At 59.3% G+C, this 57,671-nt stretch carries 49 protein-coding genes, 1 tRNA gene and 1 pseudogene (1 of these 51 running past the window's edge); 34 read left to right on the top strand and 17 right to left on the bottom strand.

Translation table 11 applies throughout. From position 1 onward, the window contains the following. From QPL96_RS16315 to hrpB, 6 genes are all read left to right on the top strand, one after another. Positions 1-629, top strand: the 3' portion of a protein-coding gene (locus tag QPL96_RS16315; RefSeq protein ID WP_303288368.1) for an SURF1 family protein. 106 nt of this gene lie to the left of the window's left edge; the window shows 629 of its 735 coding nt (coding positions 107-735); its start codon lies off the left edge, out of view; the stop codon is at positions 627-629. A gap of 11 nt (positions 630-640) precedes the next feature. Continuing rightward, the gene (locus tag QPL96_RS16310) at positions 641-1,279 is read left to right on the top strand and encodes a hypothetical protein (RefSeq protein WP_303288385.1); all 639 of its coding nucleotides are present in this window, start codon (positions 641-643) and stop codon (positions 1,277-1,279) included. A gap of 64 nt (positions 1,280-1,343) precedes the next feature. Next, the gene (locus QPL96_RS16305) at positions 1,344-2,402 is read left to right on the top strand and encodes a heme A synthase (RefSeq protein ID WP_303288384.1); all 1,059 of its coding nucleotides are present in this window, start codon (positions 1,344-1,346) and stop codon (positions 2,400-2,402) included. After that, entirely contained in the window at positions 2,399-3,319 is a 921-nt protein-coding gene (gene cyoE / locus QPL96_RS16300; protein ID WP_303288367.1) for a heme o synthase, read from the top strand. The genes QPL96_RS16305 and cyoE overlap by 4 nt, the downstream gene beginning before the upstream one ends. A 148-nt stretch (positions 3,320-3,467) precedes the next feature. After that, positions 3,468-4,133, top strand: a complete 666-nt coding sequence (locus tag QPL96_RS16295; protein WP_303288366.1) for an SCO family protein — start codon at positions 3,468-3,470, stop codon at positions 4,131-4,133. 48 nt (positions 4,134-4,181) lie between these two features. Further along, complete coding sequence (gene hrpB, locus QPL96_RS16290) at positions 4,182-6,665, top strand: ATP-dependent helicase HrpB (RefSeq protein ID WP_303288365.1); 2,484 nt, start codon at positions 4,182-4,184, stop codon at positions 6,663-6,665. A 339-nt stretch (positions 6,666-7,004) separates the two neighbouring features. Here the strand turns inward: hrpB and QPL96_RS16285 are convergent, their stop codons facing one another. Continuing rightward, a complete protein-coding gene (locus QPL96_RS16285) occupies positions 7,005-9,347 on the bottom strand; it encodes a fatty acid cis/trans isomerase (protein ID WP_303288364.1) in 2,343 nt (780 codons plus the stop codon). A gap of 398 nt (positions 9,348-9,745) precedes the next feature. Here QPL96_RS16285 and QPL96_RS16280 point away from each other — a divergent pair, with 398 nt between their 5' ends. Then, positions 9,746-10,921: a type III PLP-dependent enzyme gene (locus tag QPL96_RS16280; protein WP_303288363.1), complete on the top strand. Its 1,176-nt coding sequence runs from the start codon at positions 9,746-9,748 to the stop codon at positions 10,919-10,921. 68 nt (positions 10,922-10,989) lie between these two features. Here QPL96_RS16280 and QPL96_RS16275 read toward each other — a convergent pair whose 3' ends face one another. From QPL96_RS16275 to QPL96_RS16260, 4 genes are read right to left on the bottom strand one after another with little or no spacing between them, the layout of a single operon-like run. After that, on the bottom strand, positions 10,990-12,189 hold the full coding sequence (locus QPL96_RS16275) for a CynX/NimT family MFS transporter (protein WP_303288362.1): 1,200 nt from the start codon (positions 12,187-12,189) through the stop codon (positions 10,990-10,992). Positions 12,190-12,200: 11 nt separating this feature from the next. Next, on the bottom strand, positions 12,201-12,596 hold the full coding sequence (locus tag QPL96_RS16270; protein WP_303288361.1) for an ectoine synthase: 396 nt from the start codon (positions 12,594-12,596) through the stop codon (positions 12,201-12,203). Positions 12,597-12,646: 50 nt separating this feature from the next. After that, positions 12,647-14,077 carry a GTPase/DUF3482 domain-containing protein gene (locus QPL96_RS16265; RefSeq protein ID WP_303288360.1) on the bottom strand — a complete coding sequence of 477 codons (1,431 nt, stop codon included), beginning with the start codon at positions 14,075-14,077 and terminating at the stop codon, positions 12,647-12,649. Beyond that, a complete protein-coding gene (locus tag QPL96_RS16260) occupies positions 14,074-15,486 on the bottom strand; it encodes a DUF2868 domain-containing protein (RefSeq protein WP_303288359.1) in 1,413 nt (470 codons plus the stop codon). The genes QPL96_RS16265 and QPL96_RS16260 overlap by 4 nt, the downstream gene beginning before the upstream one ends. Before the next feature lie 88 nt (positions 15,487-15,574). Between QPL96_RS16260 and QPL96_RS16255 the strand changes: the two genes are divergently transcribed. From QPL96_RS16255 to QPL96_RS16215, 9 genes are all read left to right on the top strand, one after another. After that, complete coding sequence (locus QPL96_RS16255; protein WP_303288358.1) at positions 15,575-15,937, top strand: DUF6164 family protein; 363 nt, start codon at positions 15,575-15,577, stop codon at positions 15,935-15,937. 342 nt (positions 15,938-16,279) lie between these two features. Continuing rightward, entirely contained in the window at positions 16,280-18,388 is a 2,109-nt protein-coding gene (locus QPL96_RS16250) for a 3-hydroxybutyrate oligomer hydrolase family protein (protein ID WP_303288357.1), read from the top strand. A gap of 115 nt (positions 18,389-18,503) precedes the next feature. After that, positions 18,504-19,949: a sigma-54-dependent Fis family transcriptional regulator gene (locus QPL96_RS16245; protein WP_303288356.1), complete on the top strand. Its 1,446-nt coding sequence runs from the start codon at positions 18,504-18,506 to the stop codon at positions 19,947-19,949. Between the two features lie 324 nt (positions 19,950-20,273). Next, entirely contained in the window at positions 20,274-21,326 is a 1,053-nt protein-coding gene (locus QPL96_RS16240) for a TRAP transporter substrate-binding protein (protein ID WP_303288355.1), read from the top strand. A 117-nt stretch (positions 21,327-21,443) separates the two neighbouring features. After that, complete coding sequence (locus tag QPL96_RS16235; RefSeq protein ID WP_303288354.1) at positions 21,444-22,082, top strand: TRAP transporter small permease subunit; 639 nt, start codon at positions 21,444-21,446, stop codon at positions 22,080-22,082. Then, the gene (locus tag QPL96_RS16230; RefSeq protein WP_303288353.1) at positions 22,082-23,446 is read left to right on the top strand and encodes a TRAP transporter large permease subunit; all 1,365 of its coding nucleotides are present in this window, start codon (positions 22,082-22,084) and stop codon (positions 23,444-23,446) included. Before QPL96_RS16235 ends, QPL96_RS16230 begins: the two co-directional genes overlap by 1 nt. Before the next feature lie 13 nt (positions 23,447-23,459). Further along, a complete protein-coding gene (locus QPL96_RS16225; RefSeq protein ID WP_303288352.1) occupies positions 23,460-24,239 on the top strand; it encodes a 3-hydroxybutyrate dehydrogenase in 780 nt (259 codons plus the stop codon). 16 nt (positions 24,240-24,255) lie between these two features. Beyond that, positions 24,256-26,244 carry an acetoacetate--CoA ligase gene (locus QPL96_RS16220; protein WP_303288351.1) on the top strand — a complete coding sequence of 663 codons (1,989 nt, stop codon included), beginning with the start codon at positions 24,256-24,258 and terminating at the stop codon, positions 26,242-26,244. A 466-nt stretch (positions 26,245-26,710) separates the two neighbouring features. Further along, positions 26,711-28,954 carry an NADP-dependent isocitrate dehydrogenase gene (locus tag QPL96_RS16215; protein WP_303288350.1) on the top strand — a complete coding sequence of 748 codons (2,244 nt, stop codon included), beginning with the start codon at positions 26,711-26,713 and terminating at the stop codon, positions 28,952-28,954. Between the two features lie 202 nt (positions 28,955-29,156). Here QPL96_RS16215 and ybaK read toward each other — a convergent pair whose 3' ends face one another. Next, positions 29,157-29,627 (bottom strand): Cys-tRNA(Pro) deacylase, encoded by a 471-nt coding sequence (gene ybaK, locus QPL96_RS16210; protein ID WP_303288349.1) that lies wholly within the window; start codon positions 29,625-29,627, stop codon positions 29,157-29,159. Between the two features lie 373 nt (positions 29,628-30,000). On the opposite strand from ybaK, the gene QPL96_RS16205 reads away from it, so the two are divergent. Then, on the top strand, positions 30,001-31,287 hold the full coding sequence (locus QPL96_RS16205) for a serine hydrolase (RefSeq protein ID WP_303288348.1): 1,287 nt from the start codon (positions 30,001-30,003) through the stop codon (positions 31,285-31,287). Between the two features lie 10 nt (positions 31,288-31,297). Here QPL96_RS16205 and QPL96_RS16200 read toward each other — a convergent pair whose 3' ends face one another. Further along, positions 31,298-31,642 (bottom strand): hypothetical protein, encoded by a 345-nt coding sequence (locus tag QPL96_RS16200; protein WP_303288347.1) that lies wholly within the window; start codon positions 31,640-31,642, stop codon positions 31,298-31,300. 199 nt (positions 31,643-31,841) lie between these two features. On the opposite strand from QPL96_RS16200, the gene QPL96_RS16195 reads away from it, so the two are divergent. Then, positions 31,842-32,090, top strand: coding sequence for a hypothetical protein (locus QPL96_RS16195; RefSeq protein ID WP_303288346.1), 249 nt, complete (start codon positions 31,842-31,844; stop codon positions 32,088-32,090). Here QPL96_RS16195 and QPL96_RS16190 read toward each other — a convergent pair. Next, complete coding sequence (locus tag QPL96_RS16190) at positions 32,084-33,082, bottom strand: hypothetical protein (RefSeq protein ID WP_303288345.1); 999 nt, start codon at positions 33,080-33,082, stop codon at positions 32,084-32,086. The two genes, QPL96_RS16195 and QPL96_RS16190, sit on opposite strands and share 7 nt — an antisense overlap. A gap of 175 nt (positions 33,083-33,257) precedes the next feature. On the opposite strand from QPL96_RS16190, the gene QPL96_RS16185 reads away from it, so the two are divergent. Genes QPL96_RS16185 through QPL96_RS16175 form a run of 3 tightly spaced genes read left to right on the top strand, consistent with a single transcriptional unit; the run spans position 33,258 to position 37,759 of the window. Further along, positions 33,258-36,743 carry a response regulator gene (locus tag QPL96_RS16185; protein ID WP_303288383.1) on the top strand — a complete coding sequence of 1,162 codons (3,486 nt, stop codon included), beginning with the start codon at positions 33,258-33,260 and terminating at the stop codon, positions 36,741-36,743. Positions 36,744-36,776: 33 nt separating this feature from the next. Beyond that, positions 36,777-37,349, top strand: coding sequence for a hypothetical protein (locus QPL96_RS16180; RefSeq protein WP_303288344.1), 573 nt, complete (start codon positions 36,777-36,779; stop codon positions 37,347-37,349). Continuing rightward, complete coding sequence (locus tag QPL96_RS16175; protein WP_303288343.1) at positions 37,346-37,759, top strand: response regulator; 414 nt, start codon at positions 37,346-37,348, stop codon at positions 37,757-37,759. The genes QPL96_RS16180 and QPL96_RS16175 overlap by 4 nt, the downstream gene beginning before the upstream one ends. A gap of 39 nt (positions 37,760-37,798) precedes the next feature. Here QPL96_RS16175 and QPL96_RS16170 read toward each other — a convergent pair whose 3' ends face one another. Then, positions 37,799-38,071 (bottom strand): hypothetical protein, encoded by a 273-nt coding sequence (locus QPL96_RS16170; RefSeq protein ID WP_303288342.1) that lies wholly within the window; start codon positions 38,069-38,071, stop codon positions 37,799-37,801. A gap of 513 nt (positions 38,072-38,584) precedes the next feature. Further along, positions 38,585-39,118 carry a hypothetical protein gene (locus QPL96_RS16165; RefSeq protein WP_303288341.1) on the bottom strand — a complete coding sequence of 178 codons (534 nt, stop codon included), beginning with the start codon at positions 39,116-39,118 and terminating at the stop codon, positions 38,585-38,587. A gap of 185 nt (positions 39,119-39,303) precedes the next feature. Between QPL96_RS16165 and queC the strand changes: the two genes are divergently transcribed. Together queC and queE are read left to right on the top strand one after the other, a co-directional pair. Further along, positions 39,304-39,969 carry a 7-cyano-7-deazaguanine synthase QueC gene (gene queC / locus QPL96_RS16160; RefSeq protein ID WP_303288340.1) on the top strand — a complete coding sequence of 222 codons (666 nt, stop codon included), beginning with the start codon at positions 39,304-39,306 and terminating at the stop codon, positions 39,967-39,969. Further along, the gene (gene queE, locus QPL96_RS16155; RefSeq protein ID WP_303288339.1) at positions 39,969-40,625 is read left to right on the top strand and encodes a 7-carboxy-7-deazaguanine synthase; all 657 of its coding nucleotides are present in this window, start codon (positions 39,969-39,971) and stop codon (positions 40,623-40,625) included. Before queC ends, queE begins: the two co-directional genes overlap by 1 nt. On the opposite strand, the gene QPL96_RS16150 is transcribed toward queE, so the two are convergent. From QPL96_RS16150 to QPL96_RS16140, 3 genes and pseudogenes are all read right to left on the bottom strand, one after another. Then, complete coding sequence (locus QPL96_RS16150; protein ID WP_303288338.1) at positions 40,626-41,699, bottom strand: AraC family transcriptional regulator; 1,074 nt, start codon at positions 41,697-41,699, stop codon at positions 40,626-40,628. Between the two features lie 178 nt (positions 41,700-41,877). Further along, positions 41,878-43,479 (bottom strand): ExeM/NucH family extracellular endonuclease, encoded by a 1,602-nt coding sequence (locus QPL96_RS16145; protein ID WP_303288337.1) that lies wholly within the window; start codon positions 43,477-43,479, stop codon positions 41,878-41,880. Positions 43,480-43,573: 94 nt separating this feature from the next. Next, positions 43,574-44,434: pseudogene (locus tag QPL96_RS16140) on the bottom strand (helix-turn-helix transcriptional regulator); the annotation flags it as partial. Positions 44,435-44,702: 268 nt separating this feature from the next. Here QPL96_RS16140 and QPL96_RS16135 point away from each other — a divergent pair. The 8 genes from QPL96_RS16135 to QPL96_RS16100 all read left to right on the top strand — a co-directional run bounded on the left by QPL96_RS16135 (position 44,703) and on the right by QPL96_RS16100 (position 52,480). Beyond that, the gene (locus tag QPL96_RS16135) at positions 44,703-45,986 is read left to right on the top strand and encodes an MFS transporter (RefSeq protein ID WP_303288335.1); all 1,284 of its coding nucleotides are present in this window, start codon (positions 44,703-44,705) and stop codon (positions 45,984-45,986) included. A 152-nt stretch (positions 45,987-46,138) separates the two neighbouring features. Next, the gene (locus QPL96_RS16130; protein ID WP_303288334.1) at positions 46,139-46,564 is read left to right on the top strand and encodes a MarR family transcriptional regulator; all 426 of its coding nucleotides are present in this window, start codon (positions 46,139-46,141) and stop codon (positions 46,562-46,564) included. A gap of 3 nt (positions 46,565-46,567) precedes the next feature. Further along, positions 46,568-47,959 carry a DHA2 family efflux MFS transporter permease subunit gene (locus QPL96_RS16125; protein WP_303288333.1) on the top strand — a complete coding sequence of 464 codons (1,392 nt, stop codon included), beginning with the start codon at positions 46,568-46,570 and terminating at the stop codon, positions 47,957-47,959. Positions 47,960-48,103: 144 nt separating this feature from the next. After that, complete coding sequence (locus tag QPL96_RS16120) at positions 48,104-48,274, top strand: hypothetical protein (protein ID WP_303288332.1); 171 nt, start codon at positions 48,104-48,106, stop codon at positions 48,272-48,274. After that, positions 48,265-49,335, top strand: a complete 1,071-nt coding sequence (locus QPL96_RS16115; RefSeq protein WP_303288331.1) for a L,D-transpeptidase family protein — start codon at positions 48,265-48,267, stop codon at positions 49,333-49,335. Before QPL96_RS16120 ends, QPL96_RS16115 begins: the two co-directional genes overlap by 10 nt. Positions 49,336-49,390: 55 nt before the next feature. Continuing rightward, the gene (locus QPL96_RS16110) at positions 49,391-50,143 is read left to right on the top strand and encodes an SDR family oxidoreductase (RefSeq protein ID WP_303288330.1); all 753 of its coding nucleotides are present in this window, start codon (positions 49,391-49,393) and stop codon (positions 50,141-50,143) included. Between the two features lie 26 nt (positions 50,144-50,169). Beyond that, positions 50,170-51,654, top strand: a complete 1,485-nt coding sequence (locus tag QPL96_RS16105; protein ID WP_303288329.1) for a nodulation protein NfeD — start codon at positions 50,170-50,172, stop codon at positions 51,652-51,654. A 37-nt stretch (positions 51,655-51,691) separates the two neighbouring features. After that, positions 51,692-52,480: a slipin family protein gene (locus tag QPL96_RS16100; protein WP_303288328.1), complete on the top strand. Its 789-nt coding sequence runs from the start codon at positions 51,692-51,694 to the stop codon at positions 52,478-52,480. A 45-nt stretch (positions 52,481-52,525) separates the two neighbouring features. Here the strand turns inward: QPL96_RS16100 and QPL96_RS16095 are convergent, their stop codons facing one another. The 3 genes from QPL96_RS16095 to QPL96_RS16085 all read right to left on the bottom strand — a co-directional run bounded on the left by QPL96_RS16095 (position 52,526) and on the right by QPL96_RS16085 (position 55,408). Then, positions 52,526-52,807, bottom strand: coding sequence for an Lpp/OprI family alanine-zipper lipoprotein (locus tag QPL96_RS16095; protein WP_303288327.1), 282 nt, complete (start codon positions 52,805-52,807; stop codon positions 52,526-52,528). 205 nt (positions 52,808-53,012) lie between these two features. Further along, entirely contained in the window at positions 53,013-53,576 is a 564-nt protein-coding gene (locus tag QPL96_RS16090; protein ID WP_303288326.1) for a murein L,D-transpeptidase family protein, read from the bottom strand. A gap of 107 nt (positions 53,577-53,683) precedes the next feature. Further along, positions 53,684-55,408 carry a potassium/proton antiporter gene (locus QPL96_RS16085; protein ID WP_303288325.1) on the bottom strand — a complete coding sequence of 575 codons (1,725 nt, stop codon included), beginning with the start codon at positions 55,406-55,408 and terminating at the stop codon, positions 53,684-53,686. A 70-nt stretch (positions 55,409-55,478) separates the two neighbouring features. On the opposite strand from QPL96_RS16085, the gene QPL96_RS16080 reads away from it, so the two are divergent. The 3 genes from QPL96_RS16080 to QPL96_RS16070 all read left to right on the top strand — a co-directional run bounded on the left by QPL96_RS16080 (position 55,479) and on the right by QPL96_RS16070 (position 57,364). Then, a tRNA-Gly gene (locus QPL96_RS16080) sits at positions 55,479-55,552 on the top strand. A 176-nt stretch (positions 55,553-55,728) separates the two neighbouring features. Beyond that, on the top strand, positions 55,729-57,033 hold the full coding sequence (locus QPL96_RS16075) for a tyrosine-type recombinase/integrase (protein ID WP_303288324.1): 1,305 nt from the start codon (positions 55,729-55,731) through the stop codon (positions 57,031-57,033). Positions 57,034-57,142: 109 nt separating this feature from the next. Next, positions 57,143-57,364 carry an AlpA family transcriptional regulator gene (locus tag QPL96_RS16070; protein ID WP_303288323.1) on the top strand — a complete coding sequence of 74 codons (222 nt, stop codon included), beginning with the start codon at positions 57,143-57,145 and terminating at the stop codon, positions 57,362-57,364. Between the two features lie 183 nt (positions 57,365-57,547). Here the strand turns inward: QPL96_RS16070 and QPL96_RS16065 are convergent, their stop codons facing one another. Next, positions 57,548-57,670 (bottom strand): transposase, encoded by a 123-nt coding sequence (locus QPL96_RS16065; protein ID WP_303288382.1) that lies wholly within the window; start codon positions 57,668-57,670, stop codon positions 57,548-57,550. Position 57,671 lies beyond the last annotated feature (1 nt).

Genomic DNA, 57,671 nt, shown 5'->3' with positions numbered 1-57,671 from the left:
TCAACCGGGCAGCGGAGAAACAGCTGCTGCTGGATCAGTGGCAACAGGAGGCTGTAAGCCTGGACTGGTCAGACCTGGTGGCTCTGGACCTGAGCAATGGCCGGCCTGTGACCCTGACCGGCCTTTACCGAAGCCGGAGCTGGTTGCTGGATAACCGGACCCGGGATGGTGTGCCAGGGTATGAGGTTCTCACCGTGTTTCGCCCGGTTTCGGGTCCGCCGGTGGTGGTCAACCGCGGTTGGGTGCCAGCGCCCCGGACCCGGGGCCAGCTTCCGGAAGTTGACCCGCCGGAGGGCGTGTTCACGTTACAGGGGCGGATCAGCGATTACCCGGTGCCGCCGGTTCTTGGTGATCAGCCCACGGCAACCGGCTCCTGGCCCCGGCGCGTGCAAAGCCTCTCCAAAGAGGTGGCCCGAGCCGAAATCCCGGAGCTTCCCGGCAGGATCGTTCGCCTTTCCGGCGACCACCAGCCCGGAGCCTACCGGGCCGACTGGCAGCCGGACCTGATGGGGCCGCAAACCCATTACGGATATGCCACGCAATGGTTTGCGCTGGCTGTGGCGCTGACTATATTGACGGTAGTGGCGAGTTATCGAAAGAGCGAGTTACCAAAAGACAGGAGCCAATAATGACAATGACGATGGCTAACCGGATATCCGACCAGGCGCAGAACGAAGGCCCCACCCCGGAACAGACCCGTCGTGGCCGCCGGACGGCCGTCCTTCTGTTTCTGCTGGGTTTTGGTCCGATCATTGCTGCCACCATCATGTTTTACACCGGCTGGCTGAACCCTGCCGGCCACACCAACAACGGCGTTCTTCTCCAGCCGGTCGTGCCGGTCTCTACCCTCAACCTTGAAACGTCCTCAGGTACACCCCTGGCTGAACGCTTCGGCCCGGACAAAACAGATCCGGACTGGCTGATGATCGTTGTCGCCGGCCAGTGTGGCAGCCAGTGTGAGGAGTTGCTCTATCTGGCCCGACAGGTAAATATTGCGCTCGGCAAGAACGCCAATCGCGTTTCGCGGGCGGCGGTGCTGGGTAGCGTGCCTTCGGATCTGCAGGCACGCTGGTCTTCCGAATACAGCTCCATGGAGCGTCTTGTTCCGGTGGCGGGCACCCACCCTTCCTGGCCTTCTGGAATCCGTCCCGAATCGGAGCCCCGTATCCTTTTGGTGGATCCATTCGGCAACATCATGATGCATTACGGTTCTGAACACACCGGCAAGGACATGCTGGAGGATCTCAAGCACCTGCTCAAACTGTCGCAGATCGGGTAATGGCCAGAGCGGAGAGTCAGTCTTGAATCAGTCGTCTCTTTCACCATCCACGGCGGCCCAGGCGATGGCCAGATGGGCAACCTTCGCTGTTTTGCTTGCGGTTGTCGTGATCATGCTCGGTGCCTGGACCCGCTTGGTGCATGCCGGGCTCGGGTGCCCTGACTGGCCCGGGTGCTATGGATTTCTGACGGTGCCGCAGAGCGAATCCAGTATCGCCGTCGCGAATGCGCGCTTCCCGGACACGCCGGTGGATGTGGAAAAGGGCTGGCCGGAAATGATCCATCGATACGCGGCCGGTACTCTCGGACTGGTCGTCTTCGGTCTGGCCGCTTATGCCGTCCGCCACCGGCGCACGGGTGTCCCGGTGAAGCTGCCGCTGTTTATTGCCGGCTTTATCCTCCTCCAGGGAGCATTCGGCATGTGGACGGTGACTCTGAAGTTGTGGCCCCAGGTGGTGGCATTGCACCTTCTTGGCGGCTTTACCACCCTCAGCCTGCTGACCCTGCTCACCTTAAGGTTGCGAGGGCGAGCCAGACAGAAGGCGGACCGGGAGCCGCCGTCAACCGGGCTGGCAGGCTTTCGGCCCTGGCTTTATGGCGGGCTTCTGCTGGTGGTCTTGCAGGTTGCTCTGGGAGCCTGGACGGCGGCAAATTATGCGGCTGTCGCCTGTACCGACCTGCCCACCTGCCAAGGGCAGTGGTGGCCAGAAGAAATGGATTTCCGGCACGGTTTTGATGTTGCCCAGCATGTAGGCCCCAATTATCTCGGTGGCCAACTGACGGCAGACGGGCGGGTAGCGATTCACGTGACACATCGTTTGGGAGCCGTGGTCGTGCTGGTTTACTTTGTCGCTTTGCTGGCACTGATGTGGCGGCGGATCGGCGATTCCGGCCTGGACAATGCCATTCGATTGGTGGCTGTTGTGTTGAGTGTCCAGGTCCTGCTGGGGCTGGCCAATGTCGTCTTCCATATTCCACTGTCCATCGCCGTTGCCCATAACGCCATGGGGGCCGGACTGCTCCTGTCAGTCATTCATCTGATCTGGCAGCATCAACTGTTACCGAAAGCACAGAACGCCACAGCAACGCACACAACAACAATGAACCAGGAGGTTACGGCATGAGCGAGCAAGTGGAAGCACTGCCGGCCCAGGCAATTGCGAGCGACTCCAGAACAACCATTTCCTGGCGTGACTATTTTGAGCTGACCAAGCCCAGAGTGGTTGCGCTGATGATCCTGACATCGGTGATCGGCATGCTGCTGGCTGCGCCGGGGGTGCCCGGCTGGGGCGTTCTGGTGTGGGGTAACCTGGGTATTGCGTTGTTGGCCGGTGCCGCGGCGGTGGTCAACCATGTGGTGGACCAGAAGATTGACACGATCATGGCCCGCACCCGCAAGCGTCCGGTGGCCACAGGCAAGATCTCACCCCTGGACGCCATCCTGTTCGCGACCATTCTTGCCGGTATTGGCATGGCCGTACTGATGTGGCAGGTCAATCACCTGACCGCCTGGCTGACCCTGGCCTCCCTGGTGGGCTATGCCGGTGTCTATACCCTGTTCCTGAAGCGGGCCACGCCCCAGAATATCACCATTGGCGGTCTTGCCGGCGCCATGCCGCCACTGCTCGGCTGGACTGCCGTGACTGGCCAGGTGGAGGGGCACGCGCTGTTGCTGGTACTGATCATCTTTGCCTGGACACCACCGCATTTCTGGGCCCTGGCGATCCATCGGAAAGAGGAATACGCCAAGGCCGGTATTCCCATGCTGCCGGTGACCCACGGCAACAAGTTCACTGAGCTCCACATCCTGCTTTACACCCTGATGCTGCTGGCGGTCAGCCTGCTACCTTTTGTCACAGGTATGTCCGGTGGCATCTACCTGGTGGGTGCCCTGGTCCTTGGCCTGCGTTTCCTGCAGTACGCCGTCCGGCTCCTGAAGGGTGATGACCGGCGAGTCGCTTTGAATACCTTCAGGTATTCCATCACTTACCTGATGGCCCTGTTTGTGGTATTGCTTGTGGATCATTTTGTGTTTTTCTGAAGTAGACACCGTGCGGGCGCAGGCGGGAAGGGCTTTCTGAAACACGCTGTGAATACGTCCGTGTACGCTCGGCTCCGCCATCCCTGGCTCCGCACGGTTTCGGGAAGCCCTTCCCGCCTGCTCGATTGGTCACCGAATTGGATTCAGCATGAACAGCTCTATTCGTCTCACTCTCTTTTGCCTTCTGTTGATCGTGGTTCTGATTTTCGCTCTGGTTGTGGGCCGCCAGGTATTCCTGGTTGGCAGCCAGGAACCGATCCCGGCACCGGAACTGACCGAGCTCAATACCTATGTGTATGACCAGCCGCGGCAATTGGCCGAGTTCACACTGACCAATGAAAACGGCGAGACGGTGACCCGGGAAAGCCTGAAGGGGCGCTGGACCTTCGCTTTTGTGGGCTATACCAACTGCCCCGATATCTGCCCGGCGGCGATGGCGAACCTGCGCCGTACGGAACAGCTGTTGCCAGACGAACTGCCGCAACCTGAATACTTGCTGGTGAGCGCTGATCCCGAGCATGACACCCCCGAGAAGCTCAGGGAGTACACCGACTTCTTTGGCGAGCGTTTTCATGGCCTGACCGGGGATCTGGAAACGCTGCGGGCGCTGGCCAAAAGCCTGGGTGCGGTGTTCCTGCACCGGGAGGTGGATGGCGAATTGCTGGTGGACCACAGCGGCCATTTCGCCTTGCTGAACCCGGATGGTGAACTTGCTGCCGTGATTCAGCCGCCTCATAATCCCGAACAGCTGGCCGAAGCCTTCGAGCGTATTTACCAGTGGGCAAAGACCAATCGCGACCGGGTCAGTTCCTGACGCTGCTCAAATCCTGGCCGCCGTCGTAAAACCTAAGTCCGGAACCCCATGCTTCCTATCGACGCCATCCTTCCAGAGCTGAAAAACGCCCTGGAACAGACCAATACTGCTCTTTTGCAGGCGCCACCCGGGGCGGGTAAGACCACTCGGGTTCCCCTCGCCCTGCTGGATGCACCCTGGAGGCGTGATGGCAGGATCCTGATGCTGGAACCGCGTCGTCTTGCGGCCAGATCCGCAGCCCGGTTTATGGCAAAACAGCTGAATCAGAAGCCTGGCCAGACCGTCGGTTACCGAACCCGGCTGGATACAAGGGTGTCGGCGGTCACCCGCATTGAAGTGGTCACCGAGGGTATCCTGACCCGGTTGATCCAGGCCGATCCGATGCTGGAAGACTATGCGGCCGTGATTTTTGATGAGTTTCACGAGCGTTCCCTGCAGGCGGATCTCGGTCTGGCCCTGGTGCGGGAATCCCAGCAGGCGCTGCGAGAGGATCTTCGATTGCTCGTGATGTCGGCCACGCTGGATACCGCCCCGATTGTCAGGGTGCTCGGGGATGTGCCGGTAATCACCAGTGAAGGCCGGGCCTTTCCAGTGGACGCGTTGTATAGGCCGCTCGCCCGCAATGTCCGAGTGGTGGATCAGGTGATGGCGGTCATTCAGGAAGCACTGGCGGATCAGGCCGGATCCATGCTGGTGTTTCTTCCGGGTGCCGGGGAAATCCGGCGTGTGGAGCAACAGCTTCGGGGCACGCTGGCGGAGAACGTACTTATCACGCCCCTCTACGGCAACCTGAAATCGGAGCAACAGGATCAGGCCATCTCACCGGCACCGGAAGGCCAGCGTAAAGTGGTGCTGGCGACGGCCATTGCTGAAACCAGTCTGACCATCGAAGGGGTGAGGGTGGTCATCGACAGCGGCCAGCAACGCCGGGCGGTATTCGATCCCAACAGTGGCATGACCCGCCTGGTGACCGCTCGGGTTTCACGGGCCTCGGCGGAACAGCGAAAAGGCAGGGCTGGTCGGGTCGAGTCCGGGGTGTGTTACCGGTTGTGGAGTGAGTCAGAACAGTTCGGGCTGGTGGAGTATACGCCGCCTGAGATTCTGGAGGCCGATCTTGCTCCGCTGGTTCTGGAACTGGCCCAGTGGGGTGCCCGTGAGGCATCCGGCGTGGCCTGGATTGATGAGCCACCGCAGGCCCACTGGCAGCAGGCTGTGGCCTTGCTGCAATGGCTGGACATGTTGGATTCCGATGGCGCCATTGCTGATCATGGCAAGGCGGCCCGGGAGCTGGGTATCCACCCCCGCCTGGCCCATATGGTGTTACGCGGAAGAGAGCTCGGTTTAGAGGTGCCTGCTGCGGAACTGGCCGCTTTGCTGGGGGAGCGAGACCTGCTTGGCCCCGGCGCCGGGGCGGATATACACGAGCGTATTCGCGTGCTTCATGGCGAGCGTCGTGATCGTTCGTTGGACCCTGCCCGCCTCAAGGCCGTGCACCAGGCGGCAAAGCGGCTATGTGGTAGTGCTAACCCTGGTGGTCCGGAAGCGCCGACTGAAACCGACATTGGACGTTTACTGGCCCAGGCCTATCCGGACCGCGTTGCTCGCCGGCGATCAGGCACGGCGCCGAGGTATCAGCTCAGCAATGGCAAAGGAGCCGTCCTGAGAGATGACGATCCTCTCGCCAAACACGACTGGCTGGTTGCCGCGGAGCTGGATGGCAAGGCCCGGGAAGCGACCATTTATCTGGCCGCGCCGGTGAATATCCCGGATCTGGAGCAGGATCTGGCCAATCACATTCACGATACCGAAGAGGCACTGTGGGATGACACCCGGGGCAGGGTGGTGGCCCGACGCGTCAGGAAACTGGGTGAACTGGTGCTGCAGGAAAAACCGCTGGCGCAGCTGGACCCGGTTCTGGTCCAGCGGGGTCTGCTCAATGCCATCCGGAAGAAGGGGCTTGAAAGCCTGCCCTGGACGGACGACAGCCGCCAGTGGTGCGCCCGTGTCCGGTTGCTGGCCGAAACTTTCCCCGATGATGACTGGCCTGATACCGGTGAAGGGGCCTTGCTGGCGAGTCTGGAACAGTGGCTGGCGCCGTTTTTGGCCGGTATGGGTCGTTGGTCCGATCTGGGCCGTCTGGACCTGTTGAACGCGCTCAACAGTCTTCTGGGTTATCCGGCACAACAACAGCTCCAGGCGCTCGCGCCGGTTGCCCTGGCTATCCCCACAGGCCAGCGGATCAGGCTCGATTATGGCCCGGAGAACGGACCAGTGCTGGCTGCCAAGCTCCAGGCCCTGTTTGGCTGGACTGAAACCCCACGAGTGGCTGCCGGCCGCGTCCCGGTGGTCATTCATTTACTGTCACCGGCACAGCGCCCGCTGGCAGTGACCGCCGATCTCGCCAGCTTCTGGCGCAATGTATACCCCGACGTGCGCAAGGACATGCGTGGTCGTTACCCAAAGCATCCCTGGCCGGACGATCCGTTTACCGCCCAGGCCCAGCAGGGAACGAAAAAACGTCCTGCTCGCTGACCCGCTTCTATGGTAAATAAACACTTTGGAAAACCCGAAGACCGGGCGGCGGCTGCCTTCGTTTGAAGGGTTGGGTTTAGGGTCGGCTGCAATGCAGTAGACTCGAAGCCCCAGGAAATGCTGCCATGACCCTCTCTGAGCAAGAGCCTCGAATCGGAGGCTGATACTTTTGCAAGTAAGAGTCAGCAGGGAAGCTGCCACGGAATCCGAAGAAGCTGTTTTCTGGTATGAGCGGGAAGAAATTGGGTTCTGGAGACGCCTGATTGATGTTTTTGCCCACCACTCAAGAAAACCTGGTTACTGGTGGCGTAGGATTACTCTATAACGCCCGCCACCGCGTCAGAGGTTTTCGTAGCGGTTGATGTCGAAGATGCCTGCCTGCAACGGCTGGTGTTCCCGATGCCAGGCAGTGATGTCGTGGAGGATGGTCCAGAAGTCCGGGTGCGTGCGGCGTACGCCCCAGACGCCAACCAGCTCGTCAAATGCTTCCTGGGTCTTCAGCTGCCGCAATGTCTTGGTGAACAGGGCCACCTGCGCGACCGGCACATCAAACATGAAATTGGGGTAGCTGCCAATGATGCCTGGATAGATGGTCAGTTTGTCGTTATCCGGTTGATACCGGAAATCCTCACCAAACATGAAGGCAACATTACTGTGGGCGCGGTCCCGGATCACCGTGTAAACGGTGCGTTCACCTTTTTCGTTATGTACCCGCAGGAAGCTGACCTCCGGCAGGAACGCAATCGCCGGCAGGAATTCGGCACGGATCGATGCCAGTTGGGACAACGTCTGGTCGGTGCTGCGAATCCACCCAGGCAGATCAGGGCGACCACAGCTGCTGCCACCGCAGCGGTTGATCGGATCGTTCCGTTCGGCGTTCAGCGCGCGAAACATGAGCAGCAACCGGGCCCCGAGCTCCTCGTTGTGGGCGCTGGTAACATAGGGTACCTGGGACGGGGTACGGTCATCCATGTCGGCATAGCTGTAGCCCAGTTTGAGCTTTCCGGCGCCCTGATACCAGCGTTTCAGCACCCGGTTGCGTTCTCCGGCCGGGATCAGGCGCAGGTAATTCTGCTCACCACCGTTACGAATCAGGTCAAAATAGAGGCGGGTCTGGGTCTGATGGGCGACATTGCCGAAGACATCGAAGTTTACCACCAGTTCGTAGTAGGTGCGCTCAAAGAGAGGGTAGTCCATCCACCAGCTTGTTGTCGGCACCTGGCCAATCAGGCCGCGCTGCACGGAGGCGTTGTTGTGATGGCGGAAAATGGTGAGCAGGGCATTCGTGTTGTAACCGTCACCATCCCAGATCTGGTCCAGCCCGGCGCCACCCGGATAGGCGAGGCGGTAAGCAGTTGAGCGCAGTCTGTTGTACTCGTTACGCTTGGCCTTATAGGTGCTCCAGTTATCACCGAAGTCCAGCAGATCGCTGTCCTGGCCGGGTAGGGCCAGCAACGGTGTTACGCGTTGGCGATAACCGGGATTGGTGACATACAGATCGTCGTCGGGGGCCTGGAACACGGCCCAGAACTGGTCACGGATCACATCGGTGGCAATCTGCCCACGGCACACTGGCCCGCGAATGAAGGTGCGGGCGAAATACTCGGCGTTGTCCAGCATGAACTGGTAACGGGCGCGTGCCGGGATGGCGGCGAAGGTGGCAAAGGGGTTGGCCCGTTCCTCGGCGCCATAGCCCGGAAGGGTGGCCAGCGGCCAGTCGCGGCCAAAGAATAACTGTTGTGTCCGCTGCCGTTGCCGGGGGCCAAACGCGAAGGTGATATGGCGTTTGTGGATAATGCTGCCGGCGACCGGGCGCAGCCGATAGTAAAGGGCCTCCCCGGGCGCATCATTGGGACGGCGAGTGGCAATCAGCTCAACGGGCGCGCCAGGCGGCGTGCGCGAGCGAACCAGCTGAAAGAAGCGGGTGTCGGCACCGTCGTCCACAAAATACAGGTGGGCCAGATAGAGGTGTTCGTACAACCAGCGGCTGACCAGTTGCTGGTGGTTTTCTGGCTGATTCAGCCATTGTTCCCACTGCTCGATATGCTGCTGTTCCGCCGGGGTCACCCCAACCTGGTGTGGGTGGATAGCGCCACCCTGGTTGAGCCAGCCGGCGAGGGTGGCGTATTCGTCGTCGGTGAGGCCGGTCACCGCGAGGGGCATGCCCTCATAGGGATGGTCGTCGGCGTAGTCACTAAACTCCGCGTTGGTCACACACTGATTGGCGCGCCCGATACCCAGTTCGATGTCCTCGGGAAGTTTGCTGTTGGGGGCAAACTCGTATTGCTTGCCCAGACGGATCATGTTTTCAAACAGACTGGGGGTTTTGTTGCCCTGCGCCAGCACCGAGTAAAAACCCAGCTCCCGCCACTGCTGTTCGGTCTGGGCATCGATACCCAGGCGGGTTGTGGTCTGGGTCTGCAGTCTTGCGCCGTTATAGACCGGTTTTGGATGAGCCCCGCGGATCAGGCCGTCGGCGTATTCCATCTTCAGCTGGCAGGGGGCGTCGTAGCAGCCATGGCAGGCCAGGCATTTGCGCTCAAGAATGGGCTGGACGTCAGCTTCGAAGGCAATGGGTTGCTGCGACGGAGGCGGCAGTGTTTGCGCCTCAGTGGGTTCAGAGGTGTTTTCGGCACAACCGGCCAACAGCAACAAGCCTACAGCAACCAGAATGGCGGGCATGACCGGACTCCCTGATAATCGATCCGTGGGTGGGGCTGCAACTATAAGAGTTCAAGAGTAAAACCGCCATAATACCGGAGTCCGGTCGGCCTGTTTATCGCCGAGGCCCAGCCGGGGGCGAAAAAACGCCCTGCTCGCTGATTCGCAGACCGACCAGTTGCTGCGGGACGGTTTCAAAATAAACGTTGCACGAGGTTATCCAGCGCCCCTCCGGGGCCTTGAGCTCCCGTCAACTTTCATGCCATTGGCCTCTTGCTTTTCACGGATTACGTATGGGTAGATATGCTCATATCCGGGCCGAAAAAAAAGCCCGATGATCGCGCCATCTAACGGGTGCTGCAGCGTTGCTGTGGCGCCTTTTTTTATGCCTGTTTGCCCTGTGGAGGGAAACACTATCCATGACCGAAGCCGCCAACGCCAGCATCGCCGATTATTACAGCGCCGAGACGTTCAAACGCATCAAAGACTTTGCCGATGGCAGGGAAACCCCGTTCGTGGTGATTGATACCGCCACGGTTGATCGCCAGTACAACGAGCTGGTGGAGGGCTTTCCCTACGCCAGCGTGTACTACGCGGTGAAAGCCAACCCAGCTCCGCAGATTCTGACCATGCTGCGTGACAAGGGTGCCTGTTTCGACATTGCGTCGGTGTATGAGCTGGACAAGGTGATGGCCCTGGGTGTGACCGGAGAGCGCATCAGCTACGGCAATACCATCAAGAAGGCCAAGGACATCCGCACCTTCTACGAGAAGGGCGTGCGCCTGTTTGCCACCGACTCCGAGGCGGATCTGCGCAATATTGCCAAGGCGGCACCGGGATCGAAGGTGTATGTACGTATCCTCACCGAAGGCACACTGACCGCGGACTGGCCCTTGTCCCGCAAGTTTGGCTGCCAGACTGACATGGCCATGGATCTGCTGATCCTGGCCCGTGATCTGGGGCTGGTGCCTTACGGTGTGTCCTTCCATGTTGGTTCCCAGCAACGGGAAATTGGCGCCTGGGACGCGGCCCTGAACAAGGTGAAGGTGATTTTCGAGCGCCTGAAGGAAGAAGATGGCATCGAGCTGAAGATGATCAACATGGGCGGCGGCTTTCCGGCCAATTACATCACTCGCACCAATGAACTGAAGGTGTATGCGGAAGAGATTGCCCGATTCCTGCACGAGGATTTCGGTGCCGAGCTGCCGGAGATCATCATTGAGCCTGGCCGCTCGCTGATTTCCAATGCCGGCGTGCTGGTAAGTGAGGTGGTGCTGATTTCCAGGAAATCGCGAACGGCCCTGCACCGCTGGGTATTTACCGATGTGGGCAAGTTTTCCGGGCTGATCGAGACCCTGGATGAGGCGATCAAGTTTCCGATCTGGACGGAGAAGGTGGGCGAAGGCGAGGACTGCGTGATTGCCGGGCCCACCTGTGACAGTGCCGATATCATGTATGAGCACCACAAGTATCCGCTGCCTTTGAATCTCGCTATCGGGGATCGGATGTACTGGCTCTCTACCGGGGCTTACACGACTACCTATAGCGCTATTGAATTCAACGGGTTTCCCCCGTTGAAGGACTATTACATCTGAGACCGGAGTCTGGCTGGAACAGGGGTCAGAAGAAAGCTTTCTTCTGACCCCATTTTCAGCGTTAGGCATCAGCTTCCGGGCTGGTCTTTTGGTTTAAGGTCCAGCGTGAAGGCCCGAGGCAGAACCAGCAGGCTGTAGGCGATGATGGTGAGGATGGCGTGCCTGGCGTCGCCGGTCCAGTCGGCGATCAAGCCGCCGAGCATGGGGATGGAGAAAGCCAGGGTGTAGCCGACCAGGAAGGTGCCGGCGGAAAGGCGGCCGGTTTCCGGGGAGGTTGTGACCAGGGGCGGCACGGCGACCAGGAGGATCAGGAGGATGCCTGAGGTCAGGCTCATCAGGGTGGCGCTGGCGATGGACCACCAACTGGTAAAGGTGATGGCGCCGAGGGCGCCCAGGATGCTCAGGGCGGCGGCAACGATGATGGTGGAACGCCGGCCGACCCAGGCCCGGGCCATTTTGAGCATGATCAGGGAGGCGAGGACCTGGGCGAGGTTGAACCAGAACAGGGCGTCGGAGAGTTTGCCGAACTGGCCCTGCTGCTCCAGCAGGTTGCCCATGTAGGCGTTGAGGCCGAAGAACATGGAGCCGGAGAGGCCAAGGAGCAGGCCGATTTTCAGGGTGAGCGGGTTGCTCCAGTCCGGGAGCCAGGCGACTTGACCCACGGGTTTTGCCCATTCTCTTTTGGGCAGGTAGAGGGCAGCGGCCACCAGCAGGGCCGGGAGTGACCAGGCCAGGAGGGTGGCGCGCCAGCTGTTGTCGAACAGCGGCATGAGCACCGGCAGGGTTATACCGGCGCCGATGAACTCGCCCATCAGCATGCCGTTCATGTAGATGGCCGAACCCAGGGCCAGGTGGTGGGGTTCGAGCCATCTCGGTAGAAGTGCCGGCAAGGCCGGTTGCATCATGGCCACACCAAGCCCCATGACGACGCTGGCCAGCATCAGTGTGAGGGTGTCAGGTACCAGGGCGCGGCCAGCGGAGCCGATCACCATGATCACCATGGCCAGGGCCAGGGTGTTCCGGGGGCCAATGCGGGCGATGGCTAGGGAACCAGGCATGGAGCCGATGGCCAGCATCAGAATGGGCAGCGTGGTCAGTGCCCCGGTGAGGGCCTGGGTCAGTGTGAGTTCATTACTGATAAACGGCGCCAGAGGTGGGGCCACCAGCACCGGTATACGCAGATAAAGGCCGGCGAGCCAGAGCAACACCGCCACCGGCAGCAGCCTGGCTGGCGGTGGCGGTGTGGTTGCGGCCAGGTGTTCAGCCACGGATCAGCGAATCAGTCTTCACTGGTATCCGGCAGGTAGGCGCCGTCTTCGTCATGCACTTCACTGCCGGTGACCGGCGGGTTGAAGGCACAGATTAATCGCATGTCCTCGGTGCCACCGCGCAGGGTGTGCTGATCGTGCTTGTCGAGCGCATACAGGGTGCCATCGCTGATCTGGTGGGTTTCGCCGGTGGCCTTGTCCAGAATGCTGCCGTTGCCAGCTACGCAGTAAACGGCTTCGAGGTGGTGTTTGTACCAGAGGTTGAGCTCAGCACCGGCGGGAATAATGGTCTCGTGGAAGGAGAAGCCCATGCCGTCTTTCTTCAACAGCATACGGCGGCTGGTCCAGCCCGGCCCGTGTACTTCGCGCTCGGTACCGATGATGTCTTGCACTCGTACAATTTTCATTCGCATTCCCCATTGTGTGATGGAACAGCCCCTCAGTATAAACATCCCTTTCAGGTCCGGTTCAACCGCCAGTCGTCGTAGACCGTCATGGATTGCTCGATGGCCGCGGTGAATTTCTCCCTTTGGCGCTCGTCCAGGGGGCGCCGTTTCCGGCACTTGTCAAAGGCCCGCTGGATATCCTGTCGGCTGCTTTTATCAAGGCTTTCCAGCCAGTGGTGACCCGCGGGTTCCAGCTCCAGCAGGTCCCGGCCGGCGTGGTTCCGGTGGCTGATGTGCCACCAGTGATCAATCGCACGCCCTAATACAACATAGCCGAACTGGCTGTCCTGTACAGGTCCGAAGGTGGCGGTTTTCAATCCGTCCCGAAGCGCCCCGATGTTCAGCACCGGCAGGACGAGGCGGTCTCCATAAAAATAACTGCCGGCAGCGCCGATCAGCCCACCCACCAGGGCGCCGGTTCCCAGGGAGGAACCCAGGGTCAGGGCGTCAATGCCTGCTCCGCTCACTGCTCCGGCCCCGAAGCCGGCGGTCGCCAGGTAGCGTTTGCTGACCGCCCACGCCTTGCGGCTGTCTTCGGAAAACAGATCGTGCTCGCTATGCCACTGCAGCTCGGCTTCCTGGCGCCGGATGCGCTGGTGCTGGTACAGATGCTCGATATCGACACGCAGAGTCAGTTCCCGCTGGCGCTGATGACGGTACCAGCGCTGACGGAGCTGCTCGGCCAGTGAACCGTCACTGGTTTCGGCGGCCTGGCTGGCGGTCAGGGTGCGTTTTTCCCGGAACGACATCATGTCCTCCAGGGCTCTGGCAACCAGCGCTGCGGCCTGCCGACGGCGCTGCCGCCGCTGCCCGGACAGAAACCGGGTGGCCTGCTCAAGAGGCTTTTCCCAGTCTGGCTCCAGTTGGCCGAATGCCCGTAACAGGCCGAGGTGCTGTTCAAACGGGGCACGAACAGCGTCGAATCTGCGAACAACCTGAAAGAACTGGCCCAGTGCGGCCTGCCAGGTTTCGCTGTAATCGTCTGCACCGATGCTGTTGATCAGGGCCAGGCTCGGCCGGCCCGTCCAGCGCAGGATGGCCATCTCCGCCTCATGTTCGGCGCTGTAGGGTGCCGAGCCATCCACCACATAGATAATGCCGGCGCCTTCCAGCAGTGGAGTCAGCAGTTCGCACTCATCGGTAAAGCGGCCATTGTCCTGATGCTGGGTCACAAAGGCTCTGACGGTGTCGGCGTGGTCAGAGGCGGACACACTGTGGGCCTCCAGCCATTCCAGGACCCGTCTCGGGCGTTGAAAGCCGGGGGTGTCCACCAGGGTGTACAGGGTTTGTCCGTCCACTTTCAGCGGATAGGCCTGGCGTTTTCGGGTGGTGCCGGGTTCCAGGGCAATGGCGATGGCATCGTTCTGGGACAGGGTGGCCACCACGCTGGATTTGCCCTTGTTCGGGTGCCCGACTACGGCGAAGGTGGGTGCCTGTGTCATGATGACTCTCCGCGGGCCCTGTAAGGGTCTTGCCATTGGAGGGGTGGCAGTGACACCCTCACGAATTCGTGGCCGACACGCTCGGCGAACCGAAGCCAGGGTTGGATCTGATGGGAATCCGGCTCGCGGTTTATATCAGCCGCCAGGGGTACAAGCGCGACCCGGGTTCCACCGGGCCAGAGTCGGCGGGCCGATTCCAGGAAATCCTGAAGCTCGCCGGTTGGCGGCTCCCAGCACCGGGTCAGCAGGATCACAGCGTTGCCACGGGCCTTCAGGCAGTGCTCCGCCACCTGCTTGAGAGTCTGCTCGTCGTCTGCGAGACTGGCCCTTCCCCCGCCCCTGAGAATCAGGTGCTTGCCTGACCGCAGGGCTTCGGGCAGTTCCGGTTCGCCGGCTCCGGCCCAGCACAGCAAGATATCGCTTTCAGGCAGCGGAAGAAGATTGTCGCGGGTTCTGGTATCCGGCAGGTCGTCGGCATCGTTATGCTCATTGCCTGTGTCCAGGGCCGGCGTCTCCATGCGGTACAACAGCGCATGCATCGCCGGATGGCTGGCTAGCAGCCGGCGAGCCCGGTTCCGGATCAGGACAGAAGTCACAAGCCACATCAGCAGGCGCGGCAGCAGCACCCAGGTTGTCCACAGCATGGTGACAAACGGCCACCACTGGCCCCAGAGGCCGGGATCCGGGCTGGCATTATCTGTTCCGGCCCGGAAAAAGCGCGTGGCTTCGACCAGGGCGAGATCCGGAACCGCCGCTGGCCACAACCAGGTCCAGGGTACAGCTATGATTTGCACCAGCCGGTGGTAGTTTGTGGCAGCCGTCTCCAGCGTGGTGCTCCAGCCGAAGGCGAGGTCCTGCACCACCACCAGCACCAGTAACGTGGCCAGCCCCGAGACGGCGAAGCAAAGACCGCCGATGTGGGCGGCCCGGGCCATCAGCAAGGGATGGAGCCTGCCGGTCACAACGTTGGCCGGACCGGTCCGGAAGCGCCGAAGAAGCCAGCGCCAGGGCTGCCATCCGGCCAGCGACTGCAGGCTGGTGAACAGGGCCAGCACCAACTGGAGCAACACGAAGCCCAGCATGACGGTGATATTGATACGCTGGCCACCGTCGTAAAACAGCAGCCCGGCCATGGTAAGCATTCCGGTGACAAGGCCGACCGCTGCAAAACCCCCATGGACCCGGCGCCAGAAACCCAGGGTCTGGTCCGCCGCTGACGGTGTCGCGTCGGGTCCGCTCAGACGGTTCAGGTGTGCCAGCCAAAGAGCCACATTCGGGTCTACGCCCTGCTCTTCACAGATCAGTGCGAACTTACGGTCCCGGCGATGTAGGAAGGCCAGCGGCTGTGATTTGTCCCGCTGGGCCTGGGCATCAAAACCCAGCAGCAGTCGGAGGGGGCTATCGGTCATTCAGTGTCCCGGGTGGTGAATTCGGCCAATCGTGCTTTGATGCTAGGATATAGGGATTCCCGCTTCCGATACCAGACAACGAGCCTCCATGCCCCACCACCTGATGAACCTGCGCCATGTGCCCGATGACGAAGCCGACGAGATCCGGGCTCTTTTTGAGGCCCATGACGTGGTTTATTACGAGACACCGCCAAGCCGCTGGGGTATCAGTATGGGGGGGTTCTGGGTACACGATGACAACGAGGCAGCCCGCGCCCGGGCGTTGCTCGAGGCCTATCATCGGCAACGTCAGGAAATCCAGCGGCGGGTTTACGAGGAGAACCTGGCCCGGGGCGGGTCTGGCGGTGTCTGGTTTATGTTCAGACGCCATCCGGTAAGGACCCTGGCCGCCTGCCTGGCGATTGTGGTGATTATGGGGCTGAGCTTGTTGCCGTTTGTCCGGATCGGATAGATTCGGCCGGGGTAACCATCGCTCTACCTGCCTTACGGTGGACAGTTGGTGGCGAATGCCGGCCTGGAGCCGGCTGTGAACTCTTATTCCATTGTCCGACATTCCCTACAGTGTCCGATTTTCAAGACAACCCGTTTCAGGTAGGCGACCACAGCCCTTTTCCCCGATTTTTTGCTATCGACTGTCCGGAAATCTGGATCAATTTCTTGTTTCAATACTTAAAGGTGGATTAAATTTATATAAATCATAAGGGTACCTGACTGGCACAGGATCCGCATGGCGTTCCCTGGGCCCGGCTCGAGGCCTGGTCTGTTCGTTTACAACAACAAACAAGGAACGATCATGAAACGAATAATGCTCTACGCCTTGATCGGCGCCACGGGATTGACCCTCACTGCCTGCAAGGATGGTAAGCCACCGTTCAATGAAATCCCTGACTTCGTCCAGGGTGACATAAACCAGACGAGCTACGATGGCATTACTGATGACCTGTTAACCGCAGGTCTGGGGGCCAGCGGCCTTGCCAGTCCCAGTGCGCCTGCGTTTGCAGATCCGCTTAATCCCACCGCCGCAGAACTTCGTCGACTGGCGATCTACAACAACTACCGTGCTCTGGTGGACACCGCTCTCGGAGGTGGTTACGGCACCTTTTTTGGTCCGCAGGTTGGCGCCAGTGGTGACGGCCTGATACCTGGCGACGAAGTCATTGCCTTTATGGCGGTCCCCGGGACGGATGTGCCAGTGACTGTCATGGCTCAGGTGCCCGAGAGCTTTGATCCTGAGCGACCCTGCATGGTCACCGCGCCGTCATCCGGCTCCCGGGGTATCTACGGCGCAATCGGTACCGCCGGCGAATGGGGCCTGAAAAAAGGGTGTGCCGTTGTCTACACAGACAAAGGCACGGGTACAGGTTCGCACAACTTGGCCACCAATACCGCGCAGCGTATTGATGGCACGCTTACCTCTGCAGAGGAAGCGGTCCAGTTCCGTACCGACCTGACCGAGCAGCAGAGGGCAATGTTCGACAGTAACTGGCCGGATCGCTTTGCGTGGAAACACGCCCACTCCAAAGCCAACCCGGAAGCAGACTGGGGCCTGCATGTGTTGCAGTCCATTGAGTTCGGCTTTTACGTGCTGAACGAAAAGTTTGGCCGGGAACTGGGCAACGGTGAAACCCTTCTTACCATAAAACCCAAAAGTACCCTGGTGATCGCCTCCAGCGTGTCCAATGGCGGTGGCTCTTCAGTTCGTGCTGCCGAACAGGACACCCGTGGGCTGATTGACGGTGTTGCGGTTTCCGAGCCAAACGTGAATCCGGAGGTTGATCGTGATTTCACCATACGCCAGGGTGAAGGTCCGGTGATCACCGAACACAGTCGCAGCCTGCTGGATTACACCACGGCCCTAGCCGTCTATCAGGGTTGCGCCAACCAGGCCCCGGTGATTCGGGACACCGCGCCACTTAACGCGGCCTTCAATCCCCCGGCAATCGGCGAGAACATCTGCAACTCCCTCGCCAACAAAGGGTTAGTGACCGGTGCCACACTGGACGACCGGGCGACCGACGCCCTGCGCATACTGAACGAAGAGTTCGGTATTCAGCCGGAACAGAACCTGCTGGCGCCGGTGCACTTCGGGCTGGCAGTGGCCCAGAGCATTTCGCTGACCTACGCTAACGCCTATGGTCGGGCCGGTGTTGAGGATCGGGTGTGTGACCTCAGCCTGGCGGCAACCGATACCGCCGGAGCGGTGACCCAGTTGGCACCCGCGGCGGAGGCCGCCCTATTTTCGGCCAGCAACGGGATTCCGCCAACTGCCGGGGTGAGTATTGTGTATGACAGCGCCGAGGGTCAGCCCACTAATCTGCCGGCCAGTGCCTCACCCAGCTCAAGCCAGATGGACTATGGCCTGGATGCCCTGCTGTGCCTGCGCAGCCTTGCTCAGGGTAGCGACGCGATAACGGGGGCCGCGCTCGAAGGTTCCGACGCCGAGCTGGCATCGGCCATTGCTGAGGGCATTGCTGAAGTGCGTGCTACCGGTGATTTGCAGGGTAAGCCGGCGGTTTTCGTTACCGGGCGCGCCGATGCCATCCTGCCCATTAATCATACCTCCCGGCCCTATTTGGGTCTGAACCAGCGGGTGGAAGGCGACAAGAGCAACCTGAGGTACTACGAAATCCTGAACGCCCATCATCTGGACGTGCTTAACGGTTTCCCAGGCGTAGCTGACCGTTATGTCCCGCTGCACCACTATTACTTCCAGGCGCTGGATCTGGTCTGGGCGAATCTGACGGAGAAGCAGCCGTTGCCACCGAGTCAGGTGGTCCGGACCGTGCCCCGGGGCGCCATCACAACACCGTTGACGGAAGTAAACCTGCCGGCAATCAATCCTGCCCCGGACCAGGGTGACCGGATTGTGTTTGCAGATAATCAGCTCCGGATCCCGGAGTAACCGGGCCGTTCGCCGGCCCAGGCCAGTGTCGGGCCGGCTTTGTTTGCCCCCGCTCCGGGGGGGCCATATACTTCCGTGACTGCACCTGGCTTGGCCGGGTGCCAGGGTGAATACCATGAACGACATTCAACCCGTTGGTGCGCGGTACATGACAGAGCTGTTTTCTGACAAGAACAAGAGTGGCCTGACCCGGGACCTGATCGAAGCCCTGTTTCCCATGTTTGAGGAAGCCAGCGCTGGTGCGATCGCGGTGGACTGCAGTGCCCGGATAACCTGGATCAACAGCAGTTACTCCCATCTGCTTGGCCTTGGCGATCCGTCAGGGGTCATTGGCAAACCGGTGCGTCAGCTCATCCCCCATACCCGTATGCCGGAGGTGGTCGAAACCGGCAGGCCCCTGCTGCTCGACATCATGGAACACAACCAGCAACAGCTGGTCGTGACCCGATTGCCCTATTACGATGACGACGGAAAAATCGTGGGTGCGGTCGCCTTTGTTCTTTATGACGACCTCCAGCCCCTGACGCCACTGGTTTCCAAGTACCGGCGGCTGCACCAGGATCTGGCTGCAGCGCGTAAAGCACTGGCAAAAAAGGCGCGGGGAACCCGCTACAGCCTTGGCGACTTTGTTGGCGCCAGCCCCGCCGCGCTTGAAGTTAAACGAAGGGCGCGTCTGGCTGCGGGGCGCGACATGCCGGTGCTGCTGCTGGGCGAGACCGGTACTGGAAAAGAAGTGCTGGCCCAGGCCATTCATTCGGTTTCCGCCCGGGCCGAAAAGCCGTTTGTGGGTGTCAATGTTGCCGCCATCCCCGACAACCTCCTGGAAGCAGAATTTTTCGGGGTTGCTCCGGGCGCCTATACCGGCGCGGATCGCCGGACTCGGGAGGGCAAGTTCCAGTTGGCCGATGGTGGCACCTTGTTCCTCGATGAGGTCGGCGATATGCCGCTGCCGCTGCAGGCCAAGCTCTTGCGCGCCTTGCAGGAGGGTGAGATTGAACCGCTCGGCTCCAACAAGGTGGTTTCGGTGGATGTCCGGGTTATTGCAGCGACCAGCCGAAACCTGGAGGTCATGATTGCCGACGGCAATTTCCGCTCGGACCTCTACTATCGCCTCAACGTCCTGGAGATTCCCATCCCTCCGTTGCGGGATCGCCTGGCGGATCTCGGTGTGCTCTGTGAGGCGCTGCTTGAAGAGATCTGCGACGGGCTGGAGCTGCGTGGTGAAATTACCGACGCGGGTGTCTCGGCTTTGGGCAGTTACGACTGGCCGGGCAATATCCGGGAGCTGCGAAACGTTCTGGAGCGGGCCATGACCATGGGTGAAGAGGGTGGGCTGCTGGATGCCGACGCCATTTTCAAGGTTCTGCCCCGTGGAGGAAACCGCCCGGCTTCCTCTTTGGCTTCGCAGCCGGTCAGGCCTTTGTCCCAGACGCTGGCCAAGGCTCAGGCCCATGCCATCGAGGAAGCCCTCGTGGCCTGCCGCGGCAACCGCACCCGTGCAGCCAAGCTGCTTGGCATTTCAAGATCTGTCCTGTACGAGAAGCTGGCCAAGCTGTCCTGAAATCCGGACGCTTGTCCTGCCATCCGAACAACCACGTACGACTGACGTCTAATGCCGTCCCGTTATCCGGACACTTGCCTTTGGTTTGTTGCCTTTGAAATTTAATAAGTATATGAAATTAAATAAAAAATCTAATTTGGCATAGTGTCTGCAAACTCGGCGGCGCAGGACATCAGAACCATGCGGAAAACAACGCCGGCGCCGTCTGTTGGCCTCCCCAATAAACTGTCCGCCTGTTCCTGCATTTCTGACTATACTCAGACCAGGCCTTTCAGGTTGTAAGCCGCCAGGCCAGATACAATAACAATGCTAGGAGACTTGCCAATGAAACTTCTCAAGGTTCTCACCGGAGTGGCCGGTGTGATCGCTCTTACCACTGGCTCCGCTTTTGCAGAGGAATTGCGCTGGAAAATGCCGGTTGCCTTCGCAACCAATCTTCCCGGTCTCGGCTCTCCCGCAGCCTGGGTTGCCGAAAACCTGACCACTGCGTCTGACGGCAGCATCCAGGTTCGTGTCTATGAGCCGGGTAAACTGGTTCCTCCTTTCGATATTTTGCAGTCTGTTTCCGACGGCAAGGTATCGGCTGGTTACACCTGGATCGGCTACGATCAGGGCAAAGTGCCTGCGATTCCGCTGTTTGCGGCTGTGCCCTTTGGCATGAAGCCCTGGGCCTATACTGGCTGGTATTACTATGGTGGCGGCCATGAAATGCTGCAGGAAACCTACGCCAACAAGGGCTTCAAGGTGCATGCACAGCTGTGCGGTATTATCGGGCCTGAAACAGCGGGCTGGTATTCTAAGCCAATCAAGACACTGGAAGACTACAAGGGCCTGAAGATTCGCTTCGCCGGTCTGGGTGGCAAGGTTCTTGAAAAACTGGGAGCTTCCGTCACGATGATGCCCGGCGGCGAGCTTTACCAGGCCCTGGAAAAAGGCACCATTGATGCCACTGAATTCTCCATGCCTGCCATCGACCAGATCCTCGGTTTTGATCAGGTGGTCAAGTACAACCTGTTCCCGGGTTGGCACCAGCAATTTACCGCCCAGTACATGCTGATCAACCAGGACGAGTGGGCCAAGGCAACCAAGGCACAGAAGGCGCTGGTTGAGGCCTCTTGCACTGCCGCAACCACCCGTGGCCTGGCCGAGGGCGAGTACAAGAACGGCAAGGTTCTGGCCGAGTTCCAGGACAAGGGTGTCCAGGCTGACCAGATCCCCCGCGAGGTTCTGCAACAGCTGAAAGCGGTGACCGAGGAAGTGCTGAAAGAAGAAGCCTCCAGGGATGCTGACTTCAAGCGCGTCTATGAAAGCCAGAACGAGTTCATGAAGACCTACAAGGTGTGGGATACACGCGCCTATGTTCCGGCGGACCTGTAAGGTCCGGGGCTGACCCTGGGACACCGGAAGGAATTCCGGTGCTCTCTGATTTAGTCTGGGTGGCCCTTCGGGGTCATCCTGGTTTCATAACGGGCTTTCTGAACGAGGAACTGTTATATGACGGTGTCTGGTAAAGGCTCACCACAGAATGTGCGGTTATCGGTGTCCGACACCGACGAATTTCTTCATCACCACACAGAGCTGCCGACAACTCGCGTCAGTCAGTGGGTGGATCAGGTAATCGCCGCGATCGGCAAGGGTGCTTCCTGGCTCTGGGTAGTGCTAACCGGAGTGATCATCTATGCAGTGGTGGGCCGCTATGCCTTTGGCCAGGGTTCGGTAACCCTGGAAGAGGTCCAGTGGCATCTGGCCGGGATTGGCTGGCTGCTGGGGCTGGCCTATACCCTGGTGGTCGATGATCACGTGAGGGTGGATGTACTCCATGAACGCCTGTCCCTGAAAGGCCAGGGCTGGATTGAACTGTTGGGCCTGACATTCCTGTTGTTACCGTTTCTCGGACTGGCGATTTACGAAATGGTCCCCTACGCCTTCAGTTCCTGGCAACAGGGTGAGACCAGCCAGGCACCTGCCGGGCTTCCGCATCGCTGGATTCTCAAGAGCATTCTGGCATTGTCTTTTGTGCTTCTGATTCTCGCGGCCCTGTCCCGTCTGCTGAAAGTAACCGCCCTGCTTTTCGGCTTTCCGAAGCCAATCCGGATCCAGTCCGGTGATAACAAGAAAGAGGATGGGTCCTGATGGAGCTTGAAACTCTGTTTGTAATCGGCATGTTCCTGACGTTCGGGGCGTTGTTGATGACTGGTTTTCCGGTTGCCTGGGTGTTGGGTGGTACCGCGGTTATCTGGACAGTCATCGGTGTCATCGCCGTTGAAAATTTCGGTGCCAATCTGTGGTTCGATTATTCCTCTTCCATGGGGCTTGTGCCTGAACGGATATGGAAGGTCGTAAACAGCGAGACCCTTGTCGCCCTGCCCATGTTTATCTTCATGGGCATCATGCTCGATCAGTCCGGCGTCGCCGAAAAGCTCATGAACAGCATGGTAAAACTCTTTGGCGCGGTTCGCGGCGGATATGCGGTAACGGTCATTATCATTGGCGTACTGTTGGCCGCCACCACCGGTATCATCGGTGCGTCCGTGGTGCTACTGGGCATGCTGTCCCTGCCCGTGATGATGGAGAATAAGTACGACAAGGGGTTTGCCGTGGGCACTGCCTGTGCCACCGGTACCCTGGGTATTCTGATTCCCCCTTCTATCATGCTGGTGCTGATGGCCGACCGGCTGGCCGTTCCCGAAGCGTCGGTGGGCGATCTGTTCATGGGCGCGTTCCTGCCCGGCCTGCTGCTGGGGGCCATGTACGTGGCCTACGCCATGCTCCGCCCGCTGCTGCAACCGCACATTGCGCCGGTGCCAGAGGGTACGGAGAAAGTGACCTGGGGCATTGTCTGGGAGGTGGCTAAGGCAGTGTTACCCACGGCTGCGCTGATTCTGGGTGTGCTGGGCTCCATCTTTGCCGGAATAGCCACACCAACGGAAGCTTCCGGTGTTGGCGCACTGGGCGCTCTACTATTGGCCCTGATGTCTGGGCGACTGAACCTGAACGTGCTCAACTCTTCCATGCAGCAGACAACCCGCACGGCTGCGTTCATTTTTGCCATTTTCCTGGGTGCAACCGCGTTTTCTGTGGTACTGCGGGGTCTGGGTGGCGACCAGGTGATCGAAGGTGCCCTGCTGGGCCTGCCCTTCGGGCCCTACGGCGTGGTTCTCACCATCCTGTTTGGTGTCTTCCTGCTCGGCTTCTTCCTGGACTGGGTCGAGATCACCCTGATCATCCTGCCGCTGGTGGCGCCCGTGGTTCAGCAGCTTGGCTTTGATCTGGTGTGGTTCACCATCCTGTTTGCCATGTGTCTGCAGACATCGTTCCTGACCCCGCCAGTTGGATTCGCGTTGTTCTACATCAAGGGTGTGGCGCCGCCGGAGATCAAGGTGACTGACATCTATCGGGGCGTCGTGCCTTTCATCATTATTCAGCTGGCAGCCCTGGCTATCGTGTTCCTGGTACCGGAAATTGCGACCTGGCTGCCGAGCGCGGCTTACGACTAAGGAGATAAACACCATGCGTCTGGAAAACCGGATTGCCCTTATTACCGGCGCTGGCCGCGGCATTGGCCGGGCCATTGCCGAACATTATGGCCGGGAGGGCGCCAGGGTTGCGGTGGCCGACCTGACCCTGGAGAGTGCCCGGGAAGCCGTGGATGCTATTGAGCAGGCAGGGGGCACCGCCATGGCCCTGGCCATGGATGTCACCAACGAACAGGCTGTCGATGACGGGGTTGCGGCTATCGTTGAGCGGTGGGGGGGGCTGGATATCGCCCTGGCCAACGCCGGAATCCAGCACATCGACCCGGTGCACAAACTGGCGTTCTCCGACTGGAGCAAAGTCATGAGTGTGCACCTTGATGGTGCTTTCCTCGTTACCCGGGCGGCGCTCCGTCAGATGTATGAGAACGGTGGCGGCACCATGCTGTATATGGGTTCGGTACATTCCCTGGAAGCCTCGCCCCTGAAGTCCCCTTACGTGGCGGCCAAACATGGCATGCTTGGCCTTTGCCGCGCTGTCGCCAAAGAAGGCGCGGAGTATGGTGTCCGCAGCAACATCATCTGCCCCGGTTTCGTGCGCACGCCCCTGGTGGATAAGCAGATCCCCGAGCAGGCCAGGGAGCTGGGCATTTCCGAGGAAGACGTGATCAGCAAGGTGATGCTGAAGAACACGGTGGACGGAGAGTTCACGACACTCGAAGATGTGTCCGAACTGGCTGTGCACCTGGCTGCGTTTCCCTCTGCCGCGTTGACCGGCCAATCCATTGTGGTCAGCCACGGCTGGCACATGCAGTAAGTAACAGGAGAGACGGATGAGTCACACAGAACAATCACCGGTAGTCTGGTCTCCCTCGGAAGACACTCTGAAAAATTCCCGCATGGGCCAGTTCAAGGCCTGGCTGGGGCAACAGGGCTTCGGTCCCTTTGCCGATTACCATGCCCTGCACCAGTGGTCCATTGATGAGCTGGAAACCTTCTGGCAGAAGGTCTGGGATTACTGCGGTCTGGTCTGCGACACACCGGCCGACAGAGTGCTCGGAAAGCGTGAAATGCCTGGCGCCGAATGGTTTCCCGGTATGACACTGAATTTTGCCGCCAACCTGCTCCGGCTGGCGGATGGCGAACACGCAGACCGGGAAGCGGTGGTGGCCTATTGCGAAACGCGACCGGTGCTTCGTCGTACTTACGCGCAGCTCAAGGCAGACGCCGGCGCCCTGGAAGCTTTTTTGCGCAGCAGGGGTATCCGCCAGGGGGATCGCGTCGCGGGTGTAGTGACTAACGGTTATGAAGCCCTGGCCGGCATGCTGGCCGCCACCAGCCTTGGTGCTGTGTGGAGCTCTGCCTCCCCCGACTTCGGCGTGGGTGCCATTCTCGACCGCTTTGGCCAGATTGAACCCGCTGCCCTGGTTGTGGTGAATGGCTATGGCTACGGCGGCAAGGTCTTCGCCCGCCAACAGGACTTCGCCGAGCTGATCGCCGGCCTGCCAACCCTCAAATCAGTCGTCAGTGTCCAGCAACTGCCGGACGAGGCCCCGATTGCCGGCGAGCTGGTCACCACCTGGGATGATGCGCTGGCGTTCGGTGAAGGCAAGGCGCTTTCGTTCACACCGCTGGCACCGGATCATCCGGTTTACATTCTGTATTCCTCCGGTACCACCGGCAAACCCAAGTGCATCGTCCATGGCAGTGCCGGCCTGCTGGTGAATCACGCCAAGGAACTGATGCTGCATGGGGATGTGGGCCCGGAAGACCGCTTCCTGTACTTCACCACCTGCGGCTGGATGATGTGGAACTGGCAGGCCTCAGCCCTGATGACCGGTGCTGCGGTGATCACTGTGGACGGTTCCCCGGGCTACCCGAGCCTCAGCTTCCTCTGGGACACCGTGGCCGAAGAGCAAGTCACCCACTTCGGCACCAGTGCCCGGTTCATCGCCGGCTGCCGCAAGGGCGAACTCAAGCCGGCAAAAACCCTGGACCAGGGCAAACTTCGGGTGGTGTTCTCCACCGGCTCACCACTGCTGCCGGAAGACTATGACTGGGTCTACACGGATGGCGCCCCCGGAGCCCTGCTCGGCTCCATCGCCGGGGGCACCGACATCTGCGGTTGCTTCGTGGGTTCTACCCCGCTGCTGCCGGTGCGTCGGGGAGAAATTCAGTGTCGCTTCCTGGGCGTTGATGCTGTGGCCTACGGCGATGACGGTAAACCGGTCAGCGAAGGCCGCGGCGAGCTGGTCTGCCGCCAGCCATTGCCGTCCATGCCCGTGTGCTTCTGGGAAGACCCAAAGGGTGAACGCTACTGCGACGCCTACTTCAACACCTTCCCGGGCGTCTGGGCCCACGGCGATTTCATCGAATTCACCGAACACGGCGGCGCCATCATCTACGGCCGCTCCGACGCCACCCTTAACCCCGGCGGCGTACGCATCGGCACCGCGGAAATCTATCGTCAGGTAGAGACCGTGGCCGAAATCAAAGACAGCCTCGTGGTCGGTCGCCAGATCGAAGGCGATGTGGAGGTGGTCCTGCTGGTGGTGCCTGCCGACGGCCAGGAAATCACCAATGAGTTGCTGAAACAGCTCAGGTCCCGAATCCGCGAGGGCGCCAGCCCGCGTCATGTGCCCAAACACATCGTGCAGGTGAACGACATCCCGTACACCCGTAGCGGAAAAAAAGTGGAGTTGGCGGTTGCCCGTTTAATCAATGGGTCCAGAAAGGCCGATAACCGGGACGCGTTGGGCAATCCCGAAGCGCTGGACCATATTCATGAGCGGTTGGCCGAGGTTGGTTTGTTGCCTGAGTGATTTGTGGCTGGTTTTGTTGACAATAAGTCGCCGAAAGCGGTCCGGATTCTTCTTGCAGAACCCACCTGAATTGCCAGAACAGCGGGGCGGATTGAGCCTCCCAAAACCGTGCGGAGCCATGGGCGGAGCGCGTTAGCGCTTCACGGGCAGGCCCTGGACCCTCAGCACGACGCAGGCGCCACATGGATGTGCCGCCAGGAGTGTGTTTTGGGAAGCCCTGCCCGCCCTAACTCCCGGTCAATGTAAGAAAGTTTCGTAAATTCCCGCCATTTCATCGTCTTGTAATAGAAGATCAAGTATTTTTAGTCCGTTCTTATACTAAGATCGTAACCAAAATTTACGAAAAAATGGTATCTTAGTCAGTCTATCAAAAGTTCCTAATCAGTCATTGCCCAGGTCGGACGTTCAAAAGACGCCTGACCCCGCCATGACCGTCCTGAACCCACCCAATAGCCTGAGGACGAAAATGACATCATCCAAAGCCAAGATTGTCTACACACTGACCGACGAGGCGCCCGCCCTCGCGACACGGTCACTTCTTCCCATCCTGGAAACCTTCGCCAAGCCGGCTGGCATCGAGTTTGAAACCAGCGACATTTCTCTCGCGGCGCGTATTCTGGCGACCTTCCCGGATTACCTTGAAGAAGATCAGCGGGTTCCGGATGCCCTGGCCGAGCTGGGTGAATACACCAAAGACCCCGACGCCAACATCATCAAACTGCCGAACATCTCAGCCTCTATCCCGCAACTGCGGGCCGCCATCAAGGAGCTGAATGAACAGGGTTACAAGGTTCCCGAATACAAGGAACACCCTGAGACTGACGAAGAGAAGGAAATCCAGTCCCGCTATGCCAAAGTCCTCGGCAGTGCGGTAAACCCGGTGCTGCGTGAAGGTAACTCTGATCGCCGGGCTCCGGCCGCGGTCAAGGCGTTTGCCCGCAAATACCCCCACTCCATGGGCGAATGGAGCCCGGCTTCCCGCACCCACGTGGCGCACATGCGCGGCGGCGATTTCTACTCCAGCGAGAAGTCCGTCACTCTGGACAAGGCCACCACCGCCCGCATTGTGTTCGAGAACAAACAAGGCAAACAGACCGTTCTGAAGTCGGAGTTGCCCCTGCAGGAAGGTGAAGTGCTGGACGGCATGTTCATGAGCAAGAAGGCACTGGTGAAGTTCTTCGAGGATGCCATCGAAGACTGTGAAAAGACCGGTGTCATGTTCTCGCTGCACGTGAAAGCCACCATGATGAAAATCTCTCACCCGATCGTCTTCGGTCATGCGGTGAAGGTTTTCTACAAGGACCTGTTCGACAAGTACGGCGACCTGTTCGACGAAATCGGCGTTAACCCGAACAACGGGCTTTCCAGTGTAATCGAGAAGATCAGGCAATTGCCGGAATCCAAGCAGGAGCAGATCCAGGAAGACCTGCATGCGTGCTACGAGCACCGTCCGGAAATTGCCATGGTGGATTCCGTCAAGGGCATCACCAACCTGCACGTTCCGAGCGACGTCATTGTCGATGCCTCCATGCCGGCGATGATCCGCAATTCCGGCAAGATGTGGGCCCGGGACAACAAGCTCAAGGACACCAAGGCGGTCATGCCGGAGTCCACCTACGCCACCATCTATCAGGAGGTGATCAACTTCTGTAAGACCCACGGCGCCTTCGATCCCACCACCATGGGAACTGTGCCGAACGTTGGTCTGATGGCACAGAAGGCTGAAGAATATGGCTCCCACGACAAGACCTTTGAAATCAAGGAAGACGGCGTTGTGCGTGTTGTCGCCGAAGACGGCACGGTACTGACCGAGCACAACGTCGAGAAAGGCGACATCTGGCGTGCCTGCCAGACCAAGGACCTGCCGATCAGGGACTGGGTCAAACTGGCGGTCAGCCGTGCCCGCGCCACCGGCATGCCGGCGGTATTCTGGCTGGACGATGAGCGTGCCCACGATGCTCAGCTGATCAGGAAAGTCCAGACGTACCTGAAAGAGCATGACACCGATGGCCTCGAGATTCACATCATGTCGCCGGTTCGCGCCATCCGCTGGACGATGGAACGCCTGATCCGCGGACTGGATACCATCTCCGTGACCGGCAATGTCCTGCGTGACTACCTCACCGACCTGTTCCCGATCCTGGAACTGGGAACCAGTGCCAAGATGCTGTCCATCGTTCCGCTGCTGAACGGCGGTGGCCTATATGAGACTGGCGCCGGCGGTTCGGCACCGAAGCACGTACAACAGCTGATCCAGGAGAACCACCTGCGCTGGGATTCGCTTGGCGAATTCCTGGCGACGGCGGTATCCCTCGATGAACTGGGCGAGAAGCATGGCAACGAACGTGCCCGTCTGCTGGGTCAGACCCTGGACAAGGCCACGGAGCGGCTGCTGGAGAATAACCAGTCTCCCTCCCGTGTCACCGGCGAACTGGACAACCGCGGTTCCCACTTCCACCTGGCCCGTTACTGGGCGGAGGAATTGGCCAATCAGGATGACGACAAGCAACTGAAGGAGTTCTTCACCAGGCTGTCCGCACAGTTGGAAGAGAACAAGGACAAGATTCTGGAAGAGATGACCGTGGTTCAGGGTCATCCGGCGGATATCGGTGGTTACTATCACCCGCCGATGGAGAAAGTCTGCAAGGTGATGCAGCCGAGCGAAACCTTCAACACGATCCTTGCCGATGCGCGAGCATCTGTGAAGTAAGAATACGGAATCAGGGCCGGGCCATACCCGACCTTCCGTCGGGAGCCCGTCAGGCTGTGCTGGTTTTTCGGGCTTTTTTATCCGGCGGTCAGTCGTCGTCAGTTTGCTCGTCGTAGCCCCGGCCTGTTTCTCCAGCTTTGTGAAGGTTATACATGGTAATGGGCGGGCCAGTAAGCAGCAGATCCGTTGCGTGATTCATCGCTTACTCCTGATGCAGCGGGGCAAAGGTGCCTCCGGTCAGCCGGGCCAGGTCGTCTGGTGCCAGTTCGATTTCCAGGCCCCGGCGGCCTGCGCTGACAAAAATGGTGGTGAAACTCCGGGCGGACGCATCAATAAAGGTTCTGAGTTTTCTTTTCTGGCCCAGGGGGCTGACTCCGCCCAACACGTAACCGGTGCTGCGCTGCACAGACTGTTTGTCGGCCATGGCGGCCTTTTTACCACTGGCTGCCCTGGCAATGAGCTTCATGTTCAGCATGGTGGTCACCGGAACCACGCCGACAGCAAGCTCCTTGCCATCAATGGCAACCACCAGTGTCTTGAACACCCGGGCGGAATCAACGGCCATCTTTTCTGCGGCTTCCGTGCCGTAGCTCTCAGTGGACGGATCATGGTCATACTCGTGAATGGAATGGGCCATGTTGGCCTTGCGCACGGCGTTGATGCCCGGCGTCATGGTCAGCTCCTTCGGAATGACTGGATTCCGGGATTAAATCAGCTAAGGAAGAGAGCGACAACTGCTCGCTGGCAGGCGCAGAGGGACAAAAACCCGGCTGATTTTACAGGTAATAACATTTAGCCCTCTACTTCAAATCCGCATATGACTAATTTTCGTACACCGTAAAACCCAAACTTTTGTCCTTACGACCGGCCTGGTAGGGTTTGCTGTGTTTTTCAGCCGAGCTGGAGGAACTGGTCTATCCTGAATCCTTAGGCCTTTGCCGGCTGGAAGGGTTGACGCTGGCCCGGACGCCAGTCGGCCAATGTGATGGGTGGCGGCTGAACTGAAGATAGAATAAAAACAACCACCTTGATAAAGGTCTGACCAGATGAACCGATTTGCCCGTCGTGCGCTTCACACCTGCAAGATTCCCGGAGATCTCGCAACCGTCACCTTCCGGGACGCTGCGGGTGAAAATCCGGCTGCCGCAGGTGTCAGTGAAGGCACTGTCGAGACGATCTGGCGCAGTGTTCAGGGGCTTTACCGGACCGGCGTACACCCGGGTATCCAGATTTCTGTTCGCCACCGGGGCAAACAGATCCTGCATCGCGCCATTGGCCACGCCACCGGCAACGGGCCGCACGATTCCCCGAATGCGGTCAGGGTTCCGATGACCACGGAGACGCCGATCTGCTACTTCTCCGCATCCAAGGCGGTTACCGCGCTGCTGATGCACATGCTGGCGGAACAGGGGCTGGTTAACCTGATGGATCCGGTATCCTACTATTGCCCGGAGTTTGCCAGCAGTGGGAAGCGGACCATCACGGTCCATCAGATCCTCTCCCACCGCGGCGGTATTCCGGCCATTCCGAGGGAAACGCCCATCGATGTGCTGTGGGACAGCGACGAGATCTGGCGCCTGCTATGCTCGGCCCGGCCTGTGGAAGTGGACGGCGCCAAAGTTGCCTACCATGCCATTACCGGTGGCTTTGTGTTGCAGCGGGTGTTGGAGAGTGTCACCGGGGACACCATCGAAAACTACCTTGACCGGCATCTGCGCCGGCCATTAGCTATGAAATGGTTCACCTATGGTGTTGCCCCGGAATACCTGAACGATCTGGCCAGTAACTACGCAACCGGTCCAACGCCGCGCTTCCCCGTTTCCTGGGTGGTCAATCGCGCTTTGGGAGGGGATATCCGGACGGTTGAACGGGTCACCAACGACCCCCGGTTCCAGGAAGCCGTGATCCCGGCCGGTAACCTGTGCGGAACCGCGGAAGAAATGGGGCGGTTTTTCCAGATGATGCTGAACAGGGGGCTCTGGAATGGCCAGAGGATCTGCAGTGAGCTCACCATTCGCCGTGCCATCCAGCAGTTTGGCTCTCTCCAGATTGACCGGACCATGATGGTGCCCATGCGGTTCAGCGCCGGTATGATGCTGGGCGGGAATCCGGTGGGACTCTGGGGGCAGCAGAGCCGGTTCGCCTTTGGCCATGTCGGTCTGATCAACAAGCTGTGCTGGGCCGACGCGGCCCGGGATATCTCGGTCAGCCTGCTCAACACCGGCTTTCCGATTGTTGGCCATCACCTGCCGGCACTGGCGAAGTTTGTTTATACCGTCTGCGACCGGTTTCCGCTGATTCCGGAGCACCGGCGACCTATGATTGCCGCCTGAGGCGAAGGCCTTACAGGGTTCGCAGCTGTGCTTCCAGAATGCCCAGCACCGACGACAGTATGTCGCGGAAATCGGTCAGTGTCTGGGTGCGCTGGATCACGTCCTCCCGGTTTTCATCCAGCCGTTCCAGTTTTGGGACAACCCGCCTGATACCTTCGGTAATCACTTCGTAAGGGTAGTGGTGGTCCTGGATGCTGAGCTTGTTGATCTCGGCCACTTCCTGGCTGAAGATGCTGATAATGTCATACAGCATGTCCTTGTGCTGAATGCTGCTGGCTTCCCAGTAGGCATCGTCCAGCAGTTCCAGCAGTGACAGATATTCACGTAGGGTATCCGCCACGGATGTCTGGGTCATGGTAGCTCCTGTAAGGGTGGGAAATTCCTTGTCTGCAGGGAACTATAGCAGGGGTTCGGTCGTCTGAGCAGAAAGCGAGTTCTGCCAGCGTACAAATATTAATGAAGCTCTATTCATTTTTATTGCACTTTGTCTGACAGTTGTGCAGACTTTCGAGATGGGAAAAGGATCTATCACGACTCATTGGACGAGAAGCCGAATGGACAAACCCTCATTACCCGGCCACCAGCCTGTCCCCCGCGAGGTCAGGCTGGACCATCACGACAGTGTCCGCAACCATGTGCATCAGCAGGTGCGTTCGGAAGTAGAGCGCCTTGAGCGCCGGATTGAAACGCTTCGTTTAGTCAAAGCCCCCCACGCAGCGATCATGATTTCCACCTATGAGCGGATGATCGACCGGAAAAAGGGGTTTCTGCGGAACTGGGATCTGCACGAAGAGGGTTACTGACGATCTTCGATGATGATCGTAGTGTAGATAAAGGTTTCATCTCCACTCCGCTGGTTTCCGCAATATTGCGGATTGCGCGTTCTTGCGCCTCCCTCTTCCAGCATCGCGGGCTCGTCTTTCGAGGTAAAAACCCGGGCCAGCGTCTCCCCGTAATTTATTATGACCTTCACGCAATCCGGCTCTTCCCCGTTAATGACAATTCCCGAGGCGTTAGTGAGTGTCAGGGTATCGCGTTGGGTTCCGATGAACTCCTGAAGAAGCTCCACATTGCCAAGGGTGCGACCGGTATAACTGGTAGCGGAAAATTCCGGTTGGTTGAATCCGGTGGTACCAAACGTTTTCGAGCTGAATCGGCCGCTCCAGGCCGCGCTGGCTACTTCTGCCGGGCTCTCGTCATCCTCGGCCGGTTGCCGGGCAACAAACTGGCTGGCACGAAACACTTTCTTCATTGCAGGGTTGTAAGTCCAGTCCAGCATGACGTAGATCCAGGTGCTGTCGGCTTGTGAGGAGTTGTCCTCACTTCGGGTTTCGGTGAACCGGATCAGTGCGTCGTTGGCCGGAGTGTTAAAGCTCGCGGCTTCGTCCCTTTCAATGCTGTCCCGCATCAGGCGACGCCCCTCATTGAAGTTATCCACCTGGCCTGAGCGAATCACCTCATTGATGAGGTCGAGAGGATTGCGCAAACTGATGTAATCGGACCCTCCGGAATCCGGCTCTGTGCCCAGGAAGTCATCCAGATGATTTCGAATCGCCATGGCGCTTCCGCCATCGCTGCCCTCGGTTGCCGGCTCCATGCCCCGGTAGAGGTCCCGGAAGGTTGTGTATTGCAGAACCGGTTCGAGCCCTTCAGTGTCCCTCAGCCGGAAGGTTTCCAGTGCCAGGTCTACGTCGGTTGCAGGGTTCAGATAGCCACCACCGGACGTGTCCGGGTCGCACCCTGCCAGAAGCAGGGTCACAATGGAGGTTGCGACGAGCATGCAGGAATGTCTCATTTCAGAAGGCCCCGGGATGCGAAAAACCGTGTAAACGGCTAAAGTGAATGACCGCGGGGCGAATGCCCCTGTGCGGTGACTGACAATAAAACATAAACCCGGTATCTACCCTCGCGGAGATCACATTTTGCGGCAACGGCTTACATTGGCGCTCCCAGCGGTGACGCGTTCGTTGATGGTCCTGCTGTTCCTGGCCGCCATTACGATGCCGGCGTCGGCCGGTGTGGCCGGGCCCTGCCGTGATGGCGAGATTATCCTGAGCGCTGGTGTCGAGAGTATCCGGGATCTGGGGGGCTGTATCTGGTACCTGGAGGACCCGGGACAGACCCTGACCCTGGATGAAGTCCGCAAACTTGAGCCTGGCGCGTTTACCCGCCACGACGGCGGCGTACTGAACTTCGGCTACACGGAATCCGCCTACTGGGTACGTCTTGATCTGCGCCCAGGTAAAAATCCGGACCAGACCGACTGGATTCTGGAGCTGGCCTTGCCCCTGGTGGATGAAGTCGCCCTGTTCATGGTTCGCGACGGCACCCTGGTCGAGCGGCGGCGGGCGGGCTATGAGGATAACTGGGCGGAGAGGGACCTGGCGGTGCCCAATCCAACCTTCCGTCTGTCCCTGGTGCCGGATTCCCTGAACCGGGTTTACCTGCGGGTCACCAACACCAATACCTTCCGATTGCCCATCAGTCTCTGGCAGCCCGACAGCTATATTGAAAAGGTATCAGTGGATGAACTGGTCCGGGGCATCCTTCTGGGAGCGGTGCTGGCGATTCTGGCCTATAACCTTTTTGTCGCCATTTCGGTTCGTGAGCGCAGTAATATCTATTACGTGCTCTATCTGGTGTCAGCGACCGTCTTTATTGTCACCGAACAGGTCCACGGTATCCAGTTACTAGAGAGCCGGCCGGCCCTGTTCAACAAGCAGTTTCTACACTTCCAGATCACGCTGACCTGGTTCTGGGGGCTGCTGATGGCCCGGTCGCTGCTGGAAACCCGGGAGCGATCAGCGGATCTTGATCAGGTCATCCGGCTTAGTCTCTACGCCGTGGTCACCACGTTTGTACTGTCGCTGTTCCTGCCCTACCACGTGGCCATGGAATGGATTGTGGCCGGCTCGATCCTGCTGAGCCTGATCATGATCGTGGTCAGTTACCTGTCCTGGCGCTACTACAATCCGGCGGCGCGTGCCTATTTCTTTGCCTGGACCCTGGCGATGGTGGGGTTCGGGATCTATGCCCTGACGGTCATGGGCATATTGCCGCTGAATACCTTCACCACCTACTCGCCCCAGTTCGGTTTAACGGCCCAGATCATACTCTTCTCGTTCGCCCTGGCGGACCGGATCAAGCAGGTTCAGGGCGAAGCCCTTGACTGGAGTCAGAGAGCACTGTCAAACCTGCAGCGGTACCAGTCGCTGTTTGACAATGCCATTGAGGGGGTGTTCCAGATGTCTCCGGACCGTCGTTTCGTCACTGCCAACCCGGCGATGGCCCGGTTGCTGGGCTACAACAGCAGCCGGGAGCTGCTCGGGCGCAACCCGGACGTACTGGAGACCTGCATTGCCGATGAGCGCCTGCGCCGGCTGGTGGTGGAGCAGTTGGAGGCAAAGGGCACCGCCAAGGGTATTGAGGCCCGGTACCTGACCCGGGACGGCGAAGAGCGCTGGGCCACCATTTCACTGCATACGGTGTACGACGCCGATGGCAAACCGACGCACCTGGAGGGAACCTGCATCGATGCCACCGAGAGCCATAACCGGCAGCGCATCGAACGGGAACGAGAACAGGAGCGCCTGGAGAAGGAGCTGGCCCGCAATTCGGCCGAGGCGAAAAGCCAGTTCCTGGCCAACATGAGCCATGAAATCCGCACCCCGCTGGCGGCGATCATCGGCTATGGTGAAACCCTGCTTGACCCGGACCTGAGTGAGACGGAGAAACGAAGCAGTGCCGAGACAGTGGTGCGCAGCGGGCGCCACCTGCTGGAACTGGTCAACGATATTCTTGATCACTCGAAAATCGACGCCAACAAACTGGACGTGGATATCGTCTCGGTCAATCTGCCGGAACTGCTGGATGAAATCCGGGCTTTTTTTGCGCCCCGGGCCCGGGAAAAAGGTCTCGATTTCAGTATAATCTGTGAATACCCGTTGCCGGAACAGATCCTGACGGACCCGACCCGGCTGCGCCAGATCATAATAAATCTGTGTGGCAATGCACTGAAATTCACTGAAAAAGGCTCGATTTCCCTGGTTGTCCGATGTGATCATGACCAGGAACTACTGGTGGTCCGGGTTGTTGATACCGGCATCGGCATGAAGCCGGAGCAACTGGGCCGGCTGTTTGATCCCTTCGCCCAGGGCAGTGCCGCCATTTCCCGACAATACGGCGGTACCGGCCTCGGGCTCAGCATCTCCCGGCGGTTGGCGGAAATGCTCGGTGGCAGTATCCGGGTGAACAGCACCTACGGAGAGGGCAGTGAGTTCGAGCTTTCAATCCGGACCGGGCCGCTGGGTCAGGTGCATTTCCTGCGGGATGCCTCGGAACTGAGTCAGCGTCGCAGAGCCATGCCCATGGTAGTGGCGCCGCGACTCTCTGGCCGAATCCTGTGTGCCGAAGACAACGAGGTGAACCAGCGCCTGGTGTCCCTGCTGGTGTCGCGAACCGGGGCAGAGCTGGTGCATGTAAGCAATGGCGCCGAAGCACTGGAGCTGGCCCTTCGTGAGCCTTTCGATCTGATTCTTATGGATATCCAGATGCCGGTCATGAATGGCAGGGATGCGACCGCGGCGCTGCGTGAAGCCGGAGTGAATACGCCGGTGATCGCCCTTACCGCCAATGTAATGTCCGAAGACATTGCCGATTACCGGCTTGCCGGCTGCAATGAGCATCTGGCCAAGCCGATCGACAAACAGCGGTTTTTCGAAACCCTGGGCCGGTATCTTGTGGTGAGCTCGGACAGCCACCAGAAGCCCGCGCGGCGTTACCAGGGCAAGGTGCTGGTAGCTGAAGACAACGAGGAAAACCGCCAGTTGGTGGAGCGCATGCTGCGCCGCGAAGGGGTGGACGTGGTGGCCGTTACCAGTGGCGATGAAGCGGTCCGGACGGCGTTGTCGGATACCGTTCATCTGGTGCTTATGGACCGCCATATGCCGGGCATGGATGGTGTCGCCGCCACCGCGCTGCTGCGCCAGGCCGGTTTCCGACGGCCGGTGATCGCCTTTACCGCCGGTGATCAGCGGGAAACCGACGCACTCCTCGAAGCCGGTTGTGACGGAGTGCTGAACAAGCCAATTGACCAGTCCCGCCTCAGGTCCCTGCTGGACCGCTTGCTGGGTGCCGGCCCGGCTTCCCCCACGGATTCGGACGAAGACGCCGAAATCGCCCATCTGATTGCACAGTTTCTCGATGGACTGTCCGGCCGCCGGCATAGGATGGAAGAGGCACTGGCCCATGGTAATCGGGAAGTCTTAAGAACAGAAGCCCATCAGATCAAGGGAACCGCAGGGGCAATGGGCTATCCTCTGATGACCCGCCAGGCGGGCAGGCTTGAAGACCTTCTGAAAGCCACTGACCCGGACTGGGACCGGGTTCGCAGCGAACTGGAGGGACTCGGTGAAATGATAGACCGCGCCCTGACGGCTTCGGAGGCCCCGAGGTGATTCGACCCGTGAACAACCAACAGGAACAACGCAATGAGTGAGCTGCCTGAACGCCGAGAGCACCCTTCCCTCAGCATGATGTACGGGACCTATGCGGACATCCTGTTCGTCCTGTTTCCCTTTCTGATTATTGGCATGCAGCGGCTTTGGGAAGGCCGGCTCTACGAAGCCCTGCTACGACCGGACCTGAGCATTGCGGCGGCCATTCTGGCCGGTCTTGCCGTTGGCAAGTTTGTGCTCGGGCTGGTTACCAACCGGGACCTGGGGCGCTACAAGGAACGCATCGTTTTCTTTATCGCACTGACCCTGTTTGTGGTGCTGGGCCCGGCAATCATTCTGATATTGAGTATACTGGGAAATTCCGATGTGCCCGACTTCGTCACCTTTGTTCAGCCGATTCTCCTGATCATCGCTATCTCCCTGTACACAACGGCGGTGAGCATCAGCAATATCCTGACCCGATCTGGTATGGAGGATTCACTGACCGGGCCACGGGAAATATCGGCCTGTTCGGATCCGGGGGAGCCGGACCAGCCCCGCCCGGCGCCGCTGGATCTGCCCCGGCGCACGGCAACGACCCAACAGCATGACAGGAGCAACCCATGACAGATCTGAGAGTGTTGGTAGTGGAAGACGAGCCGGTGATGAGAGAGCGGCTGGTGGAGATGCTCTACAAGGCCGGGGCAACGCAGGTAGCCGAATGCGTGGATGCAGGCTCGGCCCGGGCGGCTTTTGAAGCCCAGGAGTTTCAGATCATTCTGCTGGATCTGGGCCTGCCTGACGGCGATGGCCACGAGCTGATGCTGGAGTTCAGGCGCACCCGGCAAGAGCAGCATATTGTGCTGGTGACAGCCGATGATTCCATTGAAAGCATCCAGCGGGCTATCAGTGCCGGTGCTAACGGCTATGTGGTGAAACCTTACTCCCAGGAAAAGATTTATGATGTGGTGAATAACTACGTCATGGTCCACGGGGGGGACATGGCCATGATTCAGGGCCTGAACCGGCGACACTGACCGGTTCAGGCCCTGAACGCTCCAGTCCCTAAAAAGGCATCAGGCGACCTGCCGCGCAATCCAGGAGTTATAGCGATTAGCCAATGCCCTGACATAACGGGCCTCGGCACCGTCCAGATTGCCCAGAACACCGTTGAAGATCCAGCCACGCTCGTACACACCCAGCACCCGCTGCTCGTCATCCAGATTGACGCGCTGATTCAGTTTTTTGCAGATGGCATCCAGCAGTGGCAGCTTCTCCGGGGGCCTGATCGGCCCTTGGCGATTATTCATGGGCTGGTTCGCTGCTCGTGTTGTCGGATGTCTTTTCATGATGTTCTCCTTGCCGTTTTGCGACTGCAAAAACAAAACCCCGGTGCCTGGGGCGACCGGGGTTTCGCGGAGAGGCTGACCCGGTCGCGACAGAGGCTCCCGGGACTGACCGAAAGCCGTTAGATGTCTTTCACCATCGCACGAACAGACTGCCCTGCATGGCAACCTGCGGCTGTGTAAGCACTGAACTGTGGAATCATCCTGGTCATACCGGCTCTTGTGTTTCGGTTCAGTTACCAGTGTATAGGCAAACGGGCTGTTTGCAATAGGCAGGGACCTTCGGCAAACCCCTACAGACGGCCGCCCGGGACGATTGGGATAATTTGCCCCGTCACGTGTTTTACGTTGTGCAATCTCAACTGTCTGCCGCGCCAGGCAGTTGATGGATCTCTCCTTTCTACGCAGCCTTTATGGCTGCGTTTTTTTACCTAGTGGGAAGCTCGCAGCCACTACTTCTTCGTACCGATTTCCGCCGCGCAGACTCCTGGCCCTGATGGTGGCACTGGGTCTTTGTCAGGCCTGGCGACTATGGCCGGTCAGCGGCATCACGGCGTCTTCTGCCTGGGCGATCCGTTCCCAGGTTTTGTGGAGGATCAGGGCGTCATTGGCCGCCCGGTGCACTGGCAAGCCGAGTTCCGAGATCACCTGCCGGCGCATGGCGGACCACTGCCGTAGTTGCTGCGGGTTCAGCAGTGCCGAGATGGATTCAAGCTGGAAAGCGGGCCTGATATCGGTTGCCCTGAACAACCGGTGCAGCCAGAAACTGTCGAAGGTCCAGGCATCGCAAAACACCTGTTCCGGTAGCAGCTCATTCAGGGCCCGAGCCACTTCACTGGCCGCAATGCCCTCTGCCTCAAGGGTCTGGCGGGAAATGCCGTGAATCTGTTCAGCGCTCTCCGACCAGTCCTGCCACAGAACCTGTGGACAGATCAGCCAACTGTGCAGGGTGCCGTCCGGCATACAGATGCCTACCTCAATCGGATAGCTTGCGATCAGATCAAGACTGGATGCCTCGAAATCGATAAATACCGGGCGGATAGTGGTCATGGGATCAGTGTAGATGTTGAGTTGTTTTTAGCCGAGTTTACCCGCCCCGAACCCGAGACGCGAACCCAACCTGAGCCTGCACTGTTACAATATGTCCATTCATTGTGTAAGCCCGATGACAGCAACAGGTAACGGGCCCGACAGTAAACCCGCCGAACTCGAATCGCACCATACGGGGAGCCAGAATGACTGACACCGTGGTTGTAATCTATTCCGGAGGCATGGACTCCTACACGCTGCTGCACCTGGCCAGAAATCGCGGTTACCGGGTTCATGCCCTGTCCTTTAATTACGGGCAGCGGCACGTTCGGGAACTGGAGTGTGCCCGTTCAGTGTGTGAGGCACACGACATTCCCCACAAGGTGATTGATATCCGGGCCATGAGCGAGGTGATGGCCGGCTCGGCGCTGACCTCGGAACTCAAGGTGCCCGAAGGTCACTACCAGGAAGACAGCATGAAGGCCACGGTGGTGCCCAACCGCAACATGATCCTGCTGTCCCTGGCCACCGGATACGCGGTAACGGTGGGTGCCGGGGCTGTATGGTACGGCGCCCATGGGGGTGACCATGCCATCTACCCGGATTGCCGCCCGGAATTCGTGGCAAGGATGGACGCGGTGTGCCGTGTGGCCAACTATGAGCCGGTGGGCATTGAAGCGCCCTTCATGGCCATGGACAAGGGCCTGATCCTGGCCGAAGGCCTTCGTCTCGGGCTGGACTACGCACAGACCTGGACCTGCTACAACGGTCGTGAGCGCGCCTGTGGCCGCTGTGGCTCCTGTGTGGAGCGGCTTGAGGCGTTTGCCGCCAATGGTGTTCCAGATCCAATCGAGTACGAGGGTAACCGCTGATGTACCGGGTCAAGGAAGCCTTTTATACCTTGCAGGGTGAAGGCGCCCAGGCCGGCCGGGCCGCTGTCTTCTGCCGGTTCAGCAAGTGCAACCTGTGGACCGGGCGGGAGAAAGACCGTGCCCGTGCGGTCTGTCATTTCTGTGACACGGATTTTGTTGGCACCGATGGCCAGAACGGTGGCCGGTTTGACTCACCGGAAGCCCTGGCCCGGCACATTCGCAGCCTCTGGCCGGATGCGCCCGGTAAACCCTATGTGGTTTGTACCGGCGGTGAACCCTTGTTGCAACTGGACACTGCCGTGATTGAGGCGTTCCACCGGGAGGGTTTCGAAGTCGGTGTGGAAACCAACGGCACCCTGCCGGCCCCTGCGGGCATTGACTGGCTGTGTGTCAGCCCGAAGGCGGATGCGCCGGTGGTCATCGAAACCTGTGACGAGCTGAAACTGGTGTACCCGCAGCCTCTGGCCTTGCCAGAGCGGTTCCTGCACATTCGGGCCAGCCACTATTTTCTTTCCCCGATGGCGTCGCCGTCAGTGCCGGAAGGCGGTGTTGACGGCGTCAGGCAAAGCAATACCCGCCTTGCCACGGATTACTGCCTGGCCCACCCGCAATGGCGCCTGACCCTGCAAATGCACAAGATCATCGGTATCGATTGACTACCCGGGCGCCAGTATCCGGTCTGTTGGCACTGGTAAGGAGCCCGATGCCCTCGAAGCATTTCGGTACTGGCTTGGGCTGGTAGTGGTCCAGCGCTTGAAGGCCCGGGTGAAGTTGGCGGCATCGGCGTAACCCAGGGCATCGGCAATCTGACTCAGGTTCATGCTGGTGTTTCGCAGCAGGTCGCCCGCCCGTTCCAGGCGGACCTGATCCACCAGCTGCTGGAAGCTGGCCTCTTCCTCCTGCAACCGGCGCTTGAGTGTCCGCTCGGAGACAAACAGGGTGCCGGCAACCCGGGCGAGTTTCGGTGGAAACGGGTGGCTGGTTTCAATAACCCGCCTTACCCGACAGGCGAATCCGGCGTCCTCGGTCAACCGCCGCAGCGCCTCTTCGCATTGGGCCCGGGAGGAAGCCGCCAACTGGTCGTCGGTGAACCGCACCGGCAGGTTCAGCCGGGAGACGGGAATCACCAGGGCATTGTCGGTGGCACCAAACTCCACCGGTACCGGTATCTGTGAGCGAAACCGCTGAAAATATGCGGGTTGCGGGCACCGCCGAAGGATCCGCAAGCCGTCAACGACCGATCCGGTCAACTGGGCTCCCATGAACACGCAGCCGAACAGCATGGCATCCATAATGAAGCTGTGCATCGGCCCGAGATCGACATCGCAGTTCACGATGTACCAGACGAGGCTGGCGTTTTCGCGCTTGCTGATCTGGAGGTGAGGCACCCGCAGGGTGAGGTACCGGGTCATCAGCTCCAAGGCGTCACCCAGGGTGCGACTGCTCATGACGGCGGTACCCAGGGCACCATGAAGTGGAAGCTTCAGTTCCCGGGCGAGCAGGATGCCCAGACCCGGCTCTGCGCTTTCGATGATGGCCCGGGTGACAAACTCGCTGGCCTGGGCCTGGCTGACCCGGAGTTCGGTGGATTTCAGCCTGGCCGGGTCCAGCCCGACCCGGAGCAGAAGGTCCTGCTCATCAACACCAATGGTGTTCAGCAGTTCGGCCAGAAGGTGCAGGTAAATGGCGGGCATGCCAAGATCCTGTGCCGTTGATACTGAGGCGCGCATGGGGTTTCCTCGTCTGGTCCTGTTCTTGTTATTTGCCGGATCGCATAGTGTGTCCGATTATGGCGGCTCCCGTTGCATTTCCCCATGACTTCGCTGACGCATTAAAATGGCCCGAAAGGCCAACTGTCGGTCTGGCCCGGCGGACGGGCAATCAGTGGCCTTGGCGAAGGGGCCGTTCTCAGAGCCTGAGATCGATAATCACCGGGTTGTGGTCGGAGGATCGCCAGGGCCCTTGCTGATCGGATTGGGACATGCCCTGATAGCCGAGCGCCCGGGGCTCATCGGCATTCATCAGCCAGGTTTGAGCCTGGAGTACCCGTGGCCGGAGGCTTTGGGAGGCCAGGGCATAATCCAGAGTGCCTTTTTCGCCCTTGTAACGGTAGGTGTAGTGGGGGCAGGTCGCATGAGTGCAGGGGTGGAATTGGTGCACCATGCTGGTAAAGCCGGCCCTGGCCAGAACGGAAAGTGGCTGTTCACGGGCGTAACTGTTGAGATCGCCGACAATCAGGGTTCCGGCGGATCGGGGGTCCCGGGAAAAGGCGCCGGGCCAGTTGGCCAGGGCCCTGGCTTCGGCAACCCGCCGGTGGGTATAGCAACCCTGCCCGTCGGATTGATCCTGATCTTCGCCCACGGCGCCCCGGCAGGATTTCGATTTCAGGTGAGGGACAACAACCCTGACCGCCTGCTCACCGTCAGTACGGCGAAAATCCTGTGCCAGAGGGGGCCGACCTCCGGATCGAAAGACACCCTCGGTCAGGCGTACGGGTAAACCGATGGGTGCTATCCGGTCGCGGCGGTATAGCAGGGCGGTACGGATTTCGTCGCCGCCGTCGTTACCCGGGGTGCTGACAAATTCCCACTGACTGCCGAGAAAACGGGCCAGCCCGGCGATTGCGCTGGCGGCGCCATAACCGTCATTTTCCAGTTCGGCAACCGCCAGGATGTCCGGGTCCGGCGCCTGGAGAGTCTGAATCAGGCGCTGTTGCTGTTGGCGAAACTCAGCCCGGGTTGCAGCGCCCCGCGGGGTGGGAAAGCCTGCGCCCTGGCCATTTCCGTTGAAGAAGTTTCCGAGATTCAGGGCCACCACTCGCACAGTATCGCCTGGCGGACGGGGAGGCGCCGTTTTGCGCGGGTTGGTCGCGAGAAACCGGGGCTCTTTCTCCGGCTGGATTCGCCAGGCATCAAAGCGGAAATCGAGGATGCCAGCGAGTCCGTCGATCTGATCACCGGCCCGCACGGTGGCTGCGGGCGACAGGCCTGTTGGCGGCCAGGGGACCGGCCTGGGGTCCCGTTGGGACCGGTTGTCATCCAGCAACACCCGGTTCTGCCGGTGGTTGGCGGACAGCCGGTGCGCCTGCTGTCCGGGCGCCAGGTATTCGGTGGGCTGGAGCTGATCCGATGCCGCCAATGCCAGTTCGCCGTATTTCGCGAGGTTGTAGTTATCCACCACTGTCAGGGGGTAGCGGAAGGTCACCCTCATGTTTTCCAGGCTCTCAGGGTCCCTGGACCAGGGCAGCTCGATGGTGACCGGCTCCGGCTGAGCTTCCTGGCCGCACATCCGGATGCTCTGCACGGCGACCAGTTCGGTCAGTCCGTGGAATTCCCTGACCTTGCCGGTTACCCGCAGGCGCATGCCGGGTTTTCCGGTATCCCGATTGGTATAGACGAAAACCGCTTCAGAGGTGGCCGGGTTGTTGTCGGTCTGGTGGTCTGCCTGCTGAAGGTAGAAGCCGCCAAATCCGCCGTTTGAACGGGAGTCTTGGGTAACAATGCCCTCCACCGTCACCGTCTGGCCGGTGAGGGCAGAGGCAGGGCCATCGCCCTGGACAGCAGAAATAGCTGTGGCCGGTGCACCACAGCCGGATTCTGCCGTTGCTGCCGAAACCAAGCTGATCCGGGTTGGCCAGTTCAAGCTGTTGCACCAGAGGGTCCGGGTGCTGGTTATCGAAAGTAATCCCCAGGCGTGACAGCACGTAGGGTGCCAGGGCAGCACGGGTATCGATCTCCAGCCGGCCATGCTCCATGCCGTAGTCCCTGGCGATAATCTGTTGCTGGGCCTCGGTCAGGCGCTGATCCGGTGTCACCACCAGGGTAACTTCGCGGTTCCAGTCGTCGTCCTGCTCGCGGGTATGTTTTGCCCTTGACCTCAGAGCTTCCGGGGAGGCGCGGAAACGGCTCAGGGCGAAGTCGCGGAATTCCCGGTTTGAATCGCACCAGGCCCTTAGGTGCCAGCTGTTGCCGGCACAAACCAGGGTGTGTGGTTCAAGGATGCTTTCCACGGCTTCCGGCCGGCTCAGGGACGCGTAGCCGGCCCGTAGCTGTCGGCCCTGCCGCGTTGCGGTAACCACCGCCCGCATGGTTTCCGGCGCAATCACCCGGTTGGGACCCTGGACAAGGGCGCTGTCGGGCAGGCCGATGTTCAGGGACTCAAAGGTGTTGCTCAGGCTTTGCTGGCGGGCAAGCAGGTCCAGGTATTCGTTCACCAGTCCCCGGGTAACCACCGGTCGAAATTTCGCGGCTGGCACATAGCCCTTCAGGTGGCGATCATAAACCAGATTGCCGGGCGCCAGCTCACGCAGGTAGGTATTGATGTCCTTGGACGCTTGCTGACGACCAATGCCAAAGCTGTGACAGATGTGGTTGGTGGTCAGGCGACCTTCCCACAGGGCAATGGTTTCAATCAGTCGGTAGCGAAGCAGCAGATCCCAGCGGATGGGCCAGTCCGTTTTTTTCATAACCAGGCGCTCATGATCCAATGAATAGCTTGATTTCATGTTACCCGCTCCGGCACGCAGGGTCTGTTACGGCACATTAATGTAAAACTCTGTTAAACAGCAATATAGCGGCCCTTGCAGGCTTTTGTGACGCAGTTATCGGGTTTCGGGAACTGCTTAGTGGTTTCGCTTCAGGCTCCTGATCTAATACCTGGCCGGCAAAGTCCGGTGCTTGCTACTTTTAGTTTCATCCAATCCGACATATCCTGAAACGCCCGGAGCTGCTGTAATGACCCGAATGGTCGCCTCCCTGTCTGCCCTGATTCTGAGCATCATTCTGCTGGTCAGCGGCAATGCGTTCCTGATGACCCTGGTGGGTATCCGTCTCAGCATTGAGGCTGTATCGCCAGATATTATCGGCTGGATTCTGGTCTGTTACTCCATCGGTTTTGTGCTTGGCACCCTCTATGTCCACCGGATTATCGGTCGTGTTGGCCACATCCGTGCCTTTGCGGTGCTGGCTGCGATTGCCGCCGTGACTTCCCTGCTCTATCCGATGGCCATTTCCGAGATTTTCTGGGCGGCACTGCGAGTGCTTTCCGGTTTCAGCATTGCCGGGGTTCTGGTTGTTATCGAGAGCTGGTTTTCCAGCCGGGCAACCAACGCCAACCGGGGCGCATTGTTTGCCGTTTACCAGATAGTATTTTATCTCTCGGCCGCCGGTGGCCAGCTAATCGTCAATATCGGCGACCCGGCCAGCTTCATGCCCTTCTCGATTGCTGCGATTCTGTTGACGCTGGCTCTGGTTCCGCTGGCCATGACCCGCATGGAAGCACCGGTGATTGAACAGGTACAGCGTATCTCCATCTTTACTCTGGCCCGTGAGTCCTTCACCGGCGTCGCCGGTGCTTTGGTCTGTGGCATCATGATTGGCGGCTTTTATGCCCTCGGCCCGGTTTACGCCACGCTGGTCGGGCTGGACGTTGCCAGAACCTCCACTTTCATGGCCAGTGCCATCGTGGCTGCGATGATACTGGCCTGGCCACTGGGCCGGCTCTGTGACCGGTTTGACCGTCGTCGGGTGATGTTCTGGGTGGCGGTGCTTGCCGCCTCCGCGGCTGGCGGTATCGGGGTTCTGGGGGCGTCTGACCTTTGGTTGCTGACGCTGCTGGTGGGGTTGTTTACCGGACTCTCCGCCACTCTGTATCCGATTGCGGTGGCGATCACCAATGACCGCATGGAGAGTACCCGCATTGTTGCTGCCAGCGCCACGCTGCTGCTCAGTTACGGTGTTGGCAGTGTGATCGGGCCGGTCACCATGGCCGAATTGATTAACCTGCTTGGGCCGAAAGGGTTGTTTCTGGGCAATGCCGGGTTTTTGCTGGTGCTGGCGGTTATCATCAGCTATCGGATCAGTCATACCGAGGATGTTGCGGTGAAAGATCAGGAGCACTTTGTGCCGGCCATGCCGGAAGCATCTCCGGTGCTTACCGGGCTGGATCCACGGAATACCGAGTTCCACCAGTCTCCTGAAGTCGATGAGATGCAGGATGAGCTGCGTCAGGCCGGCTGACGCAGCTATCGGTTTTCCCCGATTTTGTTTTTGCTTCCGCATCTGTTTTTATTGCAATGGTTAGCATACTATTGGTAACTTTCCAATAATGTGGTCTATTGGCCAGTCTTTCCGAAGGCTTGAACTTGTGCCTTTGCACGGAGTGACGACAAATGAGAGAGCAGTTTCCTTTTGCGGTAGCCCGGGTTACCCGCCGCTGGAGAAAAATGCTGGATGAGCGCCTGAAGGATCTTGGCGTCACCCAGGCGCGGTGGAGCACCATGGTGTATCTTGAGAAGGGCGGTGAAGGCCTGACCCAGCGTGAACTGGCGAGCCTCATGGCGATCGAGAATCCGACCCTGGTTCGGCTGCTGGACAGCCTGGAACAGCAGGGGCTGATTGAACGCCGGCCCTGCCCGAAAGATCGCCGGGCCCGCCGCCTGCACCTGACGGGCGCTGGCCGTGCCTTTATGGATGAGCTTTCCGGGCGAGCCGAGGTACTTCGGGAGGAAATGCTTGAGGGCATCAGCGACGAAGAGATCGAGTGTACCGTCGAGGTCTTCCACAAAATCCTGGAAAACGCTGAAAAGCAGAAGTAATCCTTGGCTGATAACTCGGTTGAGGGCCTGAAGGCACGCTACGGGGATCGCTGGCGTTGGCTGGCACTGGCTACGGTGGTTACGGGCACCATGGCCACTGTTCTCAGCGCCACTGTGGTCAACGTGGCGCTTCACGACATCATGGTGGAGTTCGGTATCCGTCAGGGCCAGGTGCACTGGCTGGCAACCGGATTCATCGCCGCCATGACCGCCACCATGCTCGCTTCCTCCTGGTTGCTGGACCATTTCGGGGTTCGAAAAACCCTGGCCACGGCCATGTTCCTGTTCACGCTGATTTCCCTGGCCGGCGGGTTTGCCAGCTCGCCGGGCCAGTTGATTGCCGCGCGGATTGGCCAGGGTGCCATGGCCGGTCTGATGCAACCCATGGGGATGTACCTGGTGTTCCGTATTTTTCCCCGGAACCGGCGCGGTCAGGCCATGGGCATCTACGGCATGGGTGTGATTCTGGCACCGGCCCTGGGTCCGGTACTGGGCGGCTTTCTGGTGGATCAGCTGAGCTGGCGATACGTGATGTTTGCGCCGGCTCCGGTGACGCTTGTGGGTGTCCTGATGGCATGGCGCTTTCTGCCTCTGCCAGTGTCGCGGCCGGCACCCTACCCGTTTGATCTTCCCGGCCTGGCGTTGCTCGGTTTTACCATCGCACTGTCACTCGACACTCTGAACAGACTGCAGCAGGCGGACGGACAGCAGGCATGGCTTGTGGCTGAGGTACTGTTGGCGATAGCAATCCTGTCGCTCTTCATTTTCCGGGAGCGGCGCATCCGGCACCCGTTGGTGAACATTGGCCTGCTGCGCAAGCCGGCCTTTCTCTATGCCTGCCTGGGGGCCATGGCACTGGGCCTTGCCCTGTTCGGATCCACCTACCTGACCCCCCTGTTCGTACAGACTGCCCTGGGGTTCACGGCAACAGAAGCCGGGTTGCTGATGTTGCCGGCCGGCATTGTCCTGGGCATGGTTTTCCCCCTGGCGGGCCGTCTGGCGGACAAGCAGAGCGCCCGCAAGCTGGTTATCTTCGGCATCGCGGTATTTGCCCTGTCGGCGGCGCTGTTTGCCCTTTCGGATCTGGATCTGGCCTTTGGCTGGCTGGCCCTGTGGGCAGTGCTGGGCCGGATCGGTATCGGCTTTATGCTTCCGGCACTGTCAACGGGTGCCCTAAATCCGCTGGAGGCGCAGGAGCTGGGGGCCGGCTCCAGTACCCTGAATTTCATGCGACAGCTGGGCGGCGCCTTCGGTGTCAACCTGGTGGCGCTGACCATTGAGTTTGGTGAGCACAGTGCGGGAATGCCCACAATTAACGCCTTCCACTGGGCCTGGTGGCTGGTGGCGGTGTTTGTGGCGGTCGCAGCGGTACCGGTATGGCGGATGCGCGGTTAGTTTCCATAGCGCAAACCGGTGACAGGACCCGGTGGCGACAGTCGTGCTCGGCGCTTGTGTCAGCCAGACCGGCTGGGTTATCCCGGTAGTCACGGTGGGGATGCTGCCAGCCAACATACCGGTTAATATAACGGAGGTTGGTTGATGGAACGGTTGTCCCTGGCCACAGCGCGATTTGGCGCGAGCGTTCGGTTTATTGCGCTCGCGCTGGCCACGGTATGGACAACCTACATGAACTCCTGTGAACTCCTGAAGGTACCTGCTGTCATTACCCAGGTGCCCCTGATGCTTTCGGAACTTTGTGTATGTGGTTGAGATCTTTAGTGGTGTTTTTCCTGGCACAGTCCCTGATGCTGCCGGCACTTCAGGCTGCGGAGCCTGAAGAGAGTGGGTCTGCACAGGGTAGAGAGAATGCCGGCGATCCCGAAAGCCCGGAAGCGCCGGACAGAAGCCCCCGTGTTCCGACCTTTCCAGTCGAGGGCGATGTGGCGGGACAGTTGGGAGTCTATGAAACCCGTTACGAGGATACCTTTGCGGCTATTGGCAACCGCCTGGCTCTGGGCTATCTGGAACTGGTGAAGGCCAATCCCGGCGTCGACCCCTGGCTGCCCGGGGAAGGCACCACCATTACGCTGCCGCGCCAGTACGTTTTGCCGGATGCCCGGCGTGAGGGAATTGTCATTAATCTGGCCGAATATCGCCTCTATTATTTTACCGGCCAGGGCGTGCAGGTTTATCCGGTTGGAGTGGGTACCGCGGAAAATCCGTCACCCCTGACCGATGCGGAAGTCACCATGCCGCTGGAGTCACCGGCCTGGTACCCGCCGGCCAGTATCCGGGCCGAGTACGAGGCATCTGGTGATTACCTGCCCCGGATGATCCCCCCCGGTCCGGAGAATCCCCTGGGTAGTCATGCCCTGTTGCTGAGTGAGAAGGGTTATCTGATTCACGGCACCAACAAAAAGTTTGGTGTGGGTATGCCCGTCAGCCACGGTTGTTTCCGGATGTACAACGAAGACATTTCAAGGTTCGTTTACCAGGTTGCAAAGGGCACGCCGGTTCAGGTAGTGCATGATGCCGTCAAGATCGGGTTTTCCGATGACGAGGTCTGGCTGGAAGTGCACCGCCCCCATGAGGACTACAGCAGTCAGGACCGGGACCGCCTGTGGCAGCAGGTGTTTGCCGAAGTTGAGTCTTTCCGGGCAAGCCATCCGGGGGTAGAGGTGAAGCGCAGTGCCATTGAGCTTGCCGTGGATCAGGCCGATGGCCTGCCCACCATGATTGGTGAACGGGTTACCCGGATGGCCGCGGACAGGACCGTTGACGGGAAGACGCCAGAATCCGCGGGCGAACCGGCGCAGCGGCTTTACTTCTGAAGGGGAGTCTCCGCTCCGTCCAGTCCCCGGCAACAACGAAAAACAGGGAGTGTCCATGAGTCAAACCATTCTGATTACCGGCGCCAGTTCCGGCCTGGGGGAAGGCATGGCCCGCGAATTCGCGGCCCGCGGTGACAATCTGGCCCTGTGCGCCCGGCGCACTGACCGTCTGGAGAAACTCAAGGCGGAACTTGGCGGTGAGTACCCGGGCATTGCGGTGAGTCTTCGGGCTCTGGATGTGAACGATCATGATCAGGTGTTTTCGGTATTCAGGGCGTTTCGGGACGAGTTCGGTAGACTGGACCGGATTATTGTCAACGCCGGAATCGGCAAGGGGCAGCCATTGGGCACGGGCAAGTTCGATGCCAACCGGCAGACGGCGGAGACCAATTTCCTGGCGGCGCTCGCCCAGATGGAAGCGGCCATGGAAATCTTCCGGCAACAGAACCGGGGCCATCTGGTCACCGTATCCTCGGTCACAGCGGTTCGGGGGTTACCGGGCAATGTCAACACCTATGCGGCAACCAAGGCCGGGCTCGCATCTCTGTCCGAAGGGCTCAGGGTCGAGCTGGCCAAAGCGAAATCCCCGATAAAGGTGACTACACTGTACCCAGGGTATATTCGAACCGAGATCAACGAGAAAGTCCGCAACACGCCCTTCATTGTTGATGCAGGAACAGGGTGCAGGGCCATGGTCAAGGCGATTGAATCGGGTAGGGATGAGTGTTTTGTACCCGCCTGGCCCTGGACCCCGATCAGTTTTTTGCTTCGGCGTCTGCCGGTTTCGGTGCTCGCCCGAATATTCTGAATTTTTTCCGCATCCGGGGAGGCGTTATGCAGGTACACCGTCCCATGCGATCACAGAATCCGCCCCGTCTGCGGCTCAGTGCCCTGGTGCTGTTGACCGCTGTGCTTCTGGCACTGGCTTCTCTGGCGCATCAGGTCCTTGCCCAGCAGAAGTCGTCCGGCATCGCCCTGGTACTCACCGTTGAGGGTGCCATCGGCCCCGCGACCATGGACTATGTTACCCGCGGCATCCGCAGGGCTGAGTCCGAAGGCGCCGGCTTCGTTATTATCGAAATGGACACACCCGGCGGCCTGATGAACTCCATGCGGGACATCATCAAGGTCATTCTTGCCTCGGAAGTGCCCGTGGCCACCTATGTCTCGCCCCAGGGTGCCCGGGCCGCCAGCGCCGGGACCTACATTCTGTATGGCAGTCACATCGCCGCCATGGCACCGGCGACCAACCTGGGTTCGGCAACGCCGGTGCAGATGGGCGGGCTGCCGGGAAGTCAGGAGCCGGCCAGTGAACCTGCGCCCGAAGACACTGATGCCCGGGAAGGCGCTGAGCCCGGAGTTGAGTCGCCTGCAGCCGAAGAAAATTCCGGGGAAGAGAGCAGCAAACGTCGTGGCGGTACCGCCATGGAGCGCAAGGTGCTGGAGGACGCCGTCAGTTACATTCGCGGGTTGGCTGAGCGTCACGGTCGCAATGCCGACTGGGCCGAGGAAGCGGTTCGGGAAGCAGTGAATCTCGGTGCCGCCGAGGCGCTGGAAAAGAATGTCATCGATGTGGTCTCCCCGAACCTCCGGGATCTGCTTCAGCAGGTGGATGGCCGAAAGGTTCGCATGGCCTCGGGTGATATGTCACTGGCAACCGCCGATCTGGAAATCGTCAGATCCCAGCCGGACTGGCGCACTCGCCTGCTGTCGGTGATTACCGATCCGAACGTTGCCTATTTCCTGATGATTATCGGCTTCTACGGCATCATCTTCGAGCTGGCCAACCCCGGTGCCGTGGTACCCGGCGTGATTGGCGCCATCTCCCTGATTCTTGCGCTTTTCGCCTTCCAGGTGCTGTCGGTGAATTACGCCGGTCTGGCGCTGATTCTGCTCGGGCTGGCATTTATCGTGGGTGAGGCCTTTGTGCCCAGCTTCGGAATTTTGGGGGTTGGCGGAATTGTCGCCTTTGTGACCGGCTCGATCATCCTGATGGACGGCAGCCACCGGGATATCTCTCTGCCGACCATCGGAGGCACTGCGGTGGTGGCTGCCGGGTTTATCTTGTGGACGGTGACCCGGTTTATCGGTCTGCGTCGACGGCCTCCGGTCAGTGGTGCCGAACAGCTTACCCATGAGGAAGGCGTGGCACTGGATGAATTCTCGGGAAACTATGGCTATTACCGTGGCCATGTCCGTCTCAGCGGAGAGCGTTGGAATGCCATCAGCGAAGAGCCCGTCAAAGAGGGCGAACGGGTCCGTGTTACAGCAATCGAGGGTTTAACGGTAACCGTCAGGGTCATTCCGGACAACGGCTGACCCGGCAGACAAAGTAACGGCAATACAAGGAGGCCGTATGATTGGCGATCTGATTCCCTATCTGGCACCCACGGTGGTGATACTGCTGATTCTCGCTTCGGCCATCAAGATTCTGCCGGAGTATGAGCGTGGCGTTGTGTTCTTCCTCGGGCGGTTCCAGGGCGTTAAAGGCCCGGGGCTGATCATTGTTATTCCGGGCATTCAGCAGATTGTCCGGGTGGATCTGCGGGTGATCACCCTGGACGTCCCCAGCCAGGACGTTATCTCCCGCGATAACGTGACGGTGCGGGTAAATGCCGTACTGTACTTCCGTGTTGTGGATCCCGAGCGGGCCATTATCCGGGTCGAGGATTTCAACTCCGCCACCAGCCAGCTGGCGCAAACGACACTGCGTTCGGTGCTGGGCAAGCATGATCTGGATGAAATGCTCTCGGAGCGGGACAAGCTGAATTCGGACATTCAGGAGATCATCGATTCCCAGACCGAGGAGTGGGGCATCAAGGTCGCCAATGTGGAAATCAAGCATGTGGACCTGAACGAATCCATGATTCGTGCCATTGCCCGTCAGGCGGAGGCCGAGCGTGAGCGGCGGGCCAAGGTTATCCACGCCGAGGGCGAATTGCAGGCGTCGAAGAAACTGGTAGAAGCGGCGAATGTGATGTCAGCGAATTCGGGGTCGATGCAGCTTCGGTACTTGCAGACGCTGGCGGACATGAGTAATACCAATAGTGCCACCATCGTTTTCCCGTTGCCGATGGAGTTAATGACGACGTTCCTGAAGGAGAACAAACCGGTGTCACCTCAAAAGCCGGAGCCAGAGGCATAAAAAAGGCCGGAAAATCCGGCCTTTTCAGTATCATCGGCGTAAGCCCTACTTCATGCTTGAACGCTCGAGCATACGCTTGGCACGCTCGTTTGCTTCGTCAGCAGCTCTTTGAGCTGCCTTGGCTGCCGCCAGTGCTTCCTGCGCGGTCTGCTGGGCAGAGCGGGCAGTGCCGGCCGCACTGTTCGCGGTGCTCAGTGCATTTTTAGCAGTGCTCTCAGCGGAGCTTGCTGTTGCATTTGCTTCGTCGACGGCACCCTGATCCGTTGTGGCACAGCCAGCGGTCAGAACAGTGGCCAGTGCAAGCCCGGCGATCATCAGTTTACGCATTGTAAATCCCCTTATTGGTCGAGTTATTTCCTGTGATTCGAGAACCAGTATAGACGACTTCCTGTCAACCTGCCCGATAGGCGCAATAGGCAATGACTACCGGAGTCGTTAAACAGTGTAAAACACTGTAAGGCAGAATGTTAACTCAGGATAGGTAAATATTCTTAGCCTATGACAACAACTTAATACTGTTGCCAGGCTTTCTTCAGGGATGAATGCTGATCGGGGTACCGTTGGACACGAGTTGCCAGATTTCGTCCATATCTTCGTTGGTAACGGCAATGCAGCCGTCGGTCCAGTCCAGGCCGCGGTAGGCAAACGCCATGTCTTCCTTGCCGTTTGGCAAGCCGTGGATCATGATGCTGCCACCGGGATCCAGCCCCCAGGCAGAGGCCAGTTCCCGGTCTCGCTCGCTGGGGTAGGAAATGTGGATGGATCTGTAGAAATCACTTTCGGCGTTGCGCCAGTCGAGGGTGTAGTCGCCCTCCGGGGTCCGTTCGTCACCCTCGTACAGTTTATGGCCTTCCGGATTGTCGCCCAGGGAAATGCGATAACTGCGCACTGCCTGATCCCCGCTCATGAGGTAAAGGCGTCGTTCACCCTTGCGAACCACGACCTTGCTGACACCCTGGATATCAACGGGGGTGTATGCGGTTTTCGCAGGCATCCGGGTGTCGGCTTTGACCAGCAACTCCGCGGCCATAGCCTGAGGTGCCATTGCCAGCCAGAACAGGACCAGGGCGGAGGAAGCAGCGCGAGTAATCAGCATATCGTTAACTTACCAATGATTAATCTTTATACAGGCGTTTTATACCATAGCCTGTCAGCGATCTGTTAAGGGGTTTTGTTAACTTTTTTAGCGATCCGATTCGTCGCTCAGCTGTTTTGTGAGCTGTCCATCTTAAGACCCACCTTGGTCACCTGGTCGGCATTGGTGGCCCTGGCAACCAGTGTGACCGGCCCAAGGGTTACGATATCCCCAACAACCGGGTGCCCCTTGGTCCGTCTGGCGAAGCATTCGGCCAGGGACAGTTCCGGGGGCAGTTCGTCGAACTCGATGCCGTAGACCTGCTCCACGTCCCCCAGCAGGGCATCGCCATTGAGAACGAAATCACCAAAGAATGCCCGCTCGGCAAGGTATTTCGGTGCATGGCGGCCGCTAAGGGCCTTGCCGAGCTCTGGCAATACGCCGGGCGTGGCAAACATGGCCACCATATCGCCACTGGCCACTTCCAGATCGCCTTTCGGTTGCAGGCAGACCCGATTGCGGAAAACGCCGGCCACCGCCGTGTTTTCCGGAAATCGCAGCTGGCTCAGACGGCGCGGTGTCTCCCAGCTCTTACCGCGCAGGGGAAACAGCATCAGTTCGTGGTCACCCGCCGCAGGGGCATCCAGGGGTAGCCGGCGGTAAGGGCCCTCTCCGGCGGGAACCTCCAGGCGCAGTTTGCGAGCCAGCGGCGCCATAGTGGTTCCCTGAACCAGCAGGGAAACCAGGACAATGAAGAAGGCCGCGTGGAACACCAGCTGTGCCTCCGGCAGATCCGCGATGATCGGGAACAGGGCCAGAACGATCGGAACCGCCCCCCGCAGGCCAACCCAACTGATAAAAACCAGCTCCCGCCGGTTAAAGGCGAAAGGCCAGAGGGTGAGCATGACGGTGAGTGGGCGAATCACGAAAATCAGTGCCAGCGCCAGTATCAGGCCGCCACCGGCCAGTGGAATCAGGCTGGACGGACTGACCAGCAAGCCGAGTATCAGGAACAGGGAAAGCTGTGCCAGCCAGGCCAGGCCATCGTGGACCTGAAGGATCATCGGCATCATCCGCACACGGCGGTTGCCAATCACTACGCCGGTCAGGTAAATGGCGAGAAAACCACTGCCGCCCAGGGCGTTGACGGCGGAGAATACCGAGATTCCCGCGGCAGCTACCAGCAAGGGGTATAGGGACGGTGTCAGGCGAATACGGTTGGCCAGTTCCACTACGGCAAAGCCGCCAAGAATGCCCGCTATGCCTCCAATTCCGAACTGTTTGACCAGCATGACCAGGGCCGACCAGCCGGTCTGGTCGCCGGTGCTGCCGATCAGGGTAACCATCATCAGGGTCAGGAAAATGGCCATCGGATCGTTGCTGCCGGATTCGATTTCCAGGGTGGCACTGACCCGCTCGTTCAGGTGCAGGCCGCGGCCCTGAAGCAGGGAGAATACCGCGGCGGCATCGGTGGAGGAAATGATGGCGCCGACCAACAGCGCAGTCAGCCAGTGCAGGTCGAACACCCACCAGGCCACAACCGCTGCACCTCCGGCTGTCATGGCCACACCGAGCGTCGCCAGCACCAGGGCGGGTTTCAGGCCGACACGAAAGGTCTCGGCCCGGGTGCGCATGCCACCATCCAGAAGGATGACACCCAGCGCCAGATGGGCGATCAGGAACGCCAGTTCAAAATCATCGAACTCGATTCCGCCCGGGCCGTCCTCGCCCATCATCATGCCCACGATCAGGAATATCAGCAGCACAGGCATACCCACCCGGCTGGAAAGCGGGCTGAGCACAATGCTGATGACCAGCATCAGGGCACCGAGCAGGGTCAGGATGGGGTCCATTTAGTCTCCAGATAGAATGCTTGCCCATAACCGGGCTGACCGCTTATATTGCTCACGCGGCCATTGTTTTGCGGGTGTAGTTCAATGGTAGAACGGCAGCTTCCCAAGCTGCATACGAGGGTTCGATTCCCTTCACCCGCTCCAAACCACTATCCTTCTACGCCCTCGTACCTCCATTAAAGCCTTTTTTATCAATGCCTTGAGGCTCATTCCTATCCTTATACGTCTTTATAGATCCCGGCACGTCGGGCCCCGTTGTGTATAGCGATTTGTATGGTAATTTCAAAGGCGAACTCAGCCATACAAATACAGGGATCGCAATGAAGCGTCATGAAATCAAAAGAACTCCCCTCGCCGAGACGGTGCTGCGGAGTCTTGAACCTGAAAACAAACTTTACCGGATCAAGGACGGTTCAAACCAGCTTCATTTCACCGTGGCTGCCAACGGATCGAAGCGCTGGGAAGTCAGATTCAAGAGGCCTGATGGAAAATGGAGCTGGATGGGTGTTGGTGGTTATCCGGCTGTGAGCGCCAAGCTTGCCCGAAAACATGCCGACCTCATTCAGGCGCTTGTGTCGGATGGGAAGGATCCCCGAGAGGTTCGTCGCGCTGAAGATGCAGCGAGGAAGGAGCTGATTGAGCATCCTTTCTCCGAATCTTGCGAGTACTGGCATAGTAAAAAGGTAGATGAAGGCTACGCACAAAAAACTGCTAATCAGATGCGTGGATATCTCGATAATGACATTTTGCCTGAGCTCGGAAACATCCCGATCAGACAGATTACACCGAAGCAGTGCGCAGACCTGCAGCATAAGATCGAACTGGCGGGAACCCTCGACAAAAGCAAAAAAGTGCGTCAAGCATTGAATCAGATTTTTCGCTATGCCATTGGTCGCGGAATCTGCGATAACAACCCTGCGTCGGAACTCGGATATATCGCCACACGGCGAGGCTCAAAAACGTCCTATCCTCACCTTTTGGAACCAGAGCTGCCTAATTTCCTGAGAGCGTTGGGATGCTCCACTGCACGGAAGCAAACCCAGATAGCGACGAAAATGATCCTGCTAACCGCATCACGGCCCGGAATGGTCGTTAAGGCAGAGTGGACTCACGTAAACCTGGACCAGGCGTTTTGGGTTGTTCCAGACGGAAACATGAAAAACAGAAAACAGCACATCGTTCCGCTCTCCACTCAGCTTGTGGCCCTGCTGAGCGAGCTTAAGGCAATGACAGGTCGGTCTCGTTATCTGTTTCCCTGCATCGGGCCAAAGAACCCGACCATGCCAACAGACTCAATAAACAAGATGCTTCGTGGAATCGGTTATAAAGGGCGTTTGACCGGCCATGGTTCTCGTCACACAGCCTCTACCCTCCTCCATGAGCATGGCTGGTACCATTTCCACATTGAAGCTCAGCTCTCCCATAAGATGCCCGGCGTGGCGGGGGTATACAACCAGGCCGGTTACCTGGAAGCACGTCGGGTCATGATGCAATGGTATGCGGACTATCTGGATACCCTCAGAGAAGGGCTCACAGAAGACAAGAGAGCGGATTTCGAGCAACGTGTTATTCAGGCCATGCAGCGCTACCGGCCGGGTGACGCCTCCCAAAACATCGCTGCTTAAAGTTGGCCGCGCTCGTCTAAATCGTCTTTTTGCGAAATTAGACCCGACACAAGTGCTCAAAGCGTTAATAATATAGGTGTCGTTCTTAACAAATTCAGGAGCGACACTTATGTCCAGAAAGATTCAAAAAATCCTTATCCGCCAGAAAACCCTGATGGAGATGCTCGATCTCTCCAGTAGTGGGTTCTACGAACTTCGTAAGCGTGACCCCAGCTTCCCCAAGCCGATTAAAGATGGCAACTCCCAGCAGGCCCCAGCTTTCTACGTCTACGAAGAAGTCCGCTGCTGGCTCATTGACCGAATGAATGCTAGGGACAAGCAGGACTCCTGATGTCGATTTTGGACATAGAGTTATTTCCTGCAGGGGATACCAAAACCTCGCAGAAAGCCTCTGCCCCGTCCCAGAATTACTAATCCGAAATAAAGTAAGCGAACATTAATTTAATATGTAAGCCAGGTCAGGATGCCTAAAAAATGATTTCAATAGTGCTGGTAACTTCTGTAAACGTCGCAGTTACCGGTAAACAATTTCCTTGAGTTGCTCTTTGTTATTAATAACCTGCTTTCCGACATGGTGGTATTTGATATACCCCCAGACGGACTCATCCGGATTCAGCTCTGGTGAGTAGGCCGGCAGG

Origin of the sequence: Marinobacter sp. SS8-8 (genome assembly GCF_030540945.1) — a bacterium.
Taxonomy (GTDB): Bacteria; Pseudomonadota; Gammaproteobacteria; order Pseudomonadales; family Oleiphilaceae; genus Marinobacter.
Note: the sequence above shows the minus strand (reverse complement) of the source record. Positions and strands in the feature narration are given on the sequence as shown.

Excerpts from the sequence above, each read along its gene's own strand:
- QPL96_RS16310 (WP_303288385.1), top strand. The coding sequence starts at position 641 with ATGGCTAACCGGATATCCGACCAGGCGCAGAACGAAGGCCCCACCCCG.
- QPL96_RS16305 (WP_303288384.1), top strand. The coding sequence starts at position 1,344 with ATGGCCAGATGGGCAACCTTCGCTGTTTTGCTTGCGGTTGTCGTGATC.
- cyoE (WP_303288367.1), top strand. The coding sequence starts at position 2,399 with ATGAGCGAGCAAGTGGAAGCACTGCCGGCCCAGGCAATTGCGAGCGAC.
- QPL96_RS16295 (WP_303288366.1), top strand. The coding sequence starts at position 3,468 with ATGAACAGCTCTATTCGTCTCACTCTCTTTTGCCTTCTGTTGATCGTG.
- hrpB (WP_303288365.1), top strand. The coding sequence starts at position 4,182 with ATGCTTCCTATCGACGCCATCCTTCCAGAGCTGAAAAACGCCCTGGAA.
- QPL96_RS16285 (WP_303288364.1), bottom strand. The coding sequence starts at position 9,347 with ATGCCCGCCATTCTGGTTGCTGTAGGCTTGTTGCTGTTGGCCGGTTGT.
- QPL96_RS16280 (WP_303288363.1), top strand. The coding sequence starts at position 9,746 with ATGACCGAAGCCGCCAACGCCAGCATCGCCGATTATTACAGCGCCGAG.
- QPL96_RS16270 (WP_303288361.1), bottom strand. The coding sequence starts at position 12,596 with ATGAAAATTGTACGAGTGCAAGACATCATCGGTACCGAGCGCGAAGTA.
- QPL96_RS16265 (WP_303288360.1), bottom strand. The coding sequence starts at position 14,077 with ATGACACAGGCACCCACCTTCGCCGTAGTCGGGCACCCGAACAAGGGC.
- QPL96_RS16260 (WP_303288359.1), bottom strand. The coding sequence starts at position 15,486 with ATGACCGATAGCCCCCTCCGACTGCTGCTGGGTTTTGATGCCCAGGCC.
- QPL96_RS16255 (WP_303288358.1), top strand. The coding sequence starts at position 15,575 with ATGCCCCACCACCTGATGAACCTGCGCCATGTGCCCGATGACGAAGCC.
- QPL96_RS16250 (WP_303288357.1), top strand. The coding sequence starts at position 16,280 with ATGAAACGAATAATGCTCTACGCCTTGATCGGCGCCACGGGATTGACC.
- QPL96_RS16245 (WP_303288356.1), top strand. The coding sequence starts at position 18,504 with ATGAACGACATTCAACCCGTTGGTGCGCGGTACATGACAGAGCTGTTT.
- QPL96_RS16240 (WP_303288355.1), top strand. The coding sequence starts at position 20,274 with ATGAAACTTCTCAAGGTTCTCACCGGAGTGGCCGGTGTGATCGCTCTT.
- QPL96_RS16235 (WP_303288354.1), top strand. The coding sequence starts at position 21,444 with ATGACGGTGTCTGGTAAAGGCTCACCACAGAATGTGCGGTTATCGGTG.
- QPL96_RS16230 (WP_303288353.1), top strand. The coding sequence starts at position 22,082 with ATGGAGCTTGAAACTCTGTTTGTAATCGGCATGTTCCTGACGTTCGGG.
- QPL96_RS16225 (WP_303288352.1), top strand. The coding sequence starts at position 23,460 with ATGCGTCTGGAAAACCGGATTGCCCTTATTACCGGCGCTGGCCGCGGC.
- QPL96_RS16220 (WP_303288351.1), top strand. The coding sequence starts at position 24,256 with ATGAGTCACACAGAACAATCACCGGTAGTCTGGTCTCCCTCGGAAGAC.
- QPL96_RS16215 (WP_303288350.1), top strand. The coding sequence starts at position 26,711 with ATGACATCATCCAAAGCCAAGATTGTCTACACACTGACCGACGAGGCG.
- ybaK (WP_303288349.1), bottom strand. The coding sequence starts at position 29,627 with ATGACGCCGGGCATCAACGCCGTGCGCAAGGCCAACATGGCCCATTCC.
- QPL96_RS16205 (WP_303288348.1), top strand. The coding sequence starts at position 30,001 with ATGAACCGATTTGCCCGTCGTGCGCTTCACACCTGCAAGATTCCCGGA.
- QPL96_RS16200 (WP_303288347.1), bottom strand. The coding sequence starts at position 31,642 with ATGACCCAGACATCCGTGGCGGATACCCTACGTGAATATCTGTCACTG.
- QPL96_RS16195 (WP_303288346.1), top strand. The coding sequence starts at position 31,842 with ATGGACAAACCCTCATTACCCGGCCACCAGCCTGTCCCCCGCGAGGTC.
- QPL96_RS16190 (WP_303288345.1), bottom strand. The coding sequence starts at position 33,082 with ATGAGACATTCCTGCATGCTCGTCGCAACCTCCATTGTGACCCTGCTT.
- QPL96_RS16185 (WP_303288383.1), top strand. The coding sequence starts at position 33,258 with ATGGTCCTGCTGTTCCTGGCCGCCATTACGATGCCGGCGTCGGCCGGT.
- QPL96_RS16180 (WP_303288344.1), top strand. The coding sequence starts at position 36,777 with ATGAGTGAGCTGCCTGAACGCCGAGAGCACCCTTCCCTCAGCATGATG.
- QPL96_RS16175 (WP_303288343.1), top strand. The coding sequence starts at position 37,346 with ATGACAGATCTGAGAGTGTTGGTAGTGGAAGACGAGCCGGTGATGAGA.
- QPL96_RS16170 (WP_303288342.1), bottom strand. The coding sequence starts at position 38,071 with ATGAAAAGACATCCGACAACACGAGCAGCGAACCAGCCCATGAATAAT.
- QPL96_RS16165 (WP_303288341.1), bottom strand. The coding sequence starts at position 39,118 with ATGACCACTATCCGCCCGGTATTTATCGATTTCGAGGCATCCAGTCTT.
- queC (WP_303288340.1), top strand. The coding sequence starts at position 39,304 with ATGACTGACACCGTGGTTGTAATCTATTCCGGAGGCATGGACTCCTAC.
- queE (WP_303288339.1), top strand. The coding sequence starts at position 39,969 with ATGTACCGGGTCAAGGAAGCCTTTTATACCTTGCAGGGTGAAGGCGCC.
- QPL96_RS16150 (WP_303288338.1), bottom strand. The coding sequence starts at position 41,699 with ATGCGCGCCTCAGTATCAACGGCACAGGATCTTGGCATGCCCGCCATT.
- QPL96_RS16135 (WP_303288335.1), top strand. The coding sequence starts at position 44,703 with ATGACCCGAATGGTCGCCTCCCTGTCTGCCCTGATTCTGAGCATCATT.
- QPL96_RS16130 (WP_303288334.1), top strand. The coding sequence starts at position 46,139 with ATGAGAGAGCAGTTTCCTTTTGCGGTAGCCCGGGTTACCCGCCGCTGG.
- QPL96_RS16120 (WP_303288332.1), top strand. The coding sequence starts at position 48,104 with ATGGAACGGTTGTCCCTGGCCACAGCGCGATTTGGCGCGAGCGTTCGG.
- QPL96_RS16115 (WP_303288331.1), top strand. The coding sequence starts at position 48,265 with ATGTGGTTGAGATCTTTAGTGGTGTTTTTCCTGGCACAGTCCCTGATG.
- QPL96_RS16110 (WP_303288330.1), top strand. The coding sequence starts at position 49,391 with ATGAGTCAAACCATTCTGATTACCGGCGCCAGTTCCGGCCTGGGGGAA.
- QPL96_RS16105 (WP_303288329.1), top strand. The coding sequence starts at position 50,170 with ATGCAGGTACACCGTCCCATGCGATCACAGAATCCGCCCCGTCTGCGG.
- QPL96_RS16100 (WP_303288328.1), top strand. The coding sequence starts at position 51,692 with ATGATTGGCGATCTGATTCCCTATCTGGCACCCACGGTGGTGATACTG.
- QPL96_RS16095 (WP_303288327.1), bottom strand. The coding sequence starts at position 52,807 with ATGCGTAAACTGATGATCGCCGGGCTTGCACTGGCCACTGTTCTGACC.
- QPL96_RS16090 (WP_303288326.1), bottom strand. The coding sequence starts at position 53,576 with ATGCTGATTACTCGCGCTGCTTCCTCCGCCCTGGTCCTGTTCTGGCTG.
- QPL96_RS16085 (WP_303288325.1), bottom strand. The coding sequence starts at position 55,408 with ATGGACCCCATCCTGACCCTGCTCGGTGCCCTGATGCTGGTCATCAGC.
- QPL96_RS16075 (WP_303288324.1), top strand. The coding sequence starts at position 55,729 with ATGAAGCGTCATGAAATCAAAAGAACTCCCCTCGCCGAGACGGTGCTG.
- QPL96_RS16070 (WP_303288323.1), top strand. The coding sequence starts at position 57,143 with ATGTCCAGAAAGATTCAAAAAATCCTTATCCGCCAGAAAACCCTGATG.